Annotated in this window: 38 protein-coding genes (1 of these 38 cut by a window edge); 17 read left to right on the plus strand and 21 right to left on the minus strand. The window is 70.2% G+C overall.

Features of this window, described 5'->3' with window-relative positions; genetic code table 11:
• Positions 1-1396 carry the 5' portion of a formate--tetrahydrofolate ligase gene (locus tag ASF39_RS07235; RefSeq protein WP_055887247.1) on the minus strand. 278 nt of this gene lie to the left of the window's left edge, so only the first 1396 of its 1674 coding nucleotides appear in the window; the start codon lies at positions 1394-1396; the stop codon falls past the left edge of the window.
• Between the two features lie 295 nt (positions 1397-1691).
• Here ASF39_RS07235 and ASF39_RS07240 point away from each other — a divergent pair, with 295 nt between their 5' ends.
• Together ASF39_RS07240 and ASF39_RS07245 are read left to right on the plus strand one after the other, a co-directional pair.
• Entirely contained in the window at positions 1692-1943 is a 252-nt protein-coding gene (locus tag ASF39_RS07240) for a type II toxin-antitoxin system Phd/YefM family antitoxin (protein WP_210168658.1), read from the plus strand.
• 96 nt (positions 1944-2039) lie between these two features.
• A complete protein-coding gene (locus tag ASF39_RS07245) occupies positions 2040-2393 on the plus strand; it encodes a hypothetical protein (protein WP_056282288.1) in 354 nt (117 codons plus the stop codon).
• 30 nt (positions 2394-2423) lie between these two features.
• Here the strand turns inward: ASF39_RS07245 and ASF39_RS07250 are convergent, their stop codons facing one another.
• Both ASF39_RS07250 and ASF39_RS07255 read right to left on the minus strand, forming a co-directional pair.
• Positions 2424-3764, minus strand: coding sequence for an aspartate aminotransferase family protein (locus ASF39_RS07250; RefSeq protein ID WP_056282351.1), 1341 nt, complete (start codon positions 3762-3764; stop codon positions 2424-2426).
• Between the two features lie 20 nt (positions 3765-3784).
• Complete coding sequence (locus ASF39_RS07255) at positions 3785-4006, minus strand: heavy-metal-associated domain-containing protein (protein ID WP_055887260.1); 222 nt, start codon at positions 4004-4006, stop codon at positions 3785-3787.
• A 259-nt stretch (positions 4007-4265) separates the two neighbouring features.
• Between ASF39_RS07255 and ASF39_RS07260 the strand changes: the two genes are divergently transcribed.
• Both ASF39_RS07260 and ASF39_RS07265 read left to right on the plus strand, forming a co-directional pair.
• Entirely contained in the window at positions 4266-5759 is a 1494-nt protein-coding gene (locus tag ASF39_RS07260; RefSeq protein ID WP_055887263.1) for an EAL domain-containing protein, read from the plus strand.
• A gap of 118 nt (positions 5760-5877) precedes the next feature.
• Positions 5878-6777, plus strand: coding sequence for a TIGR01459 family HAD-type hydrolase (locus ASF39_RS07265; protein ID WP_056282291.1), 900 nt, complete (start codon positions 5878-5880; stop codon positions 6775-6777).
• A gap of 30 nt (positions 6778-6807) precedes the next feature.
• Here ASF39_RS07265 and ASF39_RS07270 read toward each other — a convergent pair whose 3' ends face one another.
• Both ASF39_RS07270 and ASF39_RS07275 read right to left on the minus strand, forming a co-directional pair.
• Entirely contained in the window at positions 6808-7347 is a 540-nt protein-coding gene (locus ASF39_RS07270; protein WP_055887468.1) for a protein phosphatase CheZ, read from the minus strand.
• A gap of 103 nt (positions 7348-7450) precedes the next feature.
• Complete coding sequence (locus tag ASF39_RS07275; protein ID WP_055887268.1) at positions 7451-7834, minus strand: response regulator; 384 nt, start codon at positions 7832-7834, stop codon at positions 7451-7453.
• Positions 7835-8124: 290 nt separating this feature from the next.
• Here ASF39_RS07275 and ASF39_RS07280 point away from each other — a divergent pair, with 290 nt between their 5' ends.
• The gene (locus tag ASF39_RS07280; protein WP_055887271.1) at positions 8125-9135 is read left to right on the plus strand and encodes a bifunctional riboflavin kinase/FAD synthetase; all 1011 of its coding nucleotides are present in this window, start codon (positions 8125-8127) and stop codon (positions 9133-9135) included.
• A 111-nt stretch (positions 9136-9246) separates the two neighbouring features.
• Here ASF39_RS07280 and ASF39_RS07285 read toward each other — a convergent pair whose 3' ends face one another.
• The 3 genes from ASF39_RS07285 to ASF39_RS07295 form a co-directional block, all read right to left on the minus strand.
• Positions 9247-10038: an anti-sigma factor gene (locus tag ASF39_RS07285; protein WP_055887274.1), complete on the minus strand. Its 792-nt coding sequence runs from the start codon at positions 10036-10038 to the stop codon at positions 9247-9249.
• A gap of 107 nt (positions 10039-10145) precedes the next feature.
• A complete protein-coding gene (locus ASF39_RS07290) occupies positions 10146-10754 on the minus strand; it encodes a sigma-70 family RNA polymerase sigma factor (RefSeq protein WP_055887276.1) in 609 nt (202 codons plus the stop codon).
• Positions 10755-10874: 120 nt separating this feature from the next.
• A complete protein-coding gene (locus ASF39_RS07295; protein WP_055887472.1) occupies positions 10875-11951 on the minus strand; it encodes a patatin-like phospholipase family protein in 1077 nt (358 codons plus the stop codon).
• Between the two features lie 509 nt (positions 11952-12460).
• Here ASF39_RS07295 and ispG point away from each other — a divergent pair.
• Positions 12461-13777, plus strand: a complete 1317-nt coding sequence (gene ispG / locus ASF39_RS07300; RefSeq protein WP_055887278.1) for a flavodoxin-dependent (E)-4-hydroxy-3-methylbut-2-enyl-diphosphate synthase — start codon at positions 12461-12463, stop codon at positions 13775-13777.
• A 237-nt stretch (positions 13778-14014) separates the two neighbouring features.
• Complete coding sequence (locus ASF39_RS07305; protein ID WP_055887281.1) at positions 14015-15958, plus strand: potassium transporter Kup; 1944 nt, start codon at positions 14015-14017, stop codon at positions 15956-15958.
• Between the two features lie 266 nt (positions 15959-16224).
• Here the strand turns inward: ASF39_RS07305 and ASF39_RS07310 are convergent, their stop codons facing one another.
• From ASF39_RS07310 to ASF39_RS07320, 3 genes are all read right to left on the minus strand, one after another.
• Entirely contained in the window at positions 16225-18000 is a 1776-nt protein-coding gene (locus ASF39_RS07310; protein ID WP_200938180.1) for an ABC transporter ATP-binding protein, read from the minus strand.
• 277 nt (positions 18001-18277) lie between these two features.
• Positions 18278-19621: an MFS transporter gene (locus tag ASF39_RS07315; RefSeq protein WP_056282299.1), complete on the minus strand. Its 1344-nt coding sequence runs from the start codon at positions 19619-19621 to the stop codon at positions 18278-18280.
• Entirely contained in the window at positions 19618-20367 is a 750-nt protein-coding gene (locus ASF39_RS07320) for a PRC-barrel domain-containing protein (protein WP_056282302.1), read from the minus strand. The genes ASF39_RS07315 and ASF39_RS07320 overlap by 4 nt, the downstream gene beginning before the upstream one ends.
• 367 nt (positions 20368-20734) lie before the next feature.
• Here ASF39_RS07320 and ASF39_RS07325 point away from each other — a divergent pair, with 367 nt between their 5' ends.
• Entirely contained in the window at positions 20735-21121 is a 387-nt protein-coding gene (locus tag ASF39_RS07325) for a hypothetical protein (RefSeq protein WP_056282305.1), read from the plus strand.
• 57 nt (positions 21122-21178) lie between these two features.
• Positions 21179-21964: a 3-hydroxybutyrate dehydrogenase gene (locus tag ASF39_RS07330; protein ID WP_055887293.1), complete on the plus strand. Its 786-nt coding sequence runs from the start codon at positions 21179-21181 to the stop codon at positions 21962-21964.
• A 46-nt stretch (positions 21965-22010) separates the two neighbouring features.
• Here ASF39_RS07330 and ASF39_RS07335 read toward each other — a convergent pair whose 3' ends face one another.
• Positions 22011-22367 carry a CsbD family protein gene (locus tag ASF39_RS07335; protein ID WP_055887296.1) on the minus strand — a complete coding sequence of 119 codons (357 nt, stop codon included), beginning with the start codon at positions 22365-22367 and terminating at the stop codon, positions 22011-22013.
• Between the two features lie 445 nt (positions 22368-22812).
• On the opposite strand from ASF39_RS07335, the gene ASF39_RS07340 reads away from it, so the two are divergent.
• On the plus strand, positions 22813-23901 hold the full coding sequence (locus tag ASF39_RS07340) for an HD domain-containing phosphohydrolase (protein WP_165700234.1): 1089 nt from the start codon (positions 22813-22815) through the stop codon (positions 23899-23901).
• On the opposite strand, the gene ASF39_RS07345 is transcribed toward ASF39_RS07340, so the two are convergent.
• A complete protein-coding gene (locus ASF39_RS07345) occupies positions 23883-24602 on the minus strand; it encodes a class I SAM-dependent methyltransferase (protein ID WP_200938182.1) in 720 nt (239 codons plus the stop codon). The two genes, ASF39_RS07340 and ASF39_RS07345, sit on opposite strands and share 19 nt — an antisense overlap.
• Positions 24527-25609: a glycosyltransferase family 2 protein gene (locus ASF39_RS07350; RefSeq protein ID WP_082494421.1), complete on the minus strand. Its 1083-nt coding sequence runs from the start codon at positions 25607-25609 to the stop codon at positions 24527-24529. Before ASF39_RS07350 ends, ASF39_RS07345 begins: the two co-directional genes overlap by 76 nt.
• 227 nt (positions 25610-25836) lie before the next feature.
• Between ASF39_RS07350 and ASF39_RS07355 the strand changes: the two genes are divergently transcribed.
• The 5 genes from ASF39_RS07355 (at position 25837) to ASF39_RS07375 (ending at position 33051) form a co-directional block, all read left to right on the plus strand.
• On the plus strand, positions 25837-27468 hold the full coding sequence (locus ASF39_RS07355) for an alpha-D-glucose phosphate-specific phosphoglucomutase (protein ID WP_056282311.1): 1632 nt from the start codon (positions 25837-25839) through the stop codon (positions 27466-27468).
• A 428-nt stretch (positions 27469-27896) separates the two neighbouring features.
• Complete coding sequence (locus tag ASF39_RS07360; protein ID WP_056282314.1) at positions 27897-29114, plus strand: ABC transporter substrate-binding protein; 1218 nt, start codon at positions 27897-27899, stop codon at positions 29112-29114.
• A gap of 228 nt (positions 29115-29342) precedes the next feature.
• Positions 29343-30215: a branched-chain amino acid ABC transporter permease gene (locus ASF39_RS07365; protein ID WP_055887306.1), complete on the plus strand. Its 873-nt coding sequence runs from the start codon at positions 29343-29345 to the stop codon at positions 30213-30215.
• Between the two features lie 75 nt (positions 30216-30290).
• Entirely contained in the window at positions 30291-32336 is a 2046-nt protein-coding gene (locus tag ASF39_RS07370; protein WP_056282318.1) for a branched-chain amino acid ABC transporter ATP-binding protein/permease, read from the plus strand.
• Positions 32329-33051 carry an ABC transporter ATP-binding protein gene (locus ASF39_RS07375; RefSeq protein ID WP_055887316.1) on the plus strand — a complete coding sequence of 241 codons (723 nt, stop codon included), beginning with the start codon at positions 32329-32331 and terminating at the stop codon, positions 33049-33051. Before ASF39_RS07370 ends, ASF39_RS07375 begins: the two co-directional genes overlap by 8 nt.
• 225 nt (positions 33052-33276) lie before the next feature.
• Here the strand turns inward: ASF39_RS07375 and ASF39_RS07380 are convergent, their stop codons facing one another.
• The 7 genes from ASF39_RS07380 to ASF39_RS07410 all read right to left on the minus strand — a co-directional run bounded on the left by ASF39_RS07380 (position 33277) and on the right by ASF39_RS07410 (position 41024).
• Positions 33277-34239, minus strand: a complete 963-nt coding sequence (locus ASF39_RS07380; protein WP_055887481.1) for a branched-chain amino acid ABC transporter permease — start codon at positions 34237-34239, stop codon at positions 33277-33279.
• A 28-nt stretch (positions 34240-34267) separates the two neighbouring features.
• On the minus strand, positions 34268-35155 hold the full coding sequence (locus ASF39_RS07385; protein WP_055887319.1) for a branched-chain amino acid ABC transporter permease: 888 nt from the start codon (positions 35153-35155) through the stop codon (positions 34268-34270).
• Between the two features lie 4 nt (positions 35156-35159).
• A complete protein-coding gene (locus ASF39_RS07390; protein ID WP_056282321.1) occupies positions 35160-35882 on the minus strand; it encodes an ABC transporter ATP-binding protein in 723 nt (240 codons plus the stop codon).
• A gap of 25 nt (positions 35883-35907) precedes the next feature.
• On the minus strand, positions 35908-36663 hold the full coding sequence (locus ASF39_RS07395; RefSeq protein ID WP_055887328.1) for an ABC transporter ATP-binding protein: 756 nt from the start codon (positions 36661-36663) through the stop codon (positions 35908-35910).
• Between the two features lie 181 nt (positions 36664-36844).
• Complete coding sequence (locus ASF39_RS07400; protein WP_055887484.1) at positions 36845-38005, minus strand: ABC transporter substrate-binding protein; 1161 nt, start codon at positions 38003-38005, stop codon at positions 36845-36847.
• A gap of 296 nt (positions 38006-38301) precedes the next feature.
• Positions 38302-39828, minus strand: coding sequence for a CoA-acylating methylmalonate-semialdehyde dehydrogenase (locus ASF39_RS07405; protein WP_056282324.1), 1527 nt, complete (start codon positions 39826-39828; stop codon positions 38302-38304).
• A 26-nt stretch (positions 39829-39854) separates the two neighbouring features.
• A complete protein-coding gene (locus ASF39_RS07410; RefSeq protein ID WP_056282327.1) occupies positions 39855-41024 on the minus strand; it encodes an iron-containing alcohol dehydrogenase in 1170 nt (389 codons plus the stop codon).
• A 139-nt stretch (positions 41025-41163) separates the two neighbouring features.
• Here ASF39_RS07410 and ASF39_RS07415 point away from each other — a divergent pair, with 139 nt between their 5' ends.
• Both ASF39_RS07415 and mmsB read left to right on the plus strand, forming a co-directional pair.
• Positions 41164-42099 carry a LysR family transcriptional regulator gene (locus ASF39_RS07415; protein WP_056282330.1) on the plus strand — a complete coding sequence of 312 codons (936 nt, stop codon included), beginning with the start codon at positions 41164-41166 and terminating at the stop codon, positions 42097-42099.
• Complete coding sequence (mmsB, locus tag ASF39_RS07420; RefSeq protein WP_056282333.1) at positions 42096-42989, plus strand: 3-hydroxyisobutyrate dehydrogenase; 894 nt, start codon at positions 42096-42098, stop codon at positions 42987-42989. The genes ASF39_RS07415 and mmsB overlap by 4 nt, the downstream gene beginning before the upstream one ends.
• The last annotated feature ends 130 nt before the right edge of the window (positions 42990-43119 follow it).

The raw sequence follows: 43119 nt of genomic DNA on the forward strand, positions 1-43119 counted from the left end.
CGTCGATGGAGATCCCTTGCGCCCCGTAGAGCTTGGTGGCGATGGTGCGGACCTTGTCGGCGAGCTTGGTCTCGACCTCGTAGGCGAAGGTCAGGGGCTTCTGCTCGCCCTCGGCCAGCTTGACCACCGCATGGGCCAGTTCCTCTGCACCGGCACCCCCGTCAGCCCAATGCTTGCAGGTGATCGCCTCGACCTGGAGCCTGTCGCGGCAGAGTTCCTTGAGCTTGGCGTGCTCGGCGTCGGTGTCGGCGAAGAAGTGGTTGACGCCCACCACCACCGGCAGGCCGAAGCCGCGCACGTTCTCGACGTGGCGGGCGAGGTTCGCGAACCCCTTCTCCAGGGCCTCGAGGTTCTCGCCCGAAAGATCCTTCTTGCCGACGCCGCCGTGCATCTTGAGGGCGCGCACGGTGGCGACGATCACCACCGCCGAGGGCTTGAGGCCCGCCTGGCGGCACTTGATGTCGATGAACTTCTCCGCGCCGAGATCGGCGCCGAAGCCGGCCTCCGTCACCACGTAGTCGCCGAGCTTGAGCCCGGCGCGGGTGGCGATCACCGAGTTGCAGCCGTGGGCGATGTTGGCGAAGGGGCCGCCGTGGATGAGCGCGGGGTTGCCCTCCAGGGTCTGGACGAGGTTGGGCTGGAGCGCGTCCTTGAGGAGCACGGTCATCGCGCCCGTGGCCTTGACGTCCTTCAGGGTCACCGGCTTGCGGTCGCGGGTCTCGGCGATGACGATGCGGCCGAGACGCGCCTCGAGGTCGTCGAGATCCTTGGCGAGGCAGAACACCGCCATGACCTCCGAGGCGACGGTTATGTCGAACCCGTCCTCGCGCGGGAAGCCGTTGGCGACGCCGCCCAGGCTCGATGTGATCGCGCGCAGCGAGCGGTCGTTCATGTCGACCACCCGGCGCCAGGCGATGCGGCGGACGTCGATGTTGAGCTCGTTGGCCCAGTAGACGTGGTTGTCGATCAGCGCGGCCGCGAGGCTGTGGGCCGAGGTGATGGCGTGGAAGTCGCCGGTGAAGTGCAGGTTGATCTGCTCCATCGGCACCACCTGCGACTTGCCGCCGCCGGCCGCCCCGCCCTTCATGCCGAAGCAGGGGCCGAGCGAGGGCTCGCGCAGGCAGGCCACGGTCTTCTTGCCGATGCGGTTGAGGCCGTCGCTGAGGCCCACCGTGGTGGTGGTCTTGCCCTCGCCGGCCGGCGTCGGGCTGATGGCGGTGACCAGGACGAGCTTGCCCTCGGGCTTGCCTTCCAGCGACTTGATGAAGCCGTGGTCGATCTTGGCGATGCTGCGGCCGTAGTTGTGAAGGGCCTCGTCGGGGATGCCGATCCGGGCTGCCACTTCGGCGATGGGCTTGAGGGTCGCCGCGCGGGCGATCTCGATGTCTGAGGGCATGCTTCTCTCCCGGGTTCCGTCCCCGCCGGCGTTGAGCCGTGCGGCCGTCTTGGCGATGGGTCCAGCCTAGACCGATGGCATCACAGGGTGCGACGGGGCAAGCGCTGATCGGTTCGGATTTTTTTGAGGCGGCCCACAAAAAATCGTGCCGTCAGGCGATCGACCTTTGCCGACGGCGTCCGCTGCGAAGGGCCGAGGCCTCTCGCGACATGTGACCGCCCTTGCTAAAGCTACGGGTGATCCGCATTCTGCGGATCATATCCAAGGCGGAACAGACCCCCGCGGCTGGTGAATGATGAACCTTTTCACGTTCGTAGACATCGACGCAACCGACCTCGCCAAGAAGGCCGGCTTCTACCAGGACGAGGCCATCCGGTCTCCGGTCCGGATCAAGAAGAACGGCCGCCCGAAGACGGTCCTGATTTCCTATGAGGAGTTCATCCGCCTGCGCGACCGGGACCGGCAATCGTTCACGGTCGACGACATCCCCGACGACATCGCCGACGAAATTCTGGCCGCTGACGTTCCGGACGAACTGAAAGACTGACGACGACGGGATTTCGCCGGTTGATCCCGACACAGCCGCCCATTGCGGGCACGGTCGTTCGATTTTCATTCCTGTAGTCGAACGAAGACGAGCAGGGTGAGGTGGGGGGGACGAAAGGACCGGCCCGCCGTCCTCGTTATCTCGAAGGACGCCGAGCGGGGAAGCTGCATCGTCGTTCCCATCACCCATCGCGAATCCGAGGGGCGGACGGTCGGCATCGAGGTTCCGGCCGCGGTGCGCATGACGCTCGGTCTGGACGATCGCCGGCAGTGGATCATCATTTCGGAAGGTAACCGGTTCGTGTGGCCGGGCCCCGATCTACGCCCGGTTCCAGACGCACAGCCGCCATCGGTGATCTACGGACGGATTCCGAGGTCGCTCTTCGTCGATGTGCTGACGCAACTTCAGACCCTGATCCGTGCCAAGCGGACAACGGTCGTCGCTCGGTAGCGTCGGAGCCCCTGAGAGCCGGGTCGCTCTTCAAGCCACCGCCCGGATCACCCGGCCGACCTTGTCCACGATCTCCCCGATCTGGTCGGCGCTCACGATCAGCGGCGGGGTCAGGGCCAGGGTGTCGCCGGCGGCGCGCACGACGATGTCGAAGTCCTCGAAGCCGGCGACCATGGCCGCGTAGGCGCGGGCGCCCGGCGCGTCGGGCCGGGGCGCGAGGTCGATGGCGGCCGCCAGCCCGACGGTGCGGATGTCGAGGACGCCGGGATGGTCCTTGAGGGACATCACCGCCTCGCCGAAGGAAGGCTCCAGCCGCCTCGCCCGTCCGAACAGGTCCTCGTCGCGGTAGATGTCGAGGGTGGCGAGCGCCGCCGCGCAGGCCAGGGGATGGCCGGAATAGGTGTAGCCGTGGAACAGCTCGATGGTGCCGGGCGGGCCGGTCATCAGCGCGTCGTGGATGCGCGCGCTGGCGATGACGCCGCCCATCGGGACGGTGCCCGAGTTCACGCCCTTGGCGAAGGTGATCATGTCCGGTGTGACGCCGTAGCGTTCGGCGGCGAAGGCGGCTCCGAGGCGGCCGAAGCCGGTGATGACCTCGTCGAAGATCAGGAGGATGCCGTAGCGGTCGCAGATCGCCCGCAGGCGTTCGAGGTAGCCCTTGGGCGGCGGCAGCACGCCGGTGGAGCCGGCCATCGGCTCGACGATGACGGCGGCGACGGTGGAGGGGTCGTGGAGGGCGACGATCCGCTCGAGATCGTCGGCCAGATGCGCCCCCCATGCGGGCTCGCCGACGGTGAAGGCCTGGTGCTCGCGCGAATAGGTGTGGGGCAGGTGGTCGACGCCGGGCAGGCCGAGGCCGAAGGCGCGCCGGTTGGTGACGATGCCGCCCACCGAGATGCCGCCGAAGCCGACGCCGTGGTAGCCGCGCTCGCGCCCGATCAGGCGGGTGCGCCGGCCCTCGCCCCTGGCGCCCCAATAGGCCAGCGCGATCTTGAGGGCGGTATCGACCGATTCCGATCCGGAATTGCAGAAGAACACGTGGTCGAGGTCGCCCGGCGCCAGATGTGCCAGCCGCGAGGCCAGGGTGAAGGCGCCGTCGTGCCCGAACTGGAACGGGGGCGCGTAGTCGAGGGTCGCCGCCTGGGCCTGGATCGCCGCCGTGATGGCGTCGCGGCCGTGGCCGGCGTTGCAGCACCACAGTCCGGCGATGCCGTCGAGGATCCGGCGCCCGTCGGCGCTGCGGTAGTGCATGTCCCTGGCGCCCACGATCATCCGCGGCGCCGCCTTGAAGGCGCGGTTGGCGGTGAAGGGCATCCACCAGGCGTCGAGGTCGTTGGGCCCGACAGGGGCGGCGCGCACGTCAGGATTCATGGCGGGGTTCATGTCGAAAATCAGGGCTCCATCGGGGTGGCGGTGTAGCCGGCCAGGGTCAGCGCCTCGGCGATACCGTCGGCGCGGGCCAGGGTCGTCACCGCGACGCGGCCGTGGTCGCGGTCCACCGCGACGTCGGCCTGCGGGTCGAGCCGGCGGATCGCCCGGGTCACCGCGGCGGCGCAGCCGTCGCAGGTCATGCCCTCGACCCGCATGAGAAGGTCCGTCCGCATCGCGTCCATCGGCTGAGCCCTCCCGGCATGTCCTCGATTACCGCCCGCGTCCGCCGTCGCCGCGACGGACGACGCAGGGGTCCCGGACGCGGGTGCCGAGCCAGCTTTGCGCCACACTTTGCGCCACACCTAGCAAAAATCGACCCAGGACCGCCGACGATACCCTTGTGGGGGCGCCGGTCCGCCGACAAGACTGGCCGATCCGCGATTCGCGGCCCGTTTCCATCGCGTCGTTTGCACGTCGTTCGCGTTCGAGGTTGAACAATCCATGGCCAGGTTCGTCGGCCGGCGCGGTGGCCCCTGGGTCTGGATGCTGCTGGGGCTGCTCGTCCTGCCGCCGCTGGCGGTGTTCGTGCCGCTGGCCGGCGCCTTCGCCCTCGCGGCCGTCGCCGTGGCGATCGGCCTGATCCTGCAGCGGCGCGCCGGCACCCTCGCCCAGCGCTGCGACAAGCTCTCGGGCGAGATCGACGTCCTGTCCAAGCGCCTCCTCGCCCTCGAGGCGGGCAGGACGGGCGATGCGGCGAAGGCCGCCGAGGTCGCAAGAGCCGAGACGGCGAGGGCCCGGACGGGCCGGGCCGAGGGCACGGCGGACCTCTCGGCCAACGTGGAGGAGGTCACGGCGGAGATCGGCCTCCTCAGCGGTATCGTGCGCGAACTCGCCGCCATCGTCGCCGCCCAGGACAGCGACCTCGCCAAGCTGAAGGCAGAGCCCCGCCCCGTACCGGTGCCGACCGCGGTGACGTCCGCCAGGGCGCAGCCGGCGCCGGCCCCGTCCGTCTCCCAGGAGATCGTGGTACCGCCCCGCGGTCCGGCCGCCGCGACGGCGGCGCCGTCGCGCGCGCCCTGGGCGCCCCGTCCCCTCGACACCGTCGAAGCACGCGGCGGCGGCGAACCCGCGGACCCGCCCCCGCCGGACCGCTCGGGCGAGCAGCGCCAGCGCGAGACCGCCCTGATCGCGGCCTTCGAGGGCGACGGGCTCGAGGTCCACCTGCAGCCCCTGGTCAGCCTGCCCCAGCGCAAGGTCGTCTCCTACGAGGCGGTGGCGCGCCTGCGCGTCTCGGGCGAGGTGCTGGCGCCGGACCTGTTCCTGCCGGTGCTCGAACGCCACGGCCGCACCACCGACCTCGACCGGCGGATGATCCAGAAGGTGGCCACCATCGGCCGCCATCTCGGCGGGCGCGGCAGCAACGCGGCGGTGGCCTATGCCCTGTCGCCGTTCTCATTGTACGAGCCGGGCTTCCTGCGCTCGCTGACCCGCCTCGTGAGCGACGGGCCGAGCCTCGCCGGGCGGCTCGTGGTGTCGCTGCCGCAGGAGAGCTGGCGCAACCTCGATGCCGAGCAGTCGGCCGCCCTCCTCGCCCTGCGTGGCCAGCTCGGCTTCACCCTCGACCGGCCGGTGGACATGCGCTTCGATCCCCTGGCCCTGGCCGACCGCGGCATCGGCCAGATCAAGATCCCCGCCGAGATGATCCTGCGTCCGGGTAGCCGCCAGGCGATGCCGGACATCGCCCTCGAAGACCTCGTCACCTCGCTCGGCCGGGCCGGCGTGCGCGTGGTGGCGGACGGCGTCGAGCGGGAGGCCGACGTGCCCGACCTCATCGACCTCGGCATTCCCCTGGCGCAGGGAGCCCTGTTCGCCCCGGCCCGGGCGGTGCGGGCCGAGGTGCTGGCAACGGCCGCCGCGCCGCAGCCGCCCGCGCCAGACGGCGAGCCGGCGCCGCAGCGGCGCCCGTTCCGGGACTTCCTGCGCCGGGCCGGCTGAACCGGGCGACGTTGATTTCGCCGGACCGGCGGCTTAACCGCTGCGGGGCGCGGGGCGTCCGGTCGGTTCGACCCGCCCGAACGGATCCGTGCCCCGATCCGTTCGATGGCCTCATCCCATGTCCCAGACCGTCCCGCCGCCTATCCCGATCCTGGCGGGCATCGCCGGCATCGCCGAGGGCGTCGACCTCATCCTGTGCGACGTCTGGGGCGTGCTGCACGACGGCACCAAGGCGCACCGCGGGGCCGGCGAGGCCCTGATCCGGTTCCGCGCGCTGCCCGCCGCCGGCCGGCCGCGCCGGGTGGTGCTGGTCTCGAACGCGCCGCGACCCTGGCCCGGCGTCCAGGCGATCCTCGACGGCTACGGCGTGCCGCGCGAGGCCTACGACGCCATCCTGACCTCGGGCGACCTCACCTGCAGCCTGCTGGCGCGCACGCCCGGCATCCGCATCCACCACCTCGGACCCGAGCGGGACCTGACGATCTTCTCCGGGCTCGACCTGTCGCTGGTGGGGCCGCAGGAGGCCGAGGCGGTGGTCTGCACCGGCCTGTTCGACGATGCCACCGAGACGGCGGAGGATTATCGCGCGGTGCTGGCGGCCCTGCGGGCGCGGGACGTGCCGATGATCTGCGCCAACCCCGACCTCGTGGTCGAGCGCGACAAGGTGCTGATCCCCTGTGCCGGGCTCATCGCCGCCGCCTATGCCGAGATCGGGGGCGCGGTCACCTATGCCGGCAAGCCGTATCGGCCGGTCTACGAGGAGGCGCTTGCCAAAGCCGCCGCCCTCGACGGCCTGCCGCCGCCGGACCTGGGCCGGGTGCTGGCCGTGGGCGACGCGCTGCGCACGGACATCGACGGCGCGGCGCGGTTCGGCATCCCGAACCTGCTGGTGGCGCGCGGCATCCACGCCGAGGAACTGAGGGTCACCGCCGAGCACCACACCCTCGGCGACATCGCCGGCTGGCTGGCCGCCCAGAGCGTGCGGCCGGACGCGGTCATCGACAAATTGGTCTGGTAGGCTCGCTGGTCTCGCAGGCTTGGCCGCCGCTCAATCGAACAGGGCGTCGATGGCGTCCTGCGGGGTCGCTGGCCCCTTGAGCTGCGGGCCGTTGAGGATGAGGAGTTCGTCGCGCATGCGGCGCTCCATCTCGGCCGGGTCGATGCCGGCCTCGTCGCGGGCCTTGACCGCGGTGGCGAAGCGCGACAGCCTCGTCTCGAGCTGACGCAGGGCGTCCACGACCTTGCGGATGCGCTGGCCGGTGATGTCCTGGAAGGTGCAGGCCTCGAAGATGTCGTTCATCCGCGCCTCGACGCTGGCGCGGTAGTTCCCGTCGTCGGGCAGCGACAGGATCTCCTCCGCCGCCGTCATGATGGAGTTGGTGGCGCCGGCGGTCGCCTGGACCACGCTGTCCAGCTCCTCGTGGGCCATCGGCAGACGGTCGCGGGTGAGTTCGTTCGCCCGCAGGGCGGCGATCTCGTTGCGGACGTGGGTGATGTAGTCCGCGATATCGACGAGCTCGCGGATCAGCGACGGCTTCGCCGAGGTCGCCGCAGGCTTCGTCGTTGCGGCACCCACGGCTTTGGGCATGGCGGGAGCCGCCATCCTCGCGTTGATTGCCCCCCCCATCGGCCCCGCTCCCATTCCGTCGTGTGTCGTCCGGTCTTAACGCGTCACCGATCCTCGACGAGGATCAGGCGCCGCAGACGGCTTCGATCTTGGTCTTGAGCGTGGCCGCGTTGAACGGCTTGACGATGTAGTTGTTCACGCCGGCCTTCTTGGCGGCGATGACGTTCTCGGTCTTCGACTCGGCGGTGACCATGATGAACGGGGTGGTGCGCAGGTTCTCGTCGGCGCGAACGTGGCGCAGCAGCTCGTAGCCGGTCATGGGCTCCATGTTCCAGTCGGAGATCACGAGGCCGTACTTGCGGTTCTTGAGGCGGGCCAGGGCCGCGGTGCCGTCGGACGCATCGTCGACCTCTTCGAAGCCGAGCTGCTTGAGGAGGTTGCGGATGATGCGGACCATCGTCTGATAGTCGTCCACCACGAGGATCGGCATGCCGAGATCGAGGGCCATGGTCTGCTCTGCTCCGTCAGTGCGAGGGCCGGTGCGGCGTGCGCCCCGTCACGAGTTTCGGGGAAGCACCGCAACGGCGCCTCTTGTGACCGACAATACCGAGGACGGAATTGCGAACCGGTTAACTGCTCCGGGCGCGGGCGCGCCAAAACAGGGCGGTGGCCGCTCCGGGCGCACCCATGGCCGATGCGGCGAACGCGCCGCCGCCGCGAGGGCGTCCCGCGCTTGACCCCCATGGGGGTTTTCGACAGGTTCCGCGCCAACCGCCCCCCTTACCCCTTCCGGACCCGATGTTGCCTGGCGACGAGACGGCCACGCCCTCCCCCGGCGCACCGATGCGGCGCGCGCCCTTCCTCGTGGTGCGCGAGGACGAGCCGGTGCCGGCCGGCCTCGGCGGGGCGGTGGCGGCGATCGGCAATTTCGACGGCGTCCATCGCGGGCACCGGGCCCTCGTCGCGGCGGTGCGCGAGACCGCGGCGGTGGACGGGCGCCCGGCCGTCGTCCTCACCTTCGAGCCGCATCCGCGGGTGTACTTCAATCCCGGCGAGACGCTGTTCCACCTCAGCGACCGCCGGGCGAAGGAGCGGATCTTCGACCGGCTCGGGCTCGACGGCCTGATCGTGCGCCGGTTCGACGCCGCCCTGGCCGGAACCGGGGCGGCGGCCTTCGTCGAGGGCCTGCTGATGCGCGACCTCGGCCTCTCGGGCGTGGTGATCGGGCACGATTTCCATTTCGGCCGTGGCCGTGAGGGCACACCGGCGATTCTCGCCGCCCTCTGCGCCGCCGCCGGCCTCGGCTGCCGGATCATCGAGGCGGTGGCGATGCCCGAGGATCCCGTGCCGGTCTCCTCCAGCGCGATCCGGACGGCCCTGGCCTCCGGCGACGTCGCCCGGGCCAACGCGCTGCTCGGCTATCGCTGGTTCGTCACCGCCGAGGTCCGCCACGGCGACAAGCGCGGGCGCACCCTCGGCTATCCCACCGCCAACATGGCGCTGGGCCCCTGCGGGCTCGCCCACGGCATCTACGCGGTCCGGGCCAAGCTCCGGGACGGGCGGGTGTGCGACGGGGTCGCGAGCTATGGCCGCCGCCCGACCTTCGACGACGGCGCACCCCTGCTCGAGGTCAACCTGTTCGACTTCTCCGGCGACCTCTACGGCCAGGAGATGACGGTGGAGTTCGTGGCCTACCTGCGCGGCGAGGAGCGGTTTTCGAGCGCCGAGGCCCTGATCGCCCGCATGGATCGCGACGCGGCCGAGGCACGGTCTCGCCTCACGGCGGACAGGCTGCCCTCGATGCTGTGACGCGGTGCGTCACAGGTGCGGAACCTGCGTCGTGATGCGGACATGGGCTTCGATCGAGCGCCGCGCGGGCTCGGTTGATACGGTTCTCACTTTATCCAGGCGGAAACCGTCTCAGAGCTGCGGCCGGTCGCCCTTGGCGGCCATGCGCGCGGCCGCCTTGCCCAGGCGCTCGCCGTCGGCGGCGCCGCTCAGGAGATAGGCCGAGCGTCCGTCTGTCCAATAGGCCGTGCCGCCGTCCTGCGAGCGGGTCACGGGGGCCGACGTGGCGTCGCCGTCCGGGCTGTGGGTGGCGAACAGCGCCAGTTCGCCGAGATCCTCGGCCTCGATCGCCACCTCGATCCCGGCCCCCGTCCGCGACGGGAACACCTGGACGTCCTTGACCGTCCATCCCGCCGGCAGCGCCGGCAGGAGGATGCCGGTGGCGGCCTCGATCCCGGCTTGGTCGTAGGCCGGCGCGAGACGCTGGGACGCGATGCGCGCGCGGATGCGGGCGGCCTCGCGGGCCTGCTGCGCATCGGCCATCAGGGCCGGGTCGATCGGCGAGGCCTGGGTGTCGGCGATGCCGAAGGCGCCGACGTCGGAATGGGCGAGCCAGCCCGCTCCCACCAGCATCGCGATGGCGGCGGCGCGGCGCAGGCGGTCGGTGAAACGCCCCCAGGCCAGGGAGCGGTCGAGGCGGCGCGCCGCCTCGCGGTTGCGCTGCGGCCCCGGCGTCGGCGGCTGGGCGAAGGCCTCGCGCAGGGCGTCGCGGTCGTGCAGCTCGGCCATCACCCGGGCGGCGACGTCGGGGTGGCGTGCCAGATGCGCCTCCACGTCGAGGCGGCGCATGATCGCGAGCTCACCGTCCACATAGGCGATGAGATCCTGCTCGGTGATCGGATCGGTGGTCGACGGCTCGGTCATGGTCTGCTCGCTCTCGCTGCTGTGGACGGGTCGCTCACGGCCGGATGTCTCGAAATCCGGCGGCGCCCCTGTCCTCGGTCCTCGCCACACTGACTGGACGGCCTGCCTCAGCCCTCGCCGGACGCCCGCCGCCCGGACGGCAAGGCCTCGTCCGGCGCCGATGCCGGCACGAGGCGCAATCGCGGCACATCGGCCTGCGCCCGTCGCGGCGCCGGCTCCGCACCGGACGCCTCGCCCGCCTCGAACGCCCTGAGCGCCGCCCGGCCGCGGCCGAGGCGCGACATCAAGGTGCCGATCGGAATACCGAGGACCACCGCCGCGTCGGCGTAGGCCATGCCCTCGATGGTCACGAGATGGAGCGCGGCACGCTGCTCCTCCGGCAGCGTCTGGAAGGCCCGGCGGATCTGGGCGAGGCGGACATGGCCTTCCTGGGCGGGCGGCGCGACCTCCTCGGTCAGCTGGACGAGGACATCGGCATGGCGGGCTTCCACGCGCTTGCGGCGCTGCTCGTCGATGAAGACGTTGTGCAGCACCGTCATCATCCAGGTGCGCAGGTTGGTGCCTGGCCTCAGGGTCGGGCGCGCCTCCAGGGCGCGGACCATGGCGTCGTGGACGAGGTCGTCCGCCTTGAGCGTGTCGCGGGTCAGCGCCCGCGCGTAGCGCCGCATCGGCACCAGCAGGTCGACGATATCGGGCTGACGGTCGGATGGTCCCATGCGCATATCCGTATAGACGCGCGACCGTCCCGGCCTAATCCCCCACCTTGGGTGAATCCCCGCAACCCCCGACCCGGTGCCCGTCGTCGGCCCGACGGGTACCAGGTCTCACTGGCGGCCTCATTGGTAGGTGGCGCGCAGATCCAGGGTGCAGGTGCGGCCGACGCCCTCATAGCTCTCCGCGAGCCAGGCCTTGGCCGCGGCCCGGCCGGTGTCGCGCAGCCGCTCGAACATCTTCAGGCGCGCGTCGAGCCGCGAGGCGGCCGTGTAATCGTCGAGGGCACCCGTCCCGTCGATGCGATGCACCAGCACGCTCTTGTAGTCGTTGCGGCCGAGCACCCCGTCGTCGATCAGCCGGTCGACGAAATCGATCGCCCGCAATTCGCGCATCAGGTTGGCGTTGAAGGTGATCTCGTTGAGGCGGTTCTGGATCTCCTCGCGGGTCCGCGGCGTCTCGCGCCGCTCCACCGGGTTGATCTGGACCAGCACGACGTCGCGGGTCTCGGCGCCCTGGAACAGGGGATAGATCGCCGGATTGCCGAGGTAGCCGCCGTCCCAATACGGCACACCGTCGATCTCCACCGCCTGGAACACGGTGGGCAGGCAGGCGGACGCCATGAGGTGATCGAGGCTGAGCACCTCGCGCTCGAACACCGCGAGCTTGCCCGTCCAGACGTTGGTGGCCGAGACGTAGATGGCCGATGTGGCCGCGCCGCGCAGCCGCTCGAAGTCCACGTGCTTGGCCAGAGCCTTGCGCAGCGGGTTCACGTTGAGGGGGTTGGAGACGTAGGGGCTGGTGCTCAGCGCCCGGGTCCAGAAGTCGACCACGGGGTTGTTCTTCCACAGGTCGAGGAAGCCGTTGACCACCCCGCGCTGGACCGGCCACAGGTCGCCGTCGAGGCTCACCTCGTTCCAGAACCGCGAGAGGGCCGCCCGCGCGCCGTCGGGCCCGCCCTCGAGCCAGCCGTCGACCATGACGACGGCGTTCATAGCACCGGCGCTCGCCCCGCTCATGGCCTCGAAGCCGATGCGGCCGTCCTCGATCAGGGCGTCGAGCACGCCCCAGGTGAAGGCGCCGTGGGCACCGCCGCCCTGGAGGGCGAGGGACACCATCTTCTCGACCTTCGGGCCGCGCAGACCCTCGACGGGCCCGGTCGCCGGCGTCCCCGCGCGGGGTGCAGTGATGAGGTCGCCCATCGAATCGGAGATCGCCATCGCGGTCTGGCGGTCGTGCAAATCGGTCTGCGAAACGTCGTCCATCCGGAACCCCTCATATGTTGCACCGCAACATAATCGTTCGCTGCGCAGCGACAACACGGGATCGCCATGGCGGTTCCGCAGCCCTGCCCTGCGAGCGGGCGGGGGCGGCGACCACCCGACGGCACCGCGAAACCTCGACCACACGCCAAACTCGACAACGCGCCAAGGATGCGACATGGGTTTCGCCACGGGACGGCCACGGCGGGCCGCGACCGCGCTCGACCCTGGCATGCGCCCATCGGAGGGCGGCCATGGCTTGACGCCGGGACGCGGCCGTCTCAGCTGACCCGTGGGAGCGCGTGGAACCGCGACCGCCCTTCGCCACTGCGAAGGGATTTCGGGGTTTCCGCGACACCGGGGGGCTCCTGTCCGCAACGGCAGGGTCCGAAGCGGCGGGTCTCACCACGTTCCCAAGGTCCACGATGAACGCCTCCGAGAGACAGACCATGGAAGCCTCGGCCGTCACGACCCAGCCTGAAGGCACCTTTCCCACCGGGACGGGGCCGGAGATCGCCGGCCCGTCGCCGCGCCACCGTACCGTCGGCGTCACCGTCGGCACGGGCGAAGGCGCGGTCACCGTCGGCGGGGGCGCCCCCATCGTCGTTCAGTCGATGACCAACACCGACACCGCCGACATCGACGGCACCGTCGCCCAGGTCGCCCAGCTGGCGCGGGCCGGCTCGGAGCTGGTGCGCATCACCGTCGACCGCGACGAGGCCGCCGCGGCGGTGCCCAAGATCCGCGAGCGCCTGGACCGAATCGGCGTCCACGTGCCGCTGGTGGGCGACTTCCATTACATCGGCCACAAGCTCCTGTCCGACCATCCCGCCTGCGCCGAGGCGCTGGCCAAGTACCGGATCAACCCGGGCAACGTCGGGTTCAAGGAGAAGAAGGACGTCCAGTTCTCGACGATCATCGAGCAGGCGATCCGCTACGGGAAGACGGTGCGCATCGGCGCCAACTGGGGCTCCCTCGACGAGGCGCTGCTGACGCACCTCATGGACGAGAACGCCAAGCTGCCCCGGCCCATCGACGCCCGCGCGGTGATGCGCGAGGCGATGGTGCAATCGGCCCTCACCTCGGCCGAGCGTGCCGTGGAACTCGGCCTGCCTAAGGACCGCATCATCCTCTCGGCCAAGGTCTCGGCGGTGCAGGACCTCATCGCCGTCTACCGCGAGGTCGCCCGCCGCTCCGATTACGCCATCCACCTCGGGCTGACCGAGGCCGGCATGGGCTCGAAGGGCCTGGTCGCGGCCTCGGCCGCCATCGGCGTGCTGCTGCAGGAAGGCATCGGCGACACCATCCGCTATTCGCTCACCCCGGAGCCGGGCGGCGACCGGACCGTCGAGGTCAAGGCGTCCCAGGAACTCCTGCAGACCATGGGGTTCCGCACCTTCGTGCCCCTGGTGGCGGCCTGCCCGGGCTGCGGGCGCACCACCTCGACGACGTTCCAGGAACTCGCCCGCGACATCCAGAACTGGATCGTCACCTCGATGCCGGAGTGGAAGAAGCGCTATCCGGGCGTCGAGGGCCTCAACGTCGCGGTGATGGGCTGCATCGTCAACGGACCGGGCGAATCCAAGCACGCCGACATCGGCATCTCGCTGCCCGGCACCGGCGAGACCCCCACCGCCCCGGTCTTCATCGACGGCAAGAAGGCGATGACCCTGCGCGGGGCGACGCTGGCCAAGGATTTCGAGACCGTGGTGATCGAGTACATCGAACGCCGGTTCGGCTCCGGTGCGCGGAGCGCGGCCGAATAGGGCAGCGGACGTGCCGATCCGCGACCCTGTCGTTCCGGCGCCACCGACCCCTCGGTCGTCACATCGCATGACTGCATCTACCGGCCGACGACGCCACGCCCGGCCGGCGGTCGTTCGTGCGCGACACGAACCCGCGTCGGTCCGGTCCGTCGACGGCCGACTTCCTGCAAGCCCGTGTCCTGCGAACGCACGTGCTGCGGGCCGATCTCTCGCAGGCCAGAGCCTGGATTTCCGAACATGACGCAACCCGACGCCCCGAGCCCAGCGGCCGCTCCCCCCGACGCGGCGGGCCGCGGCGCCGTCGACCCGGTGGAGACGCAGCGCGAGCACGTGCCGACGCCGTTCTGGACCCTCGTCGTCGGCTCGGTCGGCGTCGTCTACGGCGATATCGGCACCAGCCCGCTCTACGCCTTCCGCGAAGCCCTCGGCCCGGCCCGCGCCGACGGCGTCCTGCTGGAGGAGGAGGTGCTCGGCACCACGTCCCTGATCCTGTGGGCGCTGGTCCTGATCGTGACGATCAAATACGTCGTCATCCTGCTGCGCATGGACAACAACGGCGAGGGCGGCATCCTTTCGCTGATGGCGCTGGCCCGCAAGGCGCTCGGCGGGTCGACCCTGGTCTTCGTCCTGGGCCTGCTCGGCGCATCGCTGTTCTACGGCGACGCGGTCATCACGCCGGCGATCTCGGTGCTCTCGGCCGTGGAGGGCATCAAGCTCATCACCCCCGCCTTCGAGCATTACGTCCTGCCGATCACCATCGTGATCATCGTCGCCCTGTTCCTGGTCCAGAGCCGGGGCACGAGCAAGGTGGCGGCCTTCTTCGGACCGATCATGGTGGTGTGGTTCCTGGCGCTCGGTCTCGCCGCCGTACCGCATATCGCCGCCAACCCGGGCGTCTTCGCCGCCTTCAATCCCTGGTACGCGGTCCATTACCTCCTCGGGCACGGCACCGGGGCGCTGGTAGCGCTGGGCGCGGTGTTCCTGGCGGTGACGGGGGCGGAGGCGCTGTTCGCCGACCTCGGCCATTTCGGGCGCCGCCCGATCCAGGTGGCCTGGCTCGGCCTCGTGGGGCCCTGCCTGATCCTGAACTACCTCGGCCAGACCGCCCTGGTGCTGGCCAAGCCCGACACCGCCGACCCGTTCTATCAGCTCGTCCCGGAATGGGGGCTGATCCCGATGGTGATCCTGGCGACGCTCGCCACCGTCACGGCGAGCCAGGCGGTGATCACCGGCGCGTTCTCGCTGTCGCGCCAGGCGATCCAGCTCGGCCTCCTGCCCCGGCTCGAGATCCGCCACACCTCGGAATCGCATTCGGGCCAGATCTTCCTGCCGCAGGTGAACCTGCTGCTGCTGCTCGGCGTCGTGGTCCTGGCCGTGCTGTTCCGCTCCTCCTCGGCGCTCGCCTCCGCCTACGGCATCGCGGTCACCGGCACGATGCTGCTCACGGCGAGCATGGCCTACGTGGTGCTGTGGAAGGTCTGGAAGCTGTCGCCGATCGCGGCGGCGGCGGCGATCATGCCGTTCATCGTGATCGAGTTCCTGTTCCTGCTCTCGAACCTGCTCAAGGTGTTCGAGGGCGGCTACGTCCCGCTGGTGCTCGCGGCCGGGCTCATCATCGTGATGTGGACCTGGGTGCGCGGCGTCGGCATCCTCGTCAGGAAGACCCGCAAGACCGACGTGCCGCTGGTCGAGCTCGTGGCGATGCTGGAGAAGAGCCCGCCGCACCATGTCCGCGGCACCGCGATCTTCCTCACGAGCGACCCCGAGATCGCCCCGGCCGCCCTGCTGCACAACCTCAAGCACAACAAGGTTCTGCACGAGAAGAACGTCATCCTCACGGTGCAGACGGTGGACACCCCCCGCTCGGGGGAGGCCGACCGCAGCCGCATCGAGCCGATCGGGCCGCATTTCTCCAAGATCGTCATGAAGTTCGGCTACATGGAGACGCCCAACATCCCCCGCGCGCTGGCGCAACTGCGCAAGCAGGGCTTCAAGTTCGACATCATGTCGACGTCGTTCTTCCTGTCGCGCCGCTCGATCCGCCCGGCCGCCCACTCGGGCATGCCGCTCTGGCAGGACCGGATCTTCATCACGCTCGCCAAGAACGCCAACGACGCCACGGACTTCTTCCAGATCCCCACCGGACGGGTGGTGGAGGTGGGAACCCAGGTGACGGTGTGAGCGGGGGCGAAAGCACTTCGCCTCGGGAAAAGCACTTCGCCTCGGACAAGTCCGCCGTCACGCATCGCCGAACCTCGTCCCGGCTAGCTCCCCCCTCGTCCTGAGCGCCGAGCCCGAAGCGAAGGCCTGGACGAAGCGCGGCAGAACGCACGGCGATCCCTGGAGCCCTCCTCCGAGGCCCGCCGACGCGGCCCCCTCAGGACGAGGGAGCGGGTCCGAATGATCCGGAATCCAACCGGCTTCGTGGGAGCGCGAAGGCCCGCCCCTCACGCCGCCGCGGACAGCGACATCGATTCCTTCTTCATCAGCTCGCGGTAGAACCCGTCGAGATGGGTGAGCTTGTCGGGCGAGCCGTCCTGGACGATGCGGCCGCCCTCCAGCACCACGATCCGGTCGAAGTCCTTCAGGGTCGAGAGCCGGTGGGCGATGGCGATGACGGTGCGGCCCTTCATGAGGTTGGCGAGCGCGTGGCGGATGGCCTCCTCCGATTCGGCGTCCAGTGCCGAGGTCGCCTCGTCGAGGAGCAGGATCGGCGAATCCTTGAGGATCGCGCGCGCGATGGCGATGCGCTGGCGCTGGCCCCCTGAGAGCTTCACGCCGCGGTCGCCGACGATGGTGTCGAAGCCCTCGGGGAGGGCGTTGATGAAGTCGGTGCAATGGGCCGCATCGGCGGCCTTCCACACGTCCTCGTCGGAGGCGTCGGGCCGGCCGTAGCGGATGTTCTCGCGCAGGGTGCGGTGGAACATCGACACGTCCTGGGGCACCACGGTGATCGCCTCGCGCAGGGAATCCTGCGTCACCCGGTTGATCTCCTGGCCGTTGATCAGGATGCGCCCGCCCTGGACCTCGTAGAACCGCTGCAGCAGCGAGAAGATCGTCGACTTGCCGCCGCCCGACTTGCCGACGAGGCCGATGCGCTGGCCCGGCTCGATGACGAGGTCGAAGTCCGTGAACACGGCGCGGCCGTCGGGATAGGCGAAGGCGACGTGGTCGAAGGTGAGTTCGGCGCCGGTGGTGCCGGCGAGCGGCGTCGCCTCCGGGTGGTCGATGAGGTCGTGCGGCTGCAGCAGGGTGTGCAGGGCTTCCGACAGGCGGGCGGTGTGCTGGGTCGCGTCGACGAGCGCCACCGCGAGGTCGCGGGTGGCGGCCAGGATGCGGATGCCGAGCGTGCACACCAGCACGACCTGACCGTTGGTGGCGTCGCCCGCCTCCCACATCTTGATCGCCCAGTAGAGCAGGCCGAGCACGGCGAAGACCGTGAGGACGGCGTGAACGATGCGCAGCTTCTCGAGGTAGAGCAGCGACGAGCGCCGCGAGCGCATCTCGACGCCGATGGTGCCGTCGAAGCGGGTGTACTCGCGCTTGAACGCCGAGAAGGCCCGCACCAGGGGCATGTTGCCGACGAGGTCCACCATCTCGCCGTCGACGCTGGCGGCCTTGGCGGCGAAGTCGTGGTGCAGCGGCCGGCCTGCGGCGGCCATCTTGAACATCAGGACGACGACGGCGGCGAAGATGCCGGCGAGCACGGCCGCCATCGTGAGGTTGACGGTGGCGATGTAGACGATCGACAGGGTCGCCGCGACGCAGGGCGGCATCACGTTGAACACGAACATGTTCTCGACCGTGAAGATCGCGTTCGAGGTCGCGGTGATGCGCGAGGCCAGGGTGCCGGGCTGGCGGTCGGCGAAGAAGGTCGGCGAATGCCCGGTCATGTGCCGGAACAGGTCGCGGCGGATGTCGCCGGTGACGCCGACGAAGGTGAAGGAGCCCACCAGGCTCGCCACCCGCCAGAGCAGGTTGTCGGCGGCGATGAAGAGGATGAGGATGCCCAGCGCGCCCCAGATCAGGCCGGACTGCGGCCCCTTGCTCAGCGCGTCGACCACGCCCTTCAGGGCGTAGTCCGTGCTGACCGAGAAGCCGACGGCGCCCAGCACCGCGAGGAGGATCACCACATGCGGCAGGGCGCGGCGCTTGAGGTAGCGCCCGACGAAGGCGAAGGGCCGGTCGGAATAGGCGCAGAGGTCTTCCGTCATGGTGACCATCCCGGATGGTTCAAGTGGACCCCGACACGGGCCTGGGGCTCGGGTGCTGGGGGCGACACATGAGCTTCAGCCCATGGTCGCAACGCGGACTACCCGCAAGTGTTGCAAGCTGCGGTCAAGCTAGATTATTTTTTACCGGTATCGGCTCGGACGGACCCGGTACGTCGGGCGCCGGCAGGCACCGTGCCGCTCCGGCCCGGCCTGCGATGGCGTCTCGGTGTTCGCGCATGGTCCCTCCCAAAGGCCGTCGTCCGGTTTCCGATTTGGTGCCGCGTCCTCACGCCAGCGGGTCGCGGCGGGTCTCGGGCATGATGAGCGCCAGGAGCGCGAAGCCGGCGAAGCCGACGATGGCCAGGCCCAGGAACGCACTCTGGCTCCCGAGCTTGTCCGCCATCACGCCGGCCAGCGAGGTCGAGAGTGCCGCGCCGATTCCCATCGCGGTGCCCACGGCCCCGAGCGCCATGTTGAAGCGCCCGGTATACCGCGTGGCGTCCGAGACGACGAGGGGGACCATCACACCGAACACCGCCGCCGAGACGCCATCCAACACCTGGATCGCCACCAGGAGCTCCGGGCTCTCGGTATAGGCGAACAGCAGGCCGCGGATCGGCAGGGCGGCAAAGCCGACGAGGAGAAGCGGGCGGCGCCCCCAGCGCTCGGCGGCGCGCCCCACCGCCGGGCCGGTGAGGGCCAGGACGACCTGGGGCACCACGATGCAGGCGGCGATGAGCGCGGTGGCGGTCTCGCTGGCGCGCAGGGTGAGCATGCTGCCCACCAGTGGCAGCATCGCCGCGTTGGCGAGGAAGAACAGCGTCATGCAGGCGGCAAAGCACATCAGCGCGCGATTGGTGAGAAGGGCGCGGATGCCGCCCCCGGGCGCTTCGCCCGTCCCGCCCTCGGCCGCCTCGCGCGCCCCCGCCTCGGCCCGGACCGCCGCGGGCGGCCGGATGTGGGAGAGGCAGATCAGCGTCGGAATCATCAGAGCGGCGGTGAAGTAGAACACCGCGTCGTTGGAGATGTAGTAGCCGCAGGCCCCCATCACGGCGGCGGCCACCGCATTGCCCAGCGCCGAGAAGCTGGCGTTGCGCCCCAGGCGCTCGCCGGCCCTGGCGTGGCCGACGAGGCCGATGCTGATCGCGGCGATGGCGGGCGTGAGGATGCAGCTCGCCGCCGAATGGACGGCCATGGCCAGGAGCACGATGAGGAAGTTCGGCCACATCGCCAGCGCGAAGGCGCTGGCGGCGATGGCCACCACCGAGACGCCCGCCGAGAACCGGCGGGAGCGCACGGCGTCGACGAAGGCGCCGCCGGGCACCTGGCCGAGCAGGCTCACGAGGCTGCCCACCGTTAGCGCGAAGCCGATGTCGGACTGGGTCCACTGCGCCTGGGTGAAATAGACCGCCAGGAAGGGGCCGAACCCGGTCTGGAGGTTGGCGACGAAGAAGGTGAAGCCGTCGAGGCCCCGGCTGCTCGCGCGTGCGATCGCGGTCATGTCGGGGGAGGTCTCCGCTGCCGTGTCGGCCGGCGTGGCCCGTCGGGTGAGGGGGCGCGGCCGAAGCTCGGCCCGCGGCACGTCCCGCGGCGGTGCCGGGCGGCGGTGGTGCGACCGGGGAACCGTCATGGTTCCGTGGACTTCTCGGGCGGCTTGTCCGGTGCCGGATTCGCTGGCGGCGTCGGGGGGACGGGCGCCGGGGCGGGAGCGGTCTGGGCCGCCGGTGCGGGTGCGGGTGCGAGCGGCGTCGGCGGCTGGGCGAGCGGTTGTGAAGCCGGCGGCTGCGAGGGTGCGGCCGAGGCCGGCCGGGACGCCTGGTCGGCCTCGGCCGGAACGCTCGGGCTCGCCGGACCGAGCACGACGATGGGATCGCCCGGCTTGTATTCGGGCGAGACCCGGACCTGGTTGCGGGTGAGCTGGATCACCGGCCGGCCGGGCTTGCCCTCCTGGTTGAAGCGCAGGGCCCGCCAGTCCACGGCGATCTTGCGCGAACCGACCCCGAGGAAGCCGCCGAAGTCGATGATGGCGGCGCGCGGCCGCCCGTCCTTGTCGAGGACGATGTCGATGATGCGGCCCATGTCCTCGCCGGCGGCGTTGCGCACGCCCTTGCCGAGGATGCCCTCGTAATCCTGGGTGTCGAGCACCGTGGCCGGGGTTCCGGCGGGCAGGACGGAACCCGGCGGTGATGGCGGCGGCGCGGGAGCCGGACCGTTGCCGGGTCCCGCCTGCACGGGCGGCGGCGGCGGGCCGGCCTCCGGCGCGGCCGGCTGGGCCTGCGCGGTGCCTCCCGTGGTCGGCGGATCGTCGGCGGCCGAGGCGGCGGCGGCCCATACGGTGATCGTCGCGGCGGCGATCGTCCGGACAGTTCTGAGCACGACAAAGGTCCTCGATCAGGCGTCGCGCCGGCCTCGCGCACGACAGCGACCGGTCCGGCGTGGTCCCGCGAGCGGGCGGGGCCGACGTCATTGCGCAAGGACCTAGGCGAAGTTGTGGATGGAAGCGAGCGCCGGTCTCGGCTCACGCCGGGCAAGATCCAGGCCGGGCGCCGTCACGGGGCAGCCCTTCTCAAGGGGCAGCCCTTCTCAAGGAGGGAGTCCTTCGCAACCGGGCCGGGCATCTGGTTTTCGGGCAAGGCCCGGCGTAGAGAGGCCGCACACGGTCGCGTCACGCGGCCGGATCGAGAGGGCCGCCTCTTGCCGGTCGCACCGGCGGGCCGGCACCGCGTTTCCAGGATTTTCGTCGATGTCCCACGCCGCCAGAACCAGCCGCTCCCTCTCGTACGCGATCCTCGCGGCGGCCCTGCTCGGCGGCTGTCAGGCGCTGGGCGGCGGCGGCGGCGTGATGCCGGTGAGCGAGGTCGGCCCGCCGCCCTCGATGCGCAGCGCCCTGCCCGACCGCACCGCGCGGGCGGCCGAGGTCGATCCCGACGGCGTGCCGCTCCAGACCCGGCCGACGCGCCAGATCGCCCTGCCCAAGACCGCGGCCGGCGCCGGGGGCCGGACCGCGGCCCAGGAGCGCCGCATCAACCGCGAGGAGATCGACGTCACGGACGAGACCCGCAGCAGCTCCGGCGGGCTCGCACCGCAGATCAATCCCGGCGGCGGCGTGGGCCTCGGCGGCAAGTTCTGAGGGCTATCCGTCCAGGCCGCCCCGTCGACGGCCCGCCGACCCAACCCGGAGGACGCCATGATCCTGAAAGACAAGACCGCCGTCGTCACCGGCTCCACCAGCGGCATCGGCCTCGCCTATGCGCGCGCCTTCGCCAAGGAGGGCGCCAACGTCGTCATCAACGGCTTCGGCAAACCCGAAGACATCGAGAAGGAGCGCGCCGGGATCGAGGCGGAGTTCGGGGTCAAGGCGGCCTATTCGCCGGCCGACCTCACCAAGCCGGACGAGATCGCCGGCCTGATCGAACTGGGCGAACGCAGCTTCGGCTCGGTCGACGTGCTCGTGAACAATGCCGGCGTGCAGTTCGTCTCGCCGATCGAGGATTTTCCGCCCGAGAAGTGGGAGCAGATCATCGCCCTCAACCTCTCGTCGGCCTTCTACACCATGCGGGCGGCGATTCCCGGCATGAAGGCGAGGAAGTGGGGGCGGATCATCAACACCGCCTCGGCGCACTCGCTCGTGGCCTCGCCCTTCAAGTCCGCCTACGTGGCGGCCAAGCACGGCATCGCCGGGCTGACGAAGTCGGCGGCGCTGGAACTCGCGACCTTCGGCATCACGGTCAACTGCATCTCGCCGGGCTACGTCTGGACGCCGCTCGTCGAGGCGCAGATCCCCGACACGATGAAGGCGCGCGGTCTCACCAAGGAGCAGGTGATGAACGACGTGCTCCTGGCGGCACAGCCGACCAAGGAGTTCGTCACCGTCGACCAGGTCGCGGCCCTGGCGGTGTTCCTGTGCTCGGACGCGGCGAGCCAGATGACCGGCGCCAACCTCGCCATGGACGGCGGCTGGACTGCCCAGTGACGATCTGAATCGGTGCGGCCGCGAACGACGGCCGCACCGTCGTCGCTCAGCGGCGGGCGTGCAGCAGCAGCGCCAGGCCGTAGCCCACCGCGCCGGCGATCAGCAGGGCGACGAAGGGGTTCTCGCCGACCTGGGTCTCCACGGCACGGGTGCCGTCACGCAGGTAGGCGCCGCCCCGGTTCGAAACGCGGTCGTAGGCATCGCCGGCGTACTCCGTGACGTCGTCGGCGACATCGCGCAGGGTGTCCTTGGTCTGGCCGTAGACCTCCTGGGCGCGGCCCTGTGCCTCGCGGAAGCGGCCCTCGGCCGAGTCCCGCGACGAGCCGGTCAGGTCACCGGCTGCGCTCTGCACGCGGCCGCCGACATCCTTGGCGGCGCCGACGATGCGATCCGTATCAACCATGGTGAAAACTTTCTTCGACAGTTGAGGAGGCGCGGCGGCCTGCGCCCGAGGCGTCGGCCGTCCGCAGTCTGACGGTCACAGAACGTGCGAGGCGCACGAACGGCACCGCCCGCCGTCGTGGATTCACGTGCGTTGGCGCACGCGACGGGGGAGCCGCCCCCGGCCTCGCGAGACACGCGCCTCCCGCTGACTGCGGCATTTTGACAACGCCCTTGCGATCGCACATCCTCGAACCGCGATCGAGCGAGTCCCGCGATGGCAGGCGCACGGCGGCAAGGCTTCTTCGGTGACGGCGCCCCCGTCGGTCCATGCCGCGACCGTCCGGCATCGCAACGATTTATGATGACTTTCCCGTATATCTTCCAGGCAAGGTCGCGTCGCGTTCGACGCGGGCGCCGGCGGCGGGACTTCGTCCGTGCCGCCGGTGTCGACAACGGATAGTCCGGTGGCACAGGAAAGCTTCGTCCTCATCGTCTCCGACCGGCCGGACCAGGCCCGCGACCTGGCTCGCGGCACGGTCCGCGTCATCGCCTCGCGGGTGGTGGGACCGGGTACGGGCCTTCCCGACGATCTTCCCCTGGTCGGCCTGATCGACATCGCCGACGAGACCGAGGCGGTGCGCTGGCTCGGCCGGCTCAACGACCTGCGGGTGCCCTGCCTGTATCTCCCGCGCACGGCCTCGGCCCATCCCGACACCGCCCCCCATCCCCTCGGCGCGACGCGGACGCTGCCGACCGGGGCGGTGCGCCCGACCATCCTCACGGCGCTGTTCGACCTCATCGACGCGGTCCAGCAGGCCCGCATCAACCAGGCGCGCCTCTCGGTGCGGGCCTCCCTCGTCCAGGGCCTGGCCGGACAGGCCGGCCTGGTGATCCGCGGCGCCTTCGAGGCGGCGCAATCGGGCGAGCCGATCAGGGCGGCCGAGGTGGACGCCGGGACCGAGGTGATCCTCGAGGCGATCTCCGATTGCGGCATCCGCACCTGGCTGGAAACCATCAGCCACCACGATTCGCAGCTCTACCAGCATTCCCTGAGCGTGGCCGGCTATGCCGCCGCCTTCTCGCTGCAGCTCAATTTCAGCCGCGCCGACCAGATGCGCCTGTCCAAGGCGGCGCTGCTGCACGACCTCGGCAAGGCTCGCATCCCGGCGGCCATCCTCAACAAGCCCGGCAAGCTCACGGCCGACGAGATGGCGGTGATGCGCACCCACCCCGACATCGGTGCCGATATCCTCGCCGCCCAGGGCGAGTTCGACGACGCCATGCTCGCGGTGGTGCGTCACCACCACGAGATGCTCGACGGCAGCGGTTATCCCTCCGGCCTGGCGGGGCCGTCGATCCCGGACCTCGTGCGCCTGGTGACGATCTGCGACATCCATTCGGCGCTGACCGAGCGGCGGCCCTACCGCAACCCGCTCCCCCACGACGAGGCGCACGCCATCATGTGCAAGATGTCCTCGAAGCTCGATCTCCCCTTGCTCAGGGCCTTCGCGCCGATCGTGCTGCGCTCGGCCGGCTACGCCGGGGCCGCCTGAGGCCGCCCGACCACCGCGTAGAGCGAGAGGCCGACGGGCATCGGCAGCCGCCCGAGGAGGTGGCGCTCGGCCGCGAACACCGTTTTCAGCACGGCGTTGACGGGGGGCGACGGCATCTCGTCGTCGCCCGAGCGGTCGCCGAGGATCGCCTTGAAGGCCCGCGAGGCCACGGCGAGGGGGAACAAGGCGGTGTTGAAGTAGCCGCTACGCTCCACGACGAGGCCCGCCGCCGCCACGGTGCGCCCGAGGCCGGCGCGGGTGTAGCGGCGCTTGTGGTGATGCACGACGTCGTGGGCCGACCACAGCCAGGGCATCGCCGGGACGGTGACGAGGAGCCGCCCCTCCGGCGCGAGCTTGGCGCCGAGCGCCGACAGCGACGCTTCGTCGGCCTTCACGTGTTCGAGCACGTCGAGCAGGGCCACGAGGTCGTAGGCGCCGTCCGCCACCGGCAGGTCGTGCGGCAGCGCGCCCGCCCCCACGGCGATGCCCGAGCGGGCCTGGGCCGTGGCCCGCGCTGTGGCGTCCTGCTCCAGGGCGTCGAGGCGCCCGAAACCGGCCAGGAGGTCGAGGTTGCCGCCGCTGCCGCACCCGACTTCGAGGATGCGCGCCCGCTCGGGCAGCCGGATCAGCCGTGCGACGAGCGTCGCGAGGATGGCGCGTCGGCCGGCGAACCACCAATGCTCGGCCTCGTTGGAGGCCATGCGTGCGAAGACCGCCTGTTCCATGGTTCGTCGTCCTGTTCTGGGGCGGCCTCGGGTGCACCGGTGACGCGGTCGACCACGTAGAGCGGCCGTCCGCGCACCTCGGTGGCGATGCGGCCGACGTATTCGCCCATGATGCCGAGGGAGAGGAGGTTGAGGCCGCCCAGGAACAGGATCGTGGCCATCATCGAGGGGTAGCCCGGGGTCGGGTTGCCCGAGACGAGGGTCATCGCCACGAGGGCGAGGCCGTAGAGGAAGGCGAGACCGGCCACCGAGAGGCCGATGTAGGTCCAGATCCGCAACGGCGCGGTGGTGGAGCCTGCGAGCCCGTCGAGGGCGAGGTTCCACAGGCGCCAGTAGCGCCACTTGCTGGTCCCCACGGCGCGGGTCTCGCGCACGAACCGCACCTCGTCCTGGACGAAGCCGAGCCAGGGGAACAGGCCCTTGGTGAAGCGCGAGCGTTCGGGCAACTGGTTGAGCAGGTCGACCACCTTGCGGTCGAGGAGCCGGAAGTCTCCGATCTCGGCCGAGATCCGGCGGTCCGCCATCAGGTTGTAGAGGCGGTAGAACGAGCCGGCGGTGAGCTTCTTCAGGAAGCTGTCCGAGGTGCGGTCGCAGCGCAGGCCGTTGACGATGACGGCGCCGGCCAGCCACTTGGCGACCATCTCCGGGATGACCTCCGGCGGGTCCTGCAGGTCGATGTCGATGGGGATCACGGCGCGGCCCGCGGCATGGCGCAGGCCCGCGGCCAGGGCCGCCTCCTTGCCGAAGTTGCGCGACAGGCTGACGATCTCGATGCGCGGCCCGTCCTCGCGCGAGCGGGCGGCCAGCAGGACCGCCGGCGTCGCATCGCTGCTGCCGTCGTCCACGAACAGGATCTCCGCGCCCGTGCCCGGCCCGACCAGCCGGCAGGCGGCCGCGAGGGCCGGCTCGGCACGGGCCAGGAACGGGCCCACGGAGGCCGCCTCGTTGTAGACCGGCACCACCAGGGAGATCAGGACGCGCATGACCTCGGGCCCACCTCTTGGCTCGTCGCAAGGGGCCGATACCCCACGCCCGGCTCGGAGCATGAGGCCGGAGCGGTTAACGTCGGTTTACGATGCCCCGCGGCCGTCGATCTCGCCATCCGGAGCGGCCGGCCGGTTGCAGAACCGCATCCGCCGCCCCATCGTCACCGCCACATCGGTTGGCCACATCACGGTTGGCCACATCGGACTGCGGGAGTTTTCGGACGATGGTCGTGAAGCACGTGTCGACGGCGCCGTTCCTCGATCAGAAGCCGGGCACCTCGGGCCTGCGCAAGAAGGTGCCGGTGTTCCGGCAGCCGCATTACGTCGAAACCTTCGTCCAGGCGATCCTCGACACGATCCCTGATGCCGCGGGCGGGACCCTGGTGCTGGGCGGCGACGGGCGCTTCCTCAACCGCGAGGTGGTGCAGACCACCCTCAAGCTCGCCGCCGCCAACGGGATCGGCCGGGTGCTGGTGGGCCGGGGCGGCCTGCTCTCGACGCCGGCCGCCTCCTGCGTCATCCGCAAGGCCGGGGCCATCGGCGGCATCGTGCTCTCGGCCAGCCACAACCCCGGCGGGCCGGACGGCGACTTCGGCATCAAGTTCAACGCCGCCAACGGCGGGCCCGCGCCGGAAGCGGTGACCGAGGCGATCTTCGCCCGCACCAAGGCGCTCGACGGCTACCGCATCCTGGACGTCCCCGACCTCGACCTCGACACGCTCGGCACCACGACCATCGGCGACATGGCGGTGGAGGTGATCGACCCGGTGGCCGATTACCTCGACCTGATGCGCACGCTGGTGGATTTCGACGCCATCGCCGCGATGTTCGCTGGCGGCTTTCGCATGCGCTTCGACGCCATGAGCGCGGTGACCGGCCCCTACGCGACGGCGATCCTCGAAGGCGCGCTCGGGGCGCCGGCGGGGACCGTGGTCAACGGGACGCCGCTGCCCGACTTCGGCGGCCACCATCCCGACCCCAACCCCGTTCACGCCGGCGAACTCTACGCGCTGATGCTCGGCCCCGACGCTCCCGACTTCGGCGCGGCGTCCGACGGCGACGGCGACCGCAACATGATCGTGGCGCCCGGCCTGTTCGTGACCCCGAGCGACAGCCTCGCGATCCTGGCCGCCCACGCCCATCGGGCGCCGGGCTACGCGCGCGGGCTGTCGGGCCTCGCCCGCTCGATGCCGACCAGCCGGGCCGCCGACCGGGTCGCGGCCGCCCTCGGCATCCCGGCCTACGAGACGCCCACCGGCTGGAAGTTCTTCGGCACCCTGCTCGACGCGGGCCTCATCACCCTGTGCGGCGAGGAGAGTGCGGGCACCGGCTCCGACCATGTGCGCGAAAAGGACGGGCTGTGGGCGGTGCTGCTGTGGCTCAACGTGCTCGCGGCCACCGGCACCCGCGCCGACGCCCTGGTGCGGGCGCATTGGGCCGCGTTCGGACGCGACTACTACACCCGCCACGATTACGAGGAGATCGACGCCGAGGCCGCCAGAACGCTGATGGCGAACCTGCGGGCGAAACTCGCCGACCTGCCGGGCCGGCGGCTGGGCGACCTCACCGTCGCGAGCGCCGACGACTTCCGCTACGTCGACCCCGTCGACGGCTCGGTGACGGAGCAGCAGGGGGTGCGGATCGTGTTCGCGGAGGACGCGCGGGTGGTCTACCGGCTCTCGGGCACGGGCACCGCGGGCGCGACGCTGCGGGTCTACATCGAACGCTACGAATCCGCCCCCGGCCGGCTCGAACGGCCCATCGCCGAGGTGCTGGCGCCGGTGGTAGCGGTGGCCGACGCGCTGGCCGACATCGCCGCGATCACCGGGCGGAGCCAACCCAGCGTGATCACCTGACGGGCGTTTCGGGGGACGGGACGACCCTGGCAGCGGCCGGAAGCCCGGGGGCGAGACCGCGCCAACGGCGCGGCCCCGGGCCGGTGCCGCACCGAGCGGTCGCCGGCTCGCCGACGTTTCTCCCAAGCCGGCCGGACCGGACGAAAAGCCGCAACGGCGCTTCGTCCGTCGTCCACCGCGAACGTCCCCCGGAGACTTCCGGGATGCGATGTTCGATCGACCGACAGATTGCCGAATTCCAGGTGTCGTCCTGCCGGAATCGATGTCAGACTACGGTTCGCGCCGTCGCCGCGAGGGCAATAATAGCCAAGAAAACGATGGCGCGTTAAGAGCTTGACAGTGTCACGGCACATCGCCCAAATATAATGTACACCAGACCGGGAATGCCACCTCGAAGGGCAGCCGGCCGGTATCGCGGAGAGGAAACGATGACAGTCAGCAGACGCGCGCTCATGGGCGCGCTGGCCTGCGCTACGGCGCTTGGCCTCACCCCGGCGCAGGCGGCCGACCCCATCAAGATCGGCGTGACCGGCCCCTACACGGGCGGATCGTCGGCGATGGGCGTGTCGATGCGCGATGCGGCCCGCCTCGCGGCGGCCGAGATCAACAAGGGCGGTGGCGTCCTCGGCCGTCCGTTGCTGCTGGTCGAGCGCGACGACGAGGCCAAGAACGAGGTCGGCGCGCAGGTGGCGCAGGAGCTGATCAACAAGGAAAAGGTCGTCGCGACCATCGGCTTCATCAACACCGGCGTGGCACTCGCCGCGCAGCGCTTCTACCAGGAAGCCGAGATCCCGGTGTTCAACAACGTCGCCACCGGGACGATCATCACCAACCAGTTCAAGGAGCCGGATTACGAGGCCAACTACGTCTTCCGGAACTCGGCCTACGACGTGCTCCAGGCCGGCATGATGGTCGACGAGGCCGTCTCGCAGGGCTTCAAGAAGATCGCCCTCCTCGCGGACTCGACGAACTACGGCCAGCTCGGCCGCGAGGACATCGAGAAGTACCTCGCCACCAAGGGCATCAAGCCCGTCACGGTGGAGAAGTTCAACATCAAGGACGTCGACATGACGGCCCAGCTGCTCAAGGCGCAGCAGGCCGGCGCCGACGTCATCCTGGCCTACGGCATCGGCCCCGAGTTGGCGCAGATCGCCAACGGCATGGCCAAGCTCGGCTGGAAAGTCCCGATGATCACGTCGTGGCCGTCCTCGATGCAGAGCTTCCTCGACATCGCCGGCGCCAACGGCAACGGCGTGACCATGCCCCAGACCTTCATCGAGGATCGCACGCTGCCCAAGCGCAAGAACTTCCTCGAGAACTACTACAAGACCTACGGCGTCACGAAGATCCCGACGCCGGTGGCCGGCGCCCAGGGATACGATTCGGTCTTCCTCCTCGCCGCCGCGATCAAGCAGGCCGGGTCCACGGACGGGCCCAAGATCAGGGCCGCCCTGGAAAACCTCAACGAGCGCGTCGAGGGCGTGGTCACCACCTACGAGAAGCCCTTCAGCGCCAAGGACCACAACGCGATCACCCGCAACATGGTGGTGTTCGGCAAGGTGCAGGACGGCAAGATCGTCTACGCCAAGGAAGAGGACGCCAAGAACGCGGGCGTCGTCCGCGTGAAGGAAAAGTCCGCGAACTGAACGGCACGATGCGGGCGGGTCCTCCGTAGCCACAGGGGCTCCGAAACGACCCGCCCGCCCGCAGCCGTGCACGGGCCGTCGGCCCGCCGCCCCCGGCCAAATCCGGGGCGGCGGGCCGCCGCCTCTGGCGTAGACCCCGGTTCACCTCGAAACCGGTGACCGCATCCCCCGCAAACCCCGCTTTCGGGACGCCTCCACGATGTCTCGCTCTCCCCGGTAAGGCACCCCATGGCCATTTTCCTCCAGCTCATCGCCTCCGGCGTCGCGGTCGGCATGATCTACGCCGCCATCGCCTTCGGCTATCAGCTCACCTTCGCCACCTCGAAGACGCTGAACTTCGGACAGGGCGAGGCGCTGGCGCTCGGTGCCCTGTTCGGGCTGACCATGGTCCCGTTCGTCGGGTACTGGTTGATGATCCCGCTGGTCCTCGTGTTCGGCTTCGCACTCGGCGCGGTCGTCGAGCGGCTCGGCGTGCGCCCGGCCGTCAAGATCAAGTCCGAGTACGGATGGATCATGGCGACCATCGCCTTGGGCATCATCTTCCGCAACGTGGCGGAGAACATCTGGGGCCGCGACGACCTCAAGTTCCCCTCGCCGTTGAGCGAGGAGGCGATCCAGGTCGGCGGCACCCGCGTGCTGCCGATGGAACTGCTGATCGTGGGCGGCGCCCTGCTGATGATGCTCGCGGTGGAGATCTTCAACCGCAAGTCGATCTGGGGCAAGGCGGTGGTGGCCACCTCCAACGACATCGACGCGGCCGGCCTGATGGGCATCAACACCCAGAAGATCATCACCCTGTCCTATTCGATCAGCGCGATGACGGCGGCCTTCGCCGGCGTGCTGGTGGCCCCGGTGACACTCACGGGCGCCACGATGGGCTCGGTGCTGGCGCTCAAGGCCTTCGCCGTGGCGATCATCGGCGGCCTCGAATCCGGCCTCGGCGTCATCGTCGGCGGCCTGATCCTCGGCGTCGCCGAGACGCTGACCGGATTCTACATCTCGACCGGGTACAAGGACGTGCCGGGTCTGATCCTCCTCCTCGTCGTCCTCTCGATCCGCCCCGTCGGGCTGTTCGGCAAGGCCGTGATCAAGAAGGTCTGAGCGTGACATCCTTCGCCCCCCTTTGTCGCGGCCGCTCCAGGTCCGTTCGCCCCCGCCGGACCGGAGCCTGACGCCATGGCACAAACGACCGTCGCCCCCGCGGCCTCACCCGCGACCGCGCCCCGGCCGAGCAAATCCATCGGCCTCCTCGGCGCGCTCCTGCTCGTGGTGTTCCTCGTCGCCTTCCCGCACGTGGTCACGAGCTCGTATTACATCCACCTGCTCGTGGTGATCGCGATCTATGCGATCCTCATCCTCGGGCTCGACATCGTGGTCGGCTACACCGGCCAGGTCAGCCTCGGGCACGCGGGCCTGTTCGGGGTCGGCGCCTACTCGGCCGCCGTCCTGTTCCTGCACTTCAAGCTCGGCCTCTGGTACGGCCTGTTCGCCGGGATCAGCGTCACCGCGCTGTTCGGCCTCCTGCTCGCCGTGCCGGCCCTGCGCGTCACGGGACCGTATCTGGCGATGGTGACCCTCGCCTTCGGCACCATCGTCCAGATCTTCATCAACGAGCTGACGCCGCTCACCAACGGCCCCCTGGGCATCACCCTGCCGCCGGTCCGCGTCCTCGACTTCTCGCTGATCGGGATGCAGGCCCCCTGGGGGGCGGCCGGGCGCAAGCTCGAGTTCTACTATCTCGTCTGCGCCGCACTGCTGCTGACCATCGTCGTCGTGAACCGCATCGTGCGCTCGCCGTTCGGGCGCGCCTTCGAGGCCCTGCGCGATTCACCCATCGCCTGCGACTGCATGGGCGTGAGCGTCTACCGCTACAAGGTCTACGCCTTCGTCATCTCGGCCGCCCTCGCGGGGCTGTCGGGTGCGCTGTACGCGTGGTCGGAGCGCTACGTCGCCCCCAACTCCTACGGGTTCGAGCTCACGGTGCTGTTCCTGCTCGCGGTGACGATGGGCGGGCGCAAGTCGCGGGCCGGGCCGCTGATCGGTTCGGCGATCATCGTGATGATGCCCAACATCCTGGCCGACATCGAGCTCGTGCGCATCATGGCCGGGGTCATCGCCCTCTCCGCCCTGATCGTCGGCGGCCTCGCCTTCCTGCGCAAGCAGGAGAACCGTTTCACGATCCTCGTGCCGGTGGTGCTCTGCGTCCTGTTCTTCCCCGCGACGCTGGCCCTGCAGTCGGTGACGGACTTCCGCCTCACCGTCTTCGGCCTGATGATCCTGTTCGTGGTCTACTACCTGCCCGACGGCATCGTCGGCTTCCTGCGCGAGAAGATCCCGGCCCTGCGCCCGGCCCACACCGCCGAAGGGCGCACCCTGACGGGCGAGGGCGCCGCCCTCGTCGCCCAGCGCGGCGGGGCGGACGCCGATCCGCTCCTCAGGATCGACTCCGTGCTGATGCAGTTCGGTGGCCTCAAGGCGCTGGCCGGGGTCGACATCGCCGTGCGGCCGGGCACGATCCACGGGCTCATCGGCCCCAACGGGTCGGGCAAGAGCACGATGATGAACGTGCTCACCGGCATCTACAAACCCACCGGCGGATCGGTGACCCTGGCCACGGTGGCGGGAACGAAGCGCCTCGACGGGCAGACGCCCTCCGACATCGCCGCGGCGGGTGTGGCGCGCACCTTCCAGAACGTCCAGCTCTTCCGGGAGATGACGGCCCTGGAGAACGTGCTCGTCGGCCTCCACCACGCCTTCAAGGGCAACATCGTCGACGCCATCCTGAGCACGCCCCGGCGGCGGCGCGAGGAGAAGGAGGCCAGGGTCCGCGCCATGGCGATCCTCGACTTCGTCGGGCTCGGCAGCCTCGCCCAGGTCGAGGCCCGCAACCTCCCCTACGGCAAGCAGCGCCTGCTCGAGATCGCCCGCGGCCTCGCCCTCGATCCCGTGCTGCTCCTGCTCGACGAGCCGGCGGCGGGCCTCACCGCCCCCGACATCGCCGACCTCACCACGATCATCCGCAAGATCCGCGACGCCGGCATCACGGTGATCCTGATCGAGCACCACATGGACGTGGTCATGGGGCTGTGCGACCGCGTGAGCGTCCTCGACTTCGGCCACAAGATCGCCGAGGGCGGTGCCCGCGAGATCCAGAAGGACCCCAAGGTGATCGAGGCCTATCTCGGCAGCCCGGTCTCGGACCAGGAGCCCGTCCATGCTTGAGGTCACCAATCTCTCGGCCGGCTACGGCCAGATCGAGGTCCTCCACGGCCTCTCGTTCGAGGTGCTCAAGGGCCAGGTCGTCACGCTGATCGGCTCGAACGGCGCGGGCAAGACCACCACGATGCGGGCGCTCTCGGGCATGATCCGCCCGCGCAGCGGCTCGATCCGCCTCAACGGGCGCGAGATCGGCGGCCTCGAGAGCCACGACGTGGCGAGCGCGGGCCTCGCCCATTCGCCGGAGGGGCGGCGGGTGTTCGCGACGCTGAGCGTCGAGGACAACCTGACGCTCGGCGCCTTCCCGCGCCTGACCGGCTCGCGCCCGAAGGGCGACGTCGGGGCCGACCGCGACCGGGCCTTCGAGCTGTTCCCGCGCCTCAAGGAGCGGCGCAGCCAGCTCGCCGGCACCCTCTCGGGCGGCGAGCAGCAGATGCTGGCGATGGGCCGGGCCCTGATGCTGCGTCCCGACATCCTGCTCCTCGACGAACCCTCGATGGGCCTGGCGCCCAAGCTCGTCGAGGAGGTGTTCCGCACCATCCGGCGGCTGAAGGAGGAACAGGTGACGATGCTCCTCGTGGAGCAGTTCGCCATGGCGGCTCTCGGTGTGGCCGATCATGCCTACGTCCTGGAGAACGGCCGCATCCGCTTCCAGGGCCCGGCCGCGCAGCTGCGCAACGATCCGGCCGTCCAGTCGGCCTACCTCGGCGGCGGCCACTGATCCGAGGACCGGCCGAGGCCGCATCCGGCGATCGCCTCGGCCGCGGACGGGAGATGACGATCGCGCCGAATCGGCGCGGTCGCTTCGGCCGAGGAACGGAGCGTCCCAGCCTACGGACCTCATTCCGAGGTGCCGGAGCGAAACGGAGGCCGCGGGGTGAGGTCGCGGTCGGAATCGTCGCCGTGTCGACAGGAGGCTCCGATCCGGCCGCCTGCACTCGGCCCGTCAGCGCCGCCGCAGCCGATGCAGGACCTCGCCGACGATGCCGCGCCGGAACAGCAGCACGCAGGCCATGAAGACGAGGCCGGTGATGATGGTGACCGGGAAGGACGAGGTCGCGAAATAGTGCTCCAGGGCGGCCACGAGGGCCGCGCCGACGACGGGTCCCGGCAGCGTCCCGATCCCGCCGAGCAGCGTCATCAGGATCACCTCGCCCGACATCTGCCAGGCGACGTCGGTGAGGGTGGCGAGCTGGAAGACCAGGGCCTTGGTGCCGCCGGCGAGGCCGGCGAGGCCGGCCGACATCACGAAGGCACCGAGCTTGTAGCGGTCGACCCGGTAGCCCAGCGAGATCGCCCGCGGCTCGTTTTCGCGGATGGCCTGCAGCACCGCGCCGAAGGGCGAATGCACCACCCGCCAGACCGCGAACAGCCCGAAGGCGGTAATGGCCAGCACCACGTAGTACAGGTTCAGGTTCACCGAGAGGTCGATGAGGCCGCCGAGCAGGAACCCGCGCGGCACGTTCTGGATGCCGTCCTCGCCGCCGGTGAAGGGCGCCTGCAGGCACACGAAGAACACCATCTGCGCCAGGGCCAGGGTGATCATCGCGAAGTAGATGCCCTGCCGGCGGATGGCGAAGAACCCCATCACGAGGCCCAGGAGCGCACCGACCGCGGCCCCGAACAGGATGCCGAGTTCCGGAGGCCAGCCCCACACCTTGAGGGCGTGGGCGCTGGCATAGGCGCCTCCGCCGAAGAAGGCCGCGTGCCCGAACGAGAGCAGGCCGACATAGCCGATGAGCAGGTTGAAGGCCGCCGCGAACAGCGCGAAGCACAGGATCTTCATCAGGAAGACCGGATAGATCGCGAACGGCGCGGCGACGATGCAGGCGAGCCCGAGCACCGCCAGCCCGGTGTAGAGCGCGCGGTTGAAGTCGGACCGGCGCGCGGGCACCGCGGCGGCGGGCATGAGGTCGGTCGGCCGCGCATCCATGGGATCAGCCCTCTCGTCCGAACAGGCCGGCCGGGCGCACCAGGAGCACCGCGGCCATCACCACGAAGATCACGATGCTGGAGGCCGGCGGATAGAACACCTTCGTCAGGCCTTCCAGCACGCCCAGCGCGTAGCCGGTGAGGATGGCGCCGCCGATCGACCCCATGCCGCCGACCACGACGACGGCGAAGACGATGATGATGAGGTTGGAGCCCATCAGCGGGCTGACCTGGTAGATCGGCGCGGCCAGCACCCCGGCGAGACCGGCGAGACCCGCGCCGAGGGCGTAGGTCAGCGTCAGCAGGCGCGGCACGTTCACGCCGAAGACCTGCACCAGCGTCCGGTCCTCGGTGGCGGCCCGTAGGTAGGCACCGAACTTGGTGCGCTCGATCAGGAGCCAGACGGCCAGGCAGATGACCACCGAGGCGACGACCACGAAGCCGCGGTAGATCGGCAGCACCATGAAGCCGAGGTTCTTGGCGCCGACGAGTTCGTCGGGCGTCGCATAGGGCTGCCCTGCCGCACCGAACTGCCAGCGGAAGGCGCCCTCGATCGTCAGGGCGAGCCCGAAGGTGAAGAGCAGCCCGTAGAGCGGGTCGAGGTCGTAGAGCTTCGAGAGGGCGGCGCGCTCCACCACCAGGGAGGCGGCCCCGACGACCAGGGGGGCGACGAGCAGCGCCCACCAGTAGCCGATCCCGAGGTGCTCCAGCAGCAGCCAGGCGACGAAGGCGCCGAGCATGTACTGCGCGCCATGGGCGAAGTTGATCACCCGCAGGAGACCGAAGATCACCGCGAGGCCGAGGCTCAGCATCGCGTAGAACGAGCCGTTGATGAGCCCGAGCAGGAGTTGTCCGAGCAGGGCCTGGATCGGTACGCCGAAGATCGTCGTCATCGCGTCAGACACCCAGCAGTTCGTGAAGCCGGTCGAGGCGGCCCTCGACCTCGTCGGAGCGGAACGCGTCGACCACCACCCCGCCCTCCATCACGTAGAAGCGGTCGGCGACGCGGCGCGCGAAGCGGAAGTTCTGCTCCACGAGGAGAACGGTGAGGCCCCGTGCCTTGAGCTGGATGAGGGCGGCGGCGATGCGCTGGACGATGACGGGGGCCAGCCCCTCGGTGGGCTCGTCGAGGAGGATCATCTTCGGCCCGGTGCGCAGCACCCGGGCGATGGCGAGCATCTGCTGCTCGCCGCCCGACAGCTTGGTGCCGGGGCTCAACCGGCGCTCCTTCAGGTTTGGGAACAGCGCGTGGATCTCCTCCACGCTCATGCCGCCCTCGGCGACCTTGGGCGGCAGCATCAGGTTCTCGGCGACGGTGAGGCCGGCGAAGATGCCCCGGTTCTCCGGCACGTAGGCGAGGCCGGCGCGGGCCGGGCCGTGCAACGGCATCCGCGTGAGGTCGCGGCCGTCGAAGCTCACCCTGCCGTCCCGGCGCCCGACGACGCCGAGGATCGAGCGCAGGGTCGTGGTCTTGCCCGCGCCGTTACGGCCGAGCAGGCACACGGTCTCGCCCTGGCGGACGTTGAGGTCGACCCCGTGGAGGACGTGGCTCTCGCCGTACCACGCGTGCAGGCCGGCGACGTCGAGGAGAGCGGGGCCGGCGGGAGCGACCGCCGCCATCGGCACGGGGTCGTGGGCGCCCAGGTCAAGCATCCTCGGACCCCATGTAGGCCTCGCGCACGCGCGGGTCGCGGCTGACCGCGTCGTAGCTTCCCTCGGCCAGGACCTCGCCGCGGGCGAGCACCGTGACCCGGTCGCAGAGGTCGGCCACCACGGACAGGTTGTGCTCGACCATCAGGACGGTGCGGCCCACGGCGACGGTGCGGATGAGCTCGCTCACCCGGCCGATGTCCTCGTGCGCCATCCCCGCCATCGGTTCGTCGAGGAGCAGGAGGTCGGGCTCGAGCGCCAGCGTCGTGGCGATCTCCAGGGCGCGCTTGCGGCCGTAGGAGAGATCGGCGGCCTCGGAGCCGGCGTGCGATTCGAGGCCGACGTCGGCGAGAAGCGAGCGGGCGCGGTCGTCGAGCCCCGACAGGACGCGGCTCGACCGCCAGAACTGTGTCGTGAGGCTCGCCTTCCGCTGCAGGGCGACGCGGACGTTGGCGAGCGCCGTGAGTTTGGGAAACACCGCCGAGATCTGGAACGAGCGCACCAGCCCGAGGCGGGCGACATCGGCCGGCGGCAGGGCCGTGATGTCGCGCCCGCGATAGACCACCCGCCCGGCCGTCGGCTTGAGGAACTGGGTCAACAGGTTGAAGACCGTGGTCTTGCCGGCCCCGTTCGGCCCGATCAGCGCATGGATCGAACCTTCCCGGATCGAGAGATCGACGCCGTTGACGGCCTTGAACCCGCGGAACTCCTTCTTCAGGCCGGTCGCGGTGAGGATGGGGGCGGTGGTCATCGTGACGGGCCTTCGCCGGACCGGATCTCGATTCCGATGGATCGGCACGCCCCGCTCCTCCCCTTCGCGGAGAGGCGTTGGACGTGGGGGTGGTTCCACCGGGCTCGAGCATGGGTCGCCCGGCCGCCCCTTCCCCCTCCCCTCAGGGGGGAAGGGATACCTACGCCGACCCCCGCCATCATCACTGCCCGATCGACGGGCAGCCGCTGTCCTCGGCCTTGCCGAAGGCCTCGGAGCCGGGGATGGTGGCCAACAGCTTGTAGTAGTCGTAGGGGCCCTTGCTCTCGGCGGGCTTCTTCACCTCGAACAGGTACATGTCGTGGACCATGCGGCCGTTGGCCTGGACGCGGCCGTCCTTGGCGAAGACGTCCTGCACCGGTAGTTCGCGCATCTTCTTGGCGACGGCCTCCGCATCGTCGGTGCCCGCGGCCTGGACGGCCTTGAGGTAGTGCGTCACCGCCGAGTAGGTGCCGGTGTGGATCATGTTCGGCATGCGCTTGGCGCGCTCCTGGAAGCGCTTGCCGAACGCCCGGGTCTCGTCGTTGAGGTCCCAGTACCAGCCTTCGGTCAGCGTCAGGCCCTGGGCCGCCTTGAGGCCGAGACCGTGGACCTCGGCGAGGGTGAACAGCAGGCCGGCGAGGCGCTGCCCGCCCTGGACCAGGCCGAATTCGGAGGCCTGCTTGATGGCGTTGGCGGTGTCCAGCCCGGCGTTGGCGAGGCCGACCACCTTGGCGCCCGAGGCCTGGGCCTGGAGCAGGAACGAGGAGAAGTCGTTGGCGCTCAAGGGGTGGCGGACCGATCCCTTGACCTCGCCGCCCTTCGACTTGACGTATTTGGTGGTCTCGCTTTCCAGCGAGTAGCCGAAGGCGTAATCGGCCGTGAGGAAGAACCAGGAGTTGCCGCCTTGGGCGACCAGCGCACCGCCGGTGCCCACCGCCAGGGCCCGGGTGTCGTAGACCCAGTGGAAGCCGTAGGGGCTGCACTGCTTGCCCGTGAGTTCGGTGGTCGCCGCCCCCGTCACGATGTCGATCCGGCGTTTCTCCTTGGAGATGCCCTGCACGGCCAGCGCCACCGACGAGGTGGTCAGCTCCATGATCGCGTCGACCTTGTCGACGTCGTACCACTGGCGGGCGATGGAGGAGGCGATGTCGGGTTTGTTCTGATGGTCGGCGGTGATCACCTCGACGGGAACGCCGTTCACCTTGCCCCCGAAGTCCTCCACGGCCATGCGCGCGGCCTCGAAGGAGGACCGCCCGCCGAACTCGGCGTAGACGCCGGACTGGTCGTTGAGGATGCCGATCTTGACGGTTCCGTCGGAGATCGTCTGCGCCGTGGCCGCCATCGGCGTCAGCGCGGTGGCGGCGACCAGGCTCGCAACGCAGGCGAGTCCGAGATTGACCTGTCCCATCGATGTTCCTCCGGTCGGGGCGTCGGCTCGTCGGCCGGCCCTCTGGTGCTTGAGGCGTCCCTTTTCGGGTCCGCGATTCTCTTGGGCAGTCGCGAGGGGGCCGCGATACGCCGATACCGTCGAAGCTAGACCATTTTCGCGCCGGATGGCGCTGGACGTCACGAGAAAAACACACGCCATCCCGGAAGAAAACCGGCCCCGCGCGAACGGAGCCGGCCCAGGGACGCTCGTCAGCTCATGGTGGGCATCGTGAACTCGGCGCCCAGGCCCGCCCCGTCCGGCCAGCGCACGGTGGTGGCCTTGAGGCGGGTGTAGAATCGGACGCCCTCGGGACCGTGCATGTGGTGGTCGCCGAACAGCGAACGCTTCCAGCCGCCGAAGGAGTGGAACGCCATCGGCACCGGGATCGGCACGTTGATGCCGACCATGCCGGCCTTCACCCGCGTCATGAAGGTGCGGGCGATGCCGCCGTCGCGGGTGAAGATCGCGGTGCCGTTGCCGAACTCGTGCGCGTTCACGAGCTCCAGCGCCTCGCCGAAGGTGGCCGAGCGGACGATCGACAGCACCGGCCCGAAGATTTCCTCGCGATAGATCCGCATGTCGGGGCGGACCCCGTCGAACAGCGATCCGCCGATGTAGAAGCCCTGCTCGTAGCCCTGCAGCGACAGGCCGCGCCCGTCGACCAGGAGGTTCGCCCCTTCCTCGACGCCGGTGTCGATGTAGGACGAGACCTTGTCGAGATGCGCGCGACTGACGAGCGGGCCCATCTCGGCTTCCCCGTCGGTGCCGGGGCCGATCTTGAGGGCGCGGACCCGCGGCACCAGCCGCTCGATCAGGGCGTCGGCGGTGTCCTTGCCGACGGGGACGGCCACCGAGATCGCCATGCAGCGCTCGCCGGCCGAGCCGTAGGCCGCCCCCATCAGCGCGTCGACGGCGCCGTCGAGGTCGGCGTCTGGCATGATCACCATGTGGTTCTTGGCGCCGCCGAGCGCCTGGACGCGCTTACCGGCGGCGGTGCCGGTCCTGTAGATGTGCTCGGCGATGGGGGTGGAGCCGACGAAGGAGATCGCCTGGACCTCGGGGTGTTCGAGGAGCACGTCCACCGCCACCTTGTCGCCGTGCACCACGTTGAAGACGCCGTCGGGCAGGCCCGCCTCCTTGAGGAGCAGCGCCAGTTCGACGGCGAGCGAAGGGTCCTTCTCCGAGGGCTTCATCACGAAGGTGTTGCCGCAGGCCAGGGCCACCGGGAACATCCACATCGGCACCATGGCGGGGAAGTTGAACGGCGAGATGCCGGCCACCACGCCCAGGGGCTCTCGCGCACTGATCACGTCGACGCCGCGGCCGACCTGCTCCGAGATCTCGCCCTTGAGGACCTGGGGGATGCCGCAGGCGAACTCCACCACCTCGAGGCCGCGGATGACCTCGCCGCGAGCGTCCGACAGCACCTTGCCGTGCTCGGAGGTGATGATGGCGGCCAGGCGATCGATGTTGCGGTCGACGAGGTCGCGGAAGCGGAACAGCACCCGGGCGCGGATGTGCGGCGGCGTCGCCGACCAGGCCGGGAACGCCTTGGCCGCGGCCTCGATCGCCGCAGCCGCCTCGGCCGCCGTGGCGAAGGGGACATGGGCGGTCACCGCCCCGGTCGCCGGGTCGAAGACCTCTCCCCGCGTCTCGCCACGTCCCTCGACGCTCTGGCCGCCGACGAAATGCGGGACGATCCGGGTGGAAGCTTGCTGATGTGCGGATGAGGCCATGACGGGCGTCCTTCGACTGTGAGCGGTCAGGCCTCCCAGGCCTGTTCGTAGAGGGTCGCGATCTCGGCAGCGGACGGGATGCGCGGGTTGTTGGCCGGCGAGCCAGAGGCCAGGGCCTGTTCGGCCATCACCGGGATCAGCGCCCGCCAGCGGCCCTCGTCGAGGCCGTAGGCGCGGGGGCTCGGAACTTCGAGATCGCGGTTGAGCTGGCGCAGCTCGGACACCAGACGCGCTACGGCCTCGGCATCGTCCGTCGCCGCGCTCGCCAGGCCCATGGCGCGGGCGCAATCGGCGTAGCGCGCCGGGGCGGCGCTGGCGGAGAAGGCGGTGACCACCGGCAGCAGCATGGCGTTCGAGAGGCCGTGGGCGACGTGGAAATGCGCGCCGATGGGCCGGCTCATGCCGTGCACGAGGGCGACGCTGGCGTTCGAGAAGGCCATCCCGGCCTGGAGCGCGCCGAGCATCATCGCCTCGCGGGCGGGCCGGTCGCCGGGCTCGCGGAAGACCGTGCGCAGGTTGGGCGCGATCGCTTTCATCGCCAGGAGCGCGATGCCGTCGGAGAACGGGTTGGCGCGCCGGGACACGTAGCCTTCGATAGCGTGGGTCAGCGCATCGATGCCGGTGTCGGCGGTGAGCCTGGCGGGCTTCGACAGGGTGAGCTCGTAGTCGACGATGGCCGCGACCGGCAGGTAGGCCTGGCCGATGCACAGCATCTTCTCGTCGGTGGCCTCGTCCGTGACGATGGTGAAGCGGGTCGCCTCCGAGCCGGTGCCGGCGGTGGTGGGAATCGCGATGACGGGAAGGCCCGCCCGGTCCTCCACGTGCGGCGCCTTGAGGGCCCGCATCCGCCCGCCGCCGCGCGCGGCGAGCACGGCCACCGCCTTGGCGGTATCGATCGGGCTGCCGCCACCGAACCCGATGACGCAATCGTGCCGGCCGTCGCCCATCGCGGCCAGCGCCAGGGCGACGGAGGCCTCGGTCGGATCGGGAATGGCATCGGCGAAGACGGTGGCGGTCATCCCGGCACCCGCGAGCGCCGCCGTCAGGCGGTTCGCGGCCGGTTGGCCGGCAAGGAACCGATCGGTGACGACGAAAGGGCGGGACACTCCGAGATCGCGTAGGACGTCGCCGACATCGCCGAGCGTGCCCGCACCGATGCGCAGCACCCGCGGCAGCGCGATGGCCGCTCCTGCCATGGCTTCATCTCCCTCGACGTATGACGCGACTCTCTTCCGATAGCCGGACGGCGCGCCTTGTCGAGACGACGTTAGCATTGACACCCGCGCACAGACACGGGAACTCTCGCGCAGTATCTGTGCGGAAATACGCGACCCGATGCCGAAGTCCTTCAACTGGGACGACCTGCGGTTCTTCCTCGCCGTCGCCCGCTCCGGCACGATCTCGGGCGCCGGGCAGCGGCTGGCCACCGACCATGCCACGGTCGGCCGCCGCATCACGGGGTTGGAGGCGGCGCTCGGCGCCAAGCTGTTCGAGCGCAACCCGCGCGGCTACAACCTCACCCAACCCGGCGAGCGGCTGCTGGCCTCGGCGCAATCCATCGAGGCCGAGGCCCTGAAGGCCGAGCGCGACGTGGCCGATGCGGATCTCGCGGTGGCCGGCACGGTCCGGATCAGCACCCTCGAGGGCTTCGGAAACTTCTTCCTCGCCGGACGGCTGCCGCGGTTCGCGCAGGCCAACCCGAACCTCGCGGTGGAGCTCATCGCGATCCAGCAGATCGTCGCCCTGTCGCGGCGCGAGTCCGACATCGCCGTGACCCTCGATCCGCCCCAGAGCGGGCGCTTCGTGCGAGAGCTCCTCACCGAGTACGTGCTGTTCGTCTACGGCGCACGCACCTATCTCGCGGCCCATCCACCGATCGCGACCCGGGCCGATCTCGCCGGGCACACCTTCGTCGGCTACATCGACGACCTCGTCTTCATGCGGGGCCTCGACTACCTCGACGAGGTCGGCGGTCGCCGCATCAAGGCCCGTGTCCAGAGTTCGAGCCTGCATGCGCAGATGGAGGCGACGCTGTCCGGCCACGGTCTGTGCGTGCTGCCGGCCTTCATGGCCGCGCGGCATCCGGAGCTGACGCGCGTGCTTCCGGGCGACATCTGCCTGCGGCGCAGCTACTCCCTGGTGACGCATGCCGACGTCGCCGAAACGGCGCGCGTGCGCGCCGCCCGCCGCTTCATTCGCGAAGAGGTCGAGGCCGCCAGCGACCTCTTCCTCGGCCGCTCACCCACACATCATCCGAAAGGACCGTCATGACGCCGACCGCTATCGCTTTCTTGGGTCTCGGCAACATGGGTGGCCCGATGGCCGCCAACCTCGTGCGGGCGGGTTACCGGGTCATGGGCTTCGATCCATCCGAGGACGCCTGCGCCGCGGCACGCGAAGCGGGCATCGGGATCGCGCCCGCGCACGAAGCCGTGGCGCAGGCGGCCGTGGTGGTGACGATGCTTCCGAGCGGTCGCCATCTGCTGTCCGCTCTCACCGACATGCTGCCTCACCTTTCACCCGGCTCCTTGCTCGTCGACTGCTCGACCATCGACGTCGACAGCGCACGTGCAGCCCATGCGCTCGCCACCGAGGGCGGCCACCTCGGCCTCGACGCTCCCGTCTCGGGCGGGGTCGGCGGGGCCAGGGCCGCGACCCTGACCTTCATGGTCGGCGGATCGGGGGCGGCTCTCGAGCGGGGCCGGCCGGTCCTCGAGGCGATGGGCCAGAGGATCGTCCATTGCGGCGCCGGCGGCGCGGGTCAGGCCGCCAAGATCTGCAACAACATGCTGCTCGGCATTTCGATGATCGGTGTCGCGGAAGCGTTCGTCCTGGCCGAGCGGCTAGGGCTGTCGCATCAGGCCCTGTTCGACGTCGCCTCGACCTCCTCGGGGCAGTGCTGGTCGCTCACCAGCTATTGTCCGGTGCCGGGCCCGGTGCCGACGTCACCGGCCAACGACGGCTACAGGCCGGGTTTCGCCGCAGCCCTCATGCTCAAGGACCTGCGGCTGGCCGCCGATGCCGCCACGGCGACCGGCTCGCCGACGCCGCTGGGGGCGGCAGCGGAAAGGCTCTACGCGGCCTTCGTCGCAGCCGGCGAGGGAGGAACCGACTTTTCCGGCATCGTTCGTCATCTGAGGGACAACGGCGTCACGGAATGAGCGGTGTTCCCATCATTTTACTTTGCCCAAGACACACGAAAGCCGGCCCGTTTTTGGCGGGCCGGCTTTCGTATGGTTCGGTGTGTGTATGGGGTAATGATTTTGGTTGCGGGGACAGGATTTGAACCTG

Source organism: Methylobacterium sp. Leaf108 (assembly GCF_001423265.1).
Classification (GTDB): domain Bacteria; phylum Pseudomonadota; class Alphaproteobacteria; order Rhizobiales; family Beijerinckiaceae; genus Methylobacterium.

Excerpts from the sequence above, each read along its gene's own strand:
- ASF39_RS07335 (WP_055887296.1), bottom strand. The coding sequence starts at position 22,367 with ATGGTTGATACGGATCGCATCGTCGGCGCCGCCAAGGATGTCGGCGGC.
- ASF39_RS07390 (WP_056282321.1), bottom strand. The coding sequence starts at position 35,882 with ATGGCGGCGGTCGCTCCCGCCGGCCCCGCTCTCCTCGACGTCGCCGGC.
- ASF39_RS07365 (WP_055887306.1), top strand. The coding sequence starts at position 29,343 with ATGGCCATTTTCCTCCAGCTCATCGCCTCCGGCGTCGCGGTCGGCATG.
- mmsB (WP_056282333.1), top strand. The coding sequence starts at position 42,096 with ATGACGCCGACCGCTATCGCTTTCTTGGGTCTCGGCAACATGGGTGGC.
- ASF39_RS07270 (WP_055887468.1), bottom strand. The coding sequence starts at position 7,347 with ATGCCCAAAGCCGTGGGTGCCGCAACGACGAAGCCTGCGGCGACCTCG.
- ASF39_RS07265 (WP_056282291.1), top strand. The coding sequence starts at position 5,878 with ATGTCCCAGACCGTCCCGCCGCCTATCCCGATCCTGGCGGGCATCGCC.
- ASF39_RS07360 (WP_056282314.1), top strand. The coding sequence starts at position 27,897 with ATGACAGTCAGCAGACGCGCGCTCATGGGCGCGCTGGCCTGCGCTACG.
- ASF39_RS07255 (WP_055887260.1), bottom strand. The coding sequence starts at position 4,006 with ATGGACGCGATGCGGACGGACCTTCTCATGCGGGTCGAGGGCATGACC.
- ASF39_RS07240 (WP_210168658.1), top strand. The coding sequence starts at position 1,692 with ATGAACCTTTTCACGTTCGTAGACATCGACGCAACCGACCTCGCCAAG.
- ASF39_RS07275 (WP_055887268.1), bottom strand. The coding sequence starts at position 7,834 with ATGGCCCTCGATCTCGGCATGCCGATCCTCGTGGTGGACGACTATCAG.
- ASF39_RS07350 (WP_082494421.1), bottom strand. The coding sequence starts at position 25,609 with ATGCGCGTCCTGATCTCCCTGGTGGTGCCGGTCTACAACGAGGCGGCC.
- ASF39_RS07395 (WP_055887328.1), bottom strand. The coding sequence starts at position 36,663 with ATGACCACCGCCCCCATCCTCACCGCGACCGGCCTGAAGAAGGAGTTC.
- ASF39_RS07280 (WP_055887271.1), top strand. The coding sequence starts at position 8,125 with ATGTTGCCTGGCGACGAGACGGCCACGCCCTCCCCCGGCGCACCGATG.
- ASF39_RS07330 (WP_055887293.1), top strand. The coding sequence starts at position 21,179 with ATGATCCTGAAAGACAAGACCGCCGTCGTCACCGGCTCCACCAGCGGC.
- ASF39_RS07345 (WP_200938182.1), bottom strand. The coding sequence starts at position 24,602 with ATGGCCTCCAACGAGGCCGAGCATTGGTGGTTCGCCGGCCGACGCGCC.
- ASF39_RS07325 (WP_056282305.1), top strand. The coding sequence starts at position 20,735 with ATGTCCCACGCCGCCAGAACCAGCCGCTCCCTCTCGTACGCGATCCTC.
- ASF39_RS07410 (WP_056282327.1), bottom strand. The coding sequence starts at position 41,024 with ATGGCAGGAGCGGCCATCGCGCTGCCGCGGGTGCTGCGCATCGGTGCG.
- ASF39_RS07285 (WP_055887274.1), bottom strand. The coding sequence starts at position 10,038 with ATGACCGAGCCGTCGACCACCGATCCGATCACCGAGCAGGATCTCATC.
- ASF39_RS07405 (WP_056282324.1), bottom strand. The coding sequence starts at position 39,828 with ATGGCCTCATCCGCACATCAGCAAGCTTCCACCCGGATCGTCCCGCAT.
- ASF39_RS07250 (WP_056282351.1), bottom strand. The coding sequence starts at position 3,764 with ATGAATCCTGACGTGCGCGCCGCCCCTGTCGGGCCCAACGACCTCGAC.
- ASF39_RS07385 (WP_055887319.1), bottom strand. The coding sequence starts at position 35,155 with ATGACGACGATCTTCGGCGTACCGATCCAGGCCCTGCTCGGACAACTC.
- ASF39_RS07295 (WP_055887472.1), bottom strand. The coding sequence starts at position 11,951 with ATGGGCGACCTCATCACTGCACCCCGCGCGGGGACGCCGGCGACCGGG.
- ASF39_RS07375 (WP_055887316.1), top strand. The coding sequence starts at position 32,329 with ATGCTTGAGGTCACCAATCTCTCGGCCGGCTACGGCCAGATCGAGGTC.
- ASF39_RS07415 (WP_056282330.1), top strand. The coding sequence starts at position 41,164 with ATGCCGAAGTCCTTCAACTGGGACGACCTGCGGTTCTTCCTCGCCGTC.
- ASF39_RS07315 (WP_056282299.1), bottom strand. The coding sequence starts at position 19,621 with ATGACGGTTCCCCGGTCGCACCACCGCCGCCCGGCACCGCCGCGGGAC.
- ASF39_RS07400 (WP_055887484.1), bottom strand. The coding sequence starts at position 38,005 with ATGGCGGCCACGGCGCAGACGATCTCCGACGGAACCGTCAAGATCGGC.
- ASF39_RS07355 (WP_056282311.1), top strand. The coding sequence starts at position 25,837 with ATGGTCGTGAAGCACGTGTCGACGGCGCCGTTCCTCGATCAGAAGCCG.
- ASF39_RS07370 (WP_056282318.1), top strand. The coding sequence starts at position 30,291 with ATGGCACAAACGACCGTCGCCCCCGCGGCCTCACCCGCGACCGCGCCC.
- ASF39_RS07305 (WP_055887281.1), top strand. The coding sequence starts at position 14,015 with ATGACGCAACCCGACGCCCCGAGCCCAGCGGCCGCTCCCCCCGACGCG.
- ASF39_RS07310 (WP_200938180.1), bottom strand. The coding sequence starts at position 18,000 with ATGGTCACCATGACGGAAGACCTCTGCGCCTATTCCGACCGGCCCTTC.
- ASF39_RS07380 (WP_055887481.1), bottom strand. The coding sequence starts at position 34,239 with ATGCCCGCCGCCGCGGTGCCCGCGCGCCGGTCCGACTTCAACCGCGCG.
- ASF39_RS07290 (WP_055887276.1), bottom strand. The coding sequence starts at position 10,754 with ATGGGACCATCCGACCGTCAGCCCGATATCGTCGACCTGCTGGTGCCG.
- ASF39_RS07260 (WP_055887263.1), top strand. The coding sequence starts at position 4,266 with ATGGCCAGGTTCGTCGGCCGGCGCGGTGGCCCCTGGGTCTGGATGCTG.
- ispG (WP_055887278.1), top strand. The coding sequence starts at position 12,461 with ATGGAAGCCTCGGCCGTCACGACCCAGCCTGAAGGCACCTTTCCCACC.